Below are 57671 nucleotides of genomic sequence, written 5' to 3' on the forward strand. Positions count from 1 at the left end.
CCATCTTTATAAAAATCAATAGGTTGCGAAGATGTTTCCCATCTCTTAGCTTTTGAGTTGTAAAAGCTAAGCTTCTTTGGACTCATTGATAATAAGTAGATATAAAATAGAAAACAAGAAAAGGGTTACGATTTGGTTACTACCCAAATTCTCTGAACTTCCTTGATTTGCTGTCGTTTCAAACAACTCTTGTTACTAGTACAAAGGTAAATAAAATGTGTTGTCCGACCAAAGAAAACATTTGTTTTTTCTTGTCGGACAGACTTCTGTTGTCGTTTCGATGGTTTTGTCTTACTGAAATCCTCCTTGTCTTCAGCAGAAACAAGTTATGCCCTCTCTTCGTAAACTTCGCTATCAGGCATAACACATTTTACCTTTAGCATGACCGACAAAAGAGGCAGGGAGCTGTCTGTCGAAAGGGATTTCGACAAATCTGCTACCTGCCACATTTATGTGTGTTGGTTACACTTTTCAAGGTCTGGATTTCAGCAAGACAATTTTTCAGAGCTGTTTTAGTATTTTCCTTTTCTTGGAAGCGGTTGTAAAATCCGCATTGTTTGTCCTTGAAGAAGTCGGAGCTATTCAGGTGGTGATAAATCCCTCACTCGTTTACCTCCGACACCTTCAAGTTGCCTGACAAAGCCGTAGGAAAAGTACACGCCTGCCCAGCGCAGCAAGTCCGAAAGGCAGACTTCGTACCTTTCCTTTTCCGTCATCATATTCGTCTATAAACGAAGTACCATTCACTGTGGTAAAAGCACGATTAACGATGCTACTTTTAAATGGATAAGCAGAATTATCTGCAACTTGACTACCATCGCTAAATCCCAACTTCATAAAAACTTCCTTCCATTCATACCAACTTGGTAAATACCAAACGCCGGGTTTATTAATATTTACTCCGGTAAGTATAACCTTGTTTGTTAAATCCGAACTGTTATAGAAGTTACCTGCATAATAGTATGCAGGAAAAAGCAGGTCTTCAGCTTTTGCTTTACCCTTATAGTTTTTTTTCATGTTCACACTTGACTACTTGTGGTATTGCCTAGCCCTTCTTCATAAATAAAAAAACATTTTGAAATTGCGTTGTCCCCAATTATGATAATCATCCGCATCAAACTTTGCTTTTGCTCCCCCATTGGCATCCCAAAGAGCAATAGCCCGATGTAAGGCAAACACGATTGCAATGGGGGTATGTCCTTGACGACCGCTTTCACTAAAATAACCCGTTTTACCATTCTCGAACAAAACTCGTTTTATTTTCTCTTTCGTCTTGCAAGCAAAAGAACATAAAAAAGCGAACAAAGGGGACTTCTCGCAGCTCTTTGCTTATGTGGGTTACATCGCGCCTAACGCACGCGTACCAGTATAAAGAGTGTTTAAAGTGTTATCTGAGCGACGGTGCGAAGTGTATTAGCAATTTTTTGGAGCTACCAAATAATTGGGCAATAAATTAGCAGAGAAATCTAACATTCTTTGCATTACACCATTACTTTGTGATATGTTGTTACTAATTTTTTTACAGCGTAAAAGATATAACATTCTTTTAAACGAGCAAATAAATAAATGGAAAAGAAATGTTGGACAAGCATCATACTATTTCTGCTCTTTAGTATTTCTTGAAAGAAATTTTGTATATCTCAAGAAATTTTGCTAATATTGTGGGTGAATCGCACTTTCGTTCTTTGCCTCTTAGTTGCTTAAGTGTAATTAAGTTGTAAGAAGTACGCATAGGAATTTTTATATATTAAATATTAATTTCTGTAAACGAATAGAATAAAGATGGAAAATCAAGAACTTGCCTTACAAATCCATTATTTCATGGATGAAGAAAATCGTCATTCTATAAATGCCATAACTCACAATGAATGCGAAAAGATTCTTCTATCGTATATTCAGGAGATAGCTCGTCTTTCTCAGGAAAAAAATCTTGAACTTATCTCCAATCTAAGTGAAGAAGGAGGCTGGAAGGATAATCTCACTATTTTATGTAAAAATCCTTTATTCATAGGCCTTGCTGGTATACTTTTAGGGCATTTTATAAGCCCGGCAAAAGATTCTACAGAAAAAGTGAAAGATTTGATAGAAGCAGCAAGTAAAATAAAAGAATCTAATCTCACAGAAGAGGAAACTGCGGCATTGATTAAGGGAGAAGAAAAATTGGAAAACTTTGCCAGTATCTACTATGGAAAACTAAATTCTGATCCTCAGGTAGTAAAGGTCCAATCAATACTGACTAATATTAGAAACAAGGAACAAATTCTCAATACTGCAATTGACAAAAAAGACTTTGAAGGACATATTGTAACTAAGCGAACTCGAAAATATAAGGTTTTAGGAACCAACATCCTCATTATTTCTCCATTATTGGTAGAAGTTAAACGCTTAAAATGGAGAGGAAAATATAATGGAAAAGAAATTCCGTTTATAATGAAAGACCATGATTTTCTCACTGATGTCCACAACAGAAAGGTTTCATTTGAGTCGGGGACTTCTATAAATTGTGATATAGAAGTAGAGGAAACTATAAAAATAAGAGCAAGATATGAAACTATTGAATATCGTTATACAGTAATTAAGGTTAACCAATGGTTTGATGGAAGCCATGCAAAAATAGATGGGAAAGAGTACACTTACAAGGAATAGATACAACAAACACCCTCAAGAAACATATTTGAAATTCTTTTTGAACTGATGGAAGAGGGCATTGTGGAGTAAATTAGTGTCATATTACGGAAGCCGATGGTATAATACCGCTTGCCCCGCACACGATACCTTACCTCCTCATAGTTGGGGATGACAACATTGGCATCAATGCCCCGTAGCACCTCCCCACAGACAACGCTCCCTGCCATAGAGCAGCAACACCAATCTGTCCGTCAGATAGGTTTCCGCCTGCAAGGTGATTGCCCCACCATAAACAAAACCGTCTTTATTGCGTATCGTAGAGCCGTCGAAGAGCAGTTTCTTGCCGCCATTAACCATCTCATAGCCTGCCAAGGCGGAAACACCCGCCGACAGGAAAAAGGTCTTGCTTCCGTCCGAAAGCACGTCACAGAAGAAACCACCCTCACCCGTGAACTGCTCCACGGGAATGCGGCTTTCCCGATAAGGATGGTATCGGCGGAGATATTCTGCCCCGAACACCCATTGATGTCCGCCTTTGGTGTAGGTGGAAAGCGAAGCCCTGAACGAATAGCCTGCGTTGTTACTTGCAGACTTGGCATAAAAACCGTCTGCCATGCCTGCCGTGAGGCGGATACCTTTCATTCCGGGCAGACAGCGTTGGGCGTGCGCCTGCCCTGCAAAGAGGGCAAGCGACACGACAAAGAGGAAAAATGCAAGCTTTCTCATCATTACTTCACTTCAAGTTCGCTGATTTCCCTTGCACGCACAAGGTTTTCGTTCTCGATGACGAACGACTGATGCCTGCCGCCGTTCTTCTCGCACAGCTCCACGACAAGTTGCTTGCCGTCGGGGATGGTGAACTTCGACATGGCAAAGACCGTGCGCTCACTCTTGCCGCCCGGCACGCAGGTAACATAGTTCTGCGCCCGCAGCGGAAGCACGACCTGCTCCTGCACGGCCGTGCGCTTGACTACCTTCTTGTCCACGATTTTCCAAGTGACGTAATCCACGTCGAAAGGAATGTGGCTTTGGTTCCTGATTTCCGTGTGGAAGTAAATCAGTCCGCCGTGCGTATAAATACCTTTCAGCAGGTATTGTACACCGAAATGCTTGCAGCCGATGTGCTTGACTGTTCGTCTGTCCTGCCTGTAAATGGACTTCATGATGAGCCGCACGAGCATCGGGCTCTCACTGCCCAGTTCGTTAAGGTACACCTCCTGCGCATTGTTCGGACGGTTCGCACTTTCACTGTCGTGAATGATGTGTGCTTTGCACCAATCTTAGCTGCGCTCGGCATAGCCGGAACAAATTCCTCTCTGCCCTTGTTGGCAAAAGAAGTCCGTTCTCCACCATGCATAAAATGTCATATCGAAATGAATGCTTTCTACAGAGGTGAGTTATAAGATAATTGTGAATTTTATGGGTTTAAACAGTGCTATACTCATTTTTTATGTGTATCTTTGCGCCACTAGTAATATTATCATCAAGATAGTAGAGTATATATTATGGAAGAGAAAATAGCTTGTTTTGAGTATATTGTAGACCAATTACGTCTTAGGAACAATGGTAGTTTAGATGGGTTTACGACTCTGAAACTAATAAAACTTCTATTCCTAGTTGTAGGTGTTTCTTCAAACGAAAATGAAGAAGGGCTTACAAGGATTTTTAATAAATTTTCTGCTATGCCTTATGGACCTGTTGAAAGTGATATTTATAATGCAATTCAAACAAATAGACTTAATAAATATTACATAAGTTCATCTTTGTGCACTATAAAAGAGGACCGTGATATAAATCTAAAAGGACAAGATAGGCAAGAAATTAATGATGCTATAGAGCAATTGCTGATAAAAAACCCTAAAATATTACAATCCCAGCCTTTTGAGTTGGTAGATATCACCCATAAATGGAGTTGTTGGAGAACATGCTATAATGTTGCCTTGTCTAATAACAGACATAGCATAGATATGCCTGCAAGAATGATTCAAAAAAGTGTCAAATATTACCAATAAATATGGGTTTGCACATCGAAGAATGTATTGATAAATACAAAGAGTTTTTCTCACAAGAGGACAACTCCAATGGCTTATCTGAAAAATATAGTACAGAAGAGGACGTTTTTACCAAAGAAAAGTATGAAGAATTTGAACGTATATTCTTTATAACAATGAATAACGCTCTATTTATTGGTGAGTATTTAGAAGATAATTACACAGAGAAAATAGAGGAGTTTGAAAATATCCTACTTAATAATGATAGCAAATTCTCTCCTTATATTAGAAATGCATTAAAAGGGCTAAGAGAGGCTCTTTTTGGTATTCAAACTGAAAATAGAACGTTACAGGTAAATCTCACCAAAAATGATTCTTCTACAGTAGCAAGCCCATTAGAGAATTTTCAATACTATGATGCTTGGCATACGATATCGCTTAAATTGCTTTATATAGACCACACACTAATCAATAAAAGAGAATATAGAGAAACGCTTATAAAGTTGTACTACGAGATTGAAGCGACTATTATCGGACTTGATAACGAAGATTTACGCCAAGTTTTTCAAAAGTTGAAAAGTAAGTGCTCTTTCTTGTTAGGAAAGACGTTTGTCTTTGATAATAAAGAAAAATACTATTATTCTGTCGATTTCGAAAAAAAGAAAGTGAATGAGATAATAAAAGGTGACACATTCAATAAAGAATTCTCTTCTTTTTTTGCACAGATGTACCCATGTAGATATGAGAAGGAGCTAATTTGTAAATATCAAAAAGAATTCTCTGAAAAGAACTTTTCTTCAACAGGTTTTATTGTTTTAGCATATTATTATGATACATCAGAGAGAAAGTCAGTACAGAGATTAAAAAACTTATTAGAAGACTTTCATGAATATGAAGAATCAATGAAGAACAGGGGTTTATCTAAGTTCGATTCCGAAGCCATTCAAAGTATAAAAAGTTATATCTCAAATTGCTATTTTTCCTTATCACTAAAACAAAAAGGATATACTATTGATAGCTTGAAAATAGATATAGAAAAAATAGAAGCTACCCAAGAAGAAACAGGTATTACGAATTATCATCCATATAAAAAAGCACTATCCTTCTTGGGTAAGCATATAGAAACCCTTAAAGAGGATGAGAGTAAACAACTTCAAAACGGATTGGAGCTATATAACAATCTATACAAAAAATATAAATCAACATATGAAGAGTGCATATTGCGCTGCTTTACTCCCTTCCAGCTTTTGAAAAATGATTGTAAAACTGATAATACCATCTTTTTTGCATCCACATTTTCAAAGCCTATTTCTCCACATAAATTAAAAGATGATGAGCGTAAATATCGAGATTTAATGCTGTACTTAAGGATGAAAGAACGCTTAGCAAAGAGAGAAGCCGAAATAACGAGCGTTGCTAACAGTATTCGAGATTTTAGGCGTCAGTCTTTTGAATACTTAGGTATTTTTATAACAATCATAACCTTTCTGTTCGGTAGTATCCAGTTATTCGGAAACAAAGAAATTACTCCAAAAGCTTCGATTATCAATATTGTCTCTTTAGGAATTGTTTTAGCAATATTCATGGCAATGTTATACATAATATTGTATTGCACAAGATGTAAGATCCTAGCTTTGTCTATCCTTGTAATATTAAGTTTTATAGCACTTGTTGTTTATACGAACTATATCCAAGTATGATAAACTCTTCTTTGTATATTATACGGATAATTTCTATTCTTATTTTTCAATACTATACACTTTCAGTATATAAATATGGATATAACATCTCTACCATTTTTTAGAAAAGTGTACAAGTATTTCTGCCTACATTAGATTATTTTGTTTAAAAAGCAATAAAACAGGAAGAGTGAAAAGATACTACGCCACACGACCGAGCATGCTTTTCACCCTTTCACCTTTTTCAATATTTCACCTTTCTACAGTTTCGGCTTTGGCTTAGCGGGTTTCTTCTCCTCGCCTTTCCATTCCTCCCATTCAATCGTCACATCCGACAGTCCGCGAACGGCGCGTTTGCCGCTACCGCTCCCTGCCGCACTCTTGCTGAACCGTGTTTCGGGGATAAAGCGCACACGAACGCCGGTAATCAGATTGGCCGACACCTCTTTCTCTGTCGGGGCACCGCCCTTAGCCGCAATGGCCGTAAAGTAGAACGAGCCGATGCCGTCGAGTTTCACCGAACGGCCTTGCGCCATATAGTCGGCCATAATCGGGGCCAGTGCGGTGAACACGGCACGCACGTCGGCTGCACTAACGGTCGACTCGGCAGCGATGCGTTTGCACAGCTGTTCGGTACTCACGGGGCTACCCACAAGAATTGATTTGGGGTACCACCGGTTGTTGATTTTCATTAGCATTTTCTTCCAAAAAGCCATAATTTAAAATGTTTTGTGCTTACGGTCGAAATCGAAACGCAGGTGGCGGGCGGTTTGAAGTAGAGCGGTATATTGCCGCCTGAAGCTGAACAATCTGTTGTCTGAAATCAAGGCGGATATGGTCTGTAATCAGAACAGCCTTTGTCTGTAGTAGGACTACATCGTGTCTAAAGTAGGAGTAGATGCCATCTGTCCTAGGACTAGACCTCGTCTAAAGTAGGACTACATCTTGCCTATAGTAAGCGTAGACAGAACCTGCATCAGAACAACATACCATTTCCTTCCTACCGACCTTTCGTCTTTATCTCTTTTTCGCACATAAGCGGATGAATAAATATGTTAACTAAAAAATATTTCTTGTTGATACCCTCCGTCTTCGGCTGTCGAGCCGAGGAGCGCGAGGGGGATATTAATTGCAATGGTTTTCACACGAGGTAATACCACTTTGAATCACTCAAATGGTTGTAAGACAGACGCATAGGGGCGATAACCACCCATTATGATTACTTCATCCTCTTGGAAGCCCATGAGGTACGCATTGAGACCTAAGCTGTTGAGTGGGTCCCCACTTGACGACCAATAGATACCGAGGCGACCAACATAGTTGAGAGTGCCCGTGCTGAAGGAACCTAACATGGGAAGGAAGAAGTAGTCGGAGGTGGAGGCAGGGATATCTCTGGTGGGAGTGGACGGTAGATATTGGTAGGTGGTACGGAAATCGATGCCCGTTGCATCAGAAGAAGAAAAGTAGAACTTCTCTTTCATGTCAGTTTGAGAGGTCAGCTGGCTGTAGCCTGCGGCTTTTAAGTCGTTGTAGATTACCGATCGTTTCTTTAGCCATAAGCCGCCCGTATAAAGGTGTCCTTTGAAAGTCCAGGGAGTCTTATTGTCATAATGTGGGTCGCCGTAAGTTTTGTAATACAGCATCTCATTGGCGTTGGGGGCAATGGTGCAGGAATTGACAGCATTGGTGACTACACCGTAGCCATTATAAGCAGTGCTGTAGTTGCTATTAGCGGAGCGAGTGCCATAACTGTCGTAATTGGTATTGTTTTCGAGCACATCGGGTAAGGTTACGCCATCCCAGTAAGGAGCCTTAGCATCCCATTGGTAGAAATAATTGAGCCATGGGCTGTAGTCGGTCACTTGCAAATCGGTAACCACACGACGGTTTTTGCCGGCAGTAAGGGTGAGATTGTTGTAAGTCTTGGTGATGGTGCCACTCTTTTGGGTGGTGTTGTCGCGCAGGGTGTATTCCACGGTGAGAGTGCCGTAGGTACCGGGAGCTAATACCATGATGGCAGCGTTCTTGGAAGGGTCGGGGATAGTGCCTCCGGGGACAGTGAAGTTGTTGTTGAGTGTGAGAGTGATACTTTGGTTGGTTGCGGAGGCTATGGGGCGTGATGTGAGGTCGATACCATTGTCGTTGAAGTTGAACTCACCTGCGATGGCTTGGTCGGCAGTCACCTTGATTTGAGTAATATAGGCACCGTCTATGGCACCTTGCTGGTTGTAGGGCATAAAGGTAAGGTAAGCCGCCTTATGGTCGAGGGTGAAGTTGTATCGACTACCCGACTTGGTGGCAATGGCTGTACCGCTTACAAACATATATAGCGATGACTACCACTGACAACGTTACTGAAATATTCTGTATACAGGATGAGTTCTGCAAGAATTTAGATGCCGAATTAACTAAAAACCTTCATATTGCACCCATAGACGAGGGATATAAGCACATGAAAAACCGCAAAGGGCAAATGTCTAAGAACGAAATCATGACCATTCTGCTGTACTACCATTTTGGTTCTTTCCGCAACTTCAAGCACTATTACCTCTTTTTCGTCAAGGAACATCTGGCAAGCTACTTCCCTAAGGCTGTTTCCTACACGCGTTTCGTGGAACTCATGCCCCGCGTGTTCTTCGACCTGATGGCCTTCATGCGCATCGAAGGTTTTGGGAAATGCACGGGTATTAATTTCGTAGACAGCACGATGATTCCCGTATGCCACAACATGAGAAGGAGATTTAACAAGGTGTTTGATGGACTTACCAAGAACGGAAAGGGGACGATGGACTGGTGTCATGGCTTCAAGCTGCATCTGCTGTGCAACGAGATGGGCGACGTCCTCACCTTCTGTCTGACTCCCGCAAACGTAGACGATAGAGACTCCAGAGTGTGGAAGATCTTCACCAAGGTGCTCTACGGTAAAGTGTTTGCCGACAAGGGGTACATCAAACAAAATTTCTTTGAGAACCTCTTCACCCAAGGCCAACCTTGTCCATTCACGGCATCGTTCTGTACATAGCTTCCTCATGAATCGCGGCATTGGCTGCATACTGTTTCTTCGAGAATAAGTCCGAAACTCTACCCATGCACATTGAAAAGAGTAGGCAATTGGAACTCTTCTAAGCTAATCCTTATCCCGAGCTGACGTAAAAGGTGCTGTATTACGGCCTAAGTTACAAAAAAAATGCGATAATGCAAGAAAGTATTGTATATTGATAATATAGTGTACAATGATTTACTATATTATTCCTAATTTTGTGCACGAAAACCGGCCAATTGTTGTTAGATTATGGTAAAATGTGCGCTGTTGCAACCATTTTATTCCTTGTGGAGCTAAATCAATAGCAAATTGAATGGTTGCCCATAAAACAGCCCTGCTTTGCCTAATCCTTGCAATAGGTGTAAATACGTATTAACAGTAACAATATATTTACCTATATAGACAAATGAGAAAACATACATTATTACCGGCTCTGTTGTTTGTAGCCGTAGCCTTGCACGCTGTGGTGCGGACAAATTTCCCTACGGACAACACGCGCGCAAAACGTAAAAAGGTGACCGTAACAAAGCAGGCACAAATCGCAAACGCAGATACCGTTATGCGCAACATCGCCCTGTCGAAAGACATTGATGTGAGTGCGTCGGCATTCGTCAACCAGAATGAGACGCCCGAGAAGGCTTGCGATGGGGACGTGCGAACCAAATGGTGCGACAACAGCTCGCCAAACAAGTGGTTGCTTTACGACCTTCAGAAAGATTACAACGTGCGTAAGGTTTGCCTGATATGGGAAAATTGGGACCCCAACAACATATATAAGGTGCAAACAAGTGTCGACGGACAACACTGGACCGACCGAATAACGGAGACAACAAATACACAAAACCAACGTGTTTACGATGTGGATTGGAAAGGTGTGCGCTTAGTTCGTTTCCTTGTGCCCGAAGAGGCCAAAGACGACGCTGTGCGCTTGATGGAGTTCCAGGTGTGGACTAGGGGCGCAGGGCAGCCCTCGCGCATCGAGCCGATAGGCAAATGGGGTGCTATGGTTAAGCCACGCTATCTGCATACGGAGGGTAAGAAAAAGATATACGCACTGATGTCGTTTGTAGACAATAGGGTGGGGGTTATCGATGCTAATGGAAGCAATTGCGTAATCGGTCCGCAAATGCCGTTCGGTTCTATCAATCCGTCGCCCCAAACACCAGAAGGCGAACACGACGGATATGCGCCTAATCAGCCAATACGTGGCTTCGGACAGCTGCACGTTAGTGGAACGGGATGGGGAAAGTATGGCCATTTCTTGCTTTCGCCTCAAGTGGGGCTTAGTATTGGCGAAACCGAACACGACTCGCCAGCAAGTGACGAGGTGGCTAAGCCCAACTATTATAGGGCAAAATTAGATAGGTATGGTATCGTTACCGAACTAACGCCAACCGAACATGCCGCCATTTACCGCTTCACTTTCCCACAAACGCCCGAGGCGAACATAGCCATGGACGTAACCCACAGTCTTACCCGCGACATTGCCAAATATATCGGCGGAACGGTTAAGGCAAACAACGTGAGCATAGACAGTGACGAAGGCGACAAGTTTTCGGGTATGATTGAATACGAAGGAGGTTTCAGCGGTGGTTTTTACAAGTTGTATTTCACCGCTCAGCTAGATAAGAAGCCTCGATCGTTTGGCGTATGGAAAAACGGAACGCTGCAACAAGGCGCCAAGAAGGCTGAGCTTACCAAAGGAGAAGACCGTATTGGTAGCTACTTTACATACTACACGAACAACGGTGAGGTGGTTAAGCTCAAGATAGCCATATCGTTTAACAGTGTTGAACAGGCCAAGAAGTATCTCGCTGCCGAAATTCCAGGGTGGGATTTCGAGACAACGAAGAAGCGTGGTGAGGACAAATGGAACCGCATATTGAGCGATATCGTTGTAGACGAAGCCCCAGCCGTGAGGATGAAACAGTTTTATTCGGCCTTGTATCACTGCTTGCTGATGCCCCGAAACCGCACCAACGAGTTCCCCGCATTCGGCAACAAGGAACTGTGGGACGACCATTTCGCCGTGTGGGATACGTGGCGTACGCTCTTCCCGCTGCTCACCATCATCGAGCCCGACGTGGTTGGACGTAACGTTCAGGCCTTCGTTAATCGCTGGAAGGTGAACGGAAAGGTGAAAGACGCCTATATAGCAGGTAACGATATGGTCGAAGAACAAGGTGGAAACGATGTAGACAACATCGTGGCCGACGCTATTATTAAAGACATTAAAGGCTTTGACAAGGCTGAGGCTTACAAGTACTTGAAGTTCAGTGCCGACCACGAGCGCCGTGCAGCGCCGTTAATGGTGGGCGAAAAGGGGTTGGGCCAAAACGATACGCTGTTCTATCGGCAGAACGGATGGCTCCCCGGTGGCGTGATGGCCCAATCAACAGCCTTGGAATACTCCTATAACGACTACTGTGTGGCATTGGCAGCCAAGAAATTGGGTCACGAATGCGACTACAAGAAATATCTGGAACGCTCGAAACGCTGGGTGAACATGTGGAACGCCGACTTGGAAAGCAAGGGCTTTAAGGGCTTTATTTGCCCCAGAGACAAAGACGGAAAGTGGATAGACATAGATGCCACCTACTTTTGGGGCTCGTGGAAACGCTATTTTTATGAAGCCAACGCTTGGACTTATTCTTTCTTCGTGCCCCACGACATAGACAAACTCATCGAATTGAATGGTGGCAAGGAGCAGTTTGCCAAGAAACTGGACTACGGTTTCAGAAACAGCCTGTTGGAGTTGGCCAATGAACCATCGTTCCTTACGGCGCGCCTCTTCAATCATGCCGGACGGATGGACCTCACTTGCTATTGGGTGAACCACGTGTTGGAAAACCTTTTCGGCGAATATTCCATGCCCGGCAACGACGATAGCGGCGCCATGTCTTCGTGGTGGCTTTTCTCGGCTATGGGTTTCTTCCCCAACGCAGGGCAAAACATCTACTATCTCAATTCGCCCTTGTTTAAACGGGTTACCATACAACGGGCAAACGGCAACATCGAGATAAGCGCGCCCAACCGCACCGACAAGAACATCTATATAAAAGAGGTGATGGTGAACGGCAAGACCTGCACCGACGGCATCATTACTTATGACGACCTGAAGAACGGGGCAACCATAAGGTACGAACTAACGAAGAGAACATCGAATAACAATTAATATTAAACAACATGAAACATTTCCTTTTGACGTTGGGCTTTATGCTCACGCTCGGTGTGCTTTCGGCATTCGGGCAACAAACGGGTAACAAGCTTTGGCTTAAAGCCTCGAAAGTGCTGCTTCCCACTGGCGGCAAAGTGTCGTTTGAGGTAGAAGGCACCAATCCGTCTGCCACCTACAAGTACAAGTGGACTTTACCCAAACAGTTTAAGAAATTGTCTGAAAGGGGCAATAAAGTGGTGGTGAAAATCCCCGATGAAGGTAATTACGAGGTGAAGGTGTTTGTGGAAAGCAACGATGAGAGCGACGACGTAGAACTGAAAACCAACGTAGAAGTATCGAACAGCAAAAAGATAGAACTGCTGAGTGTTGGCAAGAAGGTTGTGTCGTGTAGCGGCAACGTGGGCGACGAAAGGCCCGATTGGCTCTTTGATGGTACCGCCGACCCCGACAATTACAGCAAGAAATGGTGTGCCGAGGGAAAGAAAGAACACGAAGTGGTGGTAGACTTAGGGCAAACATGCCAAATCTATCGCTTGAAATTCTACGACTGCCGTACCAAAGAGACCGATTACGACAACATCCAAAACTTTAAACTCTTTGTGAGCGACAACCAAACCGACTGGACTTTGGCCCTAAGCGAGACGGGGAACAACGATAACGTGAAAGACATTACCTTTGCTCCCGTCAAGGGAAGATACGTGAAATTCGTGGCCTACGACCCAAACAAAGACTTCACCATCCGCGTCTGGGAACTGGAACTATATGGCGTAAAATAGTAAATGGCGCGGTAAGGGGGCGCCTTATGGTGCTGCATGGTTCTCTTCTTGTTCCTCCCCAAAGAACGTTTAGCCTTTCCACTTTGCCAAAAGAGCCGTGCCGGCGATTTTCAATACTCGCCAAGGCAACGTTCGAACAAGTTTGGCATTGTCTCCTTTGGCTTAACGAAAACGTCGAACTATTGCGGCGTCCGGCGCACCTTTACCCCCTCCCTTACAAACAGGTGGCTTATGCTTAAACCAGTAAGATTTTGGGTATGCCTGGCTCTTATCCTGGGCATGCCAAGGGTGTTTTTTGCCCAAGACAAGACACCCTATCGGCTTGTAAACCCCTTTATAGGCACGGGCAACGAGGGCAACTGCTTCCCTGGTGCCCAGGCTCCGTTCGGCATGCTGTCGTTAAGTCCTAACAACACGTTCGACAATTATGAAGATGCCGCATCGCGTCCGGGTTACAAATATTTCCGGAACGAGATAAACGGCTTTGGGATGACGCATTATAGCGGTGTGGGTTGCCATGCCATGCAAGACTTGCAGTTTATGCCCGTTGCGGGAACACTCGACAAATCGCCCGTGAACGACAAGCATGCATACGTGTCGCACTTCTCGCACGAACGCGAAAAGGCAATGCCTGGCTATTATTCCGTTACGCTCGACGATTACCATGTGGATGCGAAGTTCGCTGCTACGGTACACGCTGCCATCGGCGAAATTACCTATCGCGGCGACCAAGAGGCACATCTGGTGTTTGCTCCAACAAACTGTGCCAACGGCATCGGCGATGGAGAACTGCACATCGAGTCGACAGCCATGACCGTAACGGGGTGGGTTTCGACGGGCGGATTTTGTTGGCGCGACCCCAAAGACCGCCCATACCGCGTGTTTTTTGTGGCTAAGTTCAACACCAAGTTCAGCAGCTACGGCGTGTGGAAAGGCAAAGCTAAGGCCGAAGGGGCCTCTAACGTGGCAGGAGACGACGTGGGCGCATACGTGTCGTTTGGAAAGTTGAATGGAAAGGCAGTGAAAATGAAGGTGGCCATCTCGTATGTGAGTATCGATAACGCCCACAAAAACCTGCAAGAAGAGATAAGCTGTTGGGAGTTTGAGGACGTTTGCCGCGCAACGAAATCGCAATGGGAGCGCATGTTGTCGCGCCTGACCGTAGAAGGAGGCAGCGAAAGTCAACGGCAAGCATTTTACACCGCCGTTTACCACAACCTTTTGCACCCCAACGTGTACAGTGACGTGAACGGCGACTACATGGGATTTGACGATAAAGTGCATCGTGTGGCCAATGGAAGGAAACAATATGCCAACTTCTCGCTGTGGGACACCTATCACACAACCGCCACATTGCAGGCCCTAATCGCACCCGATGAGGCTTCGGACATGGCCCAATCGCTGTTACTTGATGCCGAGCAAGGAGGGGCTTATCCCAATTGGAGCATGAACAACGTTGAATATGGGGTGATGAATGGCTACTCAACGTTCCCCTTCATTGCCAATCTCTATGCCTTTGGGGCACGGAACTTCGACCTGCAAGCAACCAAAGAGATGATGAAACGCGTGTCGGTGAAACACATTAAGTGTAAAGGTTTCCACGGTTGGGAGCACGTTGAAGACTACATGACGTATGGATACGTGCCCGTAGATAGGCATGGGCATGGCGCCTCGATGACCCTTGAATATGCCATTGACGACTTTTCTATTGCCCAGATATGCAAGGCTGCCGGCGACGAGGCTGCATACAACTATTATATGAATCGTTCGCAAAGTTTCGAAAAACTATTTGATGAAGAAACGCGGCTGATAAGGCCGAGAAACGCCGACGGCAGTTTCCTAACGCCTTTCGCACCCAACATGGAGAAAGGCTTTAACGAAGGTAATGCCATGCAGTATTTTTGGAGCGTTCCGCATAACGTAGATGCCTTGACAGACTTTTGTGGAGGTAAGGACGCTATGGAGAAACGGCTCGACACGTTTACGTCGCAAGTGAAGTGCGGTTGGGCACCCGATGTTCCATATTATTGGTTGGGCAACGAACCTTGCTTTGGGAGTGTCTACGTGTACAACTTCTTAGGCAAGGCATGGAAAAGTCAACGGATGGTGCGAAACGTCCTCAATCGGTTCGACGATACGCCTAACGGGCTCCCCGGCGATGACGATGCCGGTGCAATGTCGGCCTTATACGTATTCTCGGCTATGGGATTGTATCCCTACATCCCGGGCATTGGAGGCTTTGTGGTAACGGGTCCGCTGTTCACTAAGGTTCAGTTGCAGCTCAAGGGGGGTAAAACGCTCACTATTATTGGTGAAAACGCAGGCAATGATGCCCCTTACATACAGCGTTTGCAAGTAGACGGGCGCGAAACAACATCCACGTGGTTAGACTGGAACAAACTGAAACATGGCGCAAGGCTGAACTTCGTGATGGGTAAAGAGCCCAACAAACAATGGGGAGCGACAGAGAAAGACGTTCCGCCGTCTTATTATTAAGGTGGGATGGGCAAGCAAACGCTTTGCTGCCTGCCAACAATCTAAGTACAAACAATAAAATCAGATGAGAATGAATAAATACGCATTGTTGCTGTTCTCGCTTTGTTCGGTGCCCTTGTCGGCATTAGCTCAGGGCAAACACATAACGGGTAGGGTGTCTGACACGAAAGCCGAACCCATCGTGGGAGCAGTAATCAAAATTCAAAACAAGGCTGCTGTGGTTACGGATGCCGAGGGTAGGTATGCCATTGATGCAGAGCCTGGCGACGTGTTAGACATCACTTGTATCGGCATGCAGAGCCAAAGGTTGAAGGTTGGCAACCGGTCTACCCTCAATGTGGTGCTGCAAGACGATGCCGTGAAACTCGACGACATCGTCGTTGTGGGTTATGGCACGATGAAGAAACGTGACCTCTCGGGAGCAGTGGCCAAGATAAGCGGCGACGACCTTTTGGGGACGGGCGCTTCCAGCTTTAACCAAGCCCTGCAAGGAAAGGTGTCGGGTGTGGTGGTTAACAAAACCGACGGGGCACCGGGCGGCGCCATCAGCATCAATGTGCGTGGCGCAAACTCGTTCACCACAAGCACCGAGCCGCTTTACATTGTAGATGGTGTTCCCTTTGAAACGGCTGGCACGCCATCGAGTAAGGCCACCGACGGCAGTCAGATGCGCATGAACGCCCTCGCCTCGATTAACCCACACGACATCGAGTCGCTCGAAATACTTAAAGATGCCTCTGCAACGGCCATCTATGGGTCGCGTGGAGCCAACGGCGTGGTGCTCATTACCACGAAGAAAGGTAAGGCCGGGCGTGGAAAGATTGAGTTCACGTCGAACCTGAGCATGTCGAACGTGCTGAAAAAGATAGATGTGCTCGACCCCGTTACCTACGCGCGTTACATTAATGAACAAACGGCCAACAGGGCAATATATAACGGAGAAACCGTGAACGGGCTGCCTTACGAGGGAAAATGGAAGTATCGGGAACTCAACGGAAAGATTGTTGAGAACTCGGGCGTGTACAATCCCTCGCCCGAGGATTTCCTCAATCCAGGCCTGCGAACCGACCAATATGGGAACAAAACGATGGTGCGAGGCACCAATTGGCAAGACGAAATCTACCATACGGGTTTCTCTCAAGAGTACAACCTTAACGTGTCGGGTAGCGACAACAATGGTTGGTGGTCGTTTTCGGGTAACTATCTCAACCAAACGGGCGTTATCAGGCGTTCGGGATTTGAGCGTTACATCCTTCACATGAACATCGGACGTAGGGTGAAAGACTGGTTAGAGATTGGCATGAACATGAATTACACCAACTCGACGACCGACTTCGCCAAGTCGAGCAATGAAGTTGGTGTGGTAAGGTCGGCCTTGGTGTTCCCTGCCACTTATGCTCCCGATGTCAGCGTGTATGAGTCGGACAAGCTAAACTGGCTTGCATCGAACCCTGTCGTTTATCTTAACAACTCGAAAGACCAGCAGCGGATGAGCAACTTCTTCTCCTCGTCTTACTTGGAGGCTAAGATCAGACCTTATTTAAAGTTCCGACAGAACCTCGGATTGGGTTATTCGGAAAACAGTCGCGGGTCGTATTACGACAGGCATACCTCCGAAGGCAAGTATCCCGACAATGGGAAAGGAGGGCAAAGCGATAGCTGGTGGAAGAGCCTGACGTCCGAATCGCTGCTTACTTTCGATAAGAGTTTCGGTGGAAAGCACTCTGTAAACGCCTTGTTAGGCTTTACCTACGAGATAGCCAATTTCGGTTCGAAGGGCATGTCTGCAAAAAACTTCCCCTCGGACGTAACCCAAGAGCACAATATGGGATTGGGATTAAGCTATAATGCGCCAGAGAGCGAGCGCGGACAGCAAAAGCTGATGTCGCTATTGGCACGCGTCAACTATTCGTATTCAGGCGGAAAATACGTCGCTACCGCATCTTTGCGTCGCGATGGATCGAGCAAATTCTCTCAGGCAAACAACAAAATAGGGCACTTCGCATCAGGTGCGGTGGCCTGGCGACTATCAGAAGAACGCTTCGTTAAGGATTTAGATATCTTCGATAACCTTAAACTGCGATTCAGCTACGGACAAACGGGTAACCAAGGTATTGGCGCTTATCAGGCACAATTATATATGATAGCGTCTAACTATCCTTATAATGGCAGCATGTCTAGTGGTTTCTCGGAGGTGTTATGGCGTGGCGCGCTGAACAAAAACCTGAAATGGGAAACCACCGACCAATTTAATCTTGGCCTTGACATGGCCTTTTGGAGAGGAAGGGTTAACCTCACGGCCGACTTGTATTGGAAAAAGACGCGCGACTTGCTGCAAAGTACCGCCATCCCTTCTAGCAACGGCTTCGTCAATATGTGGTCTAACGAGGGTCATGTGGTGAACAAAGGACTTGAAGTTGCAGCGAAGTTCAATGCCATTAACCATAAGGGTTTCAACTGGAACATCGAAGCGAATATCGCCTTTAACAAGAACGAAATAGGCGGACTCTCGTCTGACCGCTTCGCCGAACGCATATCTGCGGGTATGGAAAAGGTGTTCGTTCAACGCAACGGACTTCCTATCGGAGCCATTTACGGCTTCTTGGAAGACGGATTTTATGATAACGAGGCCGAGGCTCGTATGAATAAGAGTTACGCAGGAATGTCGTCTGAAGATATTAAACGTTTCGTTATCGGTGAGGTTAAGTACAAAGACCTTAACGGAGATGGGATGATTACCGATGCCGACAAAACCGTAATAGGGAAGACTTTACCCGACTATACCTTCGGAATTACCAACACGTTCAGTTGGAAAGGGTTTAACCTGAGTTTCTTCTTCCAAGGTTCGGTGGGCAATAGCCTCTTCAATGCCAACATGCGTGATGTTCGCCTCGACGACATTGGCAATATTCCCCGCAGTGCGTACGAGGCTAGATGGACACCCGAAACGGCTGCAACGGCGCGTTATCCCAAAAACGTGGCCACGCGAAACCGCGATATGAAGGTGTCGGATCGTTATGTGGAGGATGCCTCTTACTTACGACTGAAGAACCTAAACCTAGGTTATAACATCAAGCCACATTGGCAAGGCATCTCTAATATATATGTATATGCCAGCGCCACAAACCTGTTTACCATTACCAAATATAGCGGAGCCGACCCCGATGTCAATGCTTTCGGATGGGACGCATCGCGACGTGGCGTGGATTATTACTGCTATCCTGGTAGTAGAACCTTTACCATCGGATTTAAGTTGGATTACTAAAAACGGAGTCTCATTATGAAAAAGATATGTGTTAAATCCATTGTCGCTTGCTTGTTGGGCACACTTGCTACGACGTTTTGCGTCTCATGCGCAGACATGTTGGACGAGAAAGGCTTCTCGTTCGTTAACGACAAGAACATAGAAAATAACGACGAAGGTGCCCAGCAATGGGCCACAGGGGCATTTAGTGTGCTCACTTACGAGGTGTTTCGCTGGGATGCGTTCCCCCATGTACTCGATTTCGACTGCGATTATATGACCGGACCCGACTGGGCATTTGGCAAATTTGGGTCGGGAAACTTCCAAGACGACGACCACGCACAGCAGATGTGGGAGAAGATGTATAACATGATACACCGCTGTAACCTAGGAATTGAGAACGTTGAGGCTATGACGGGCACCACACCACGTGGCAAAGACAATGCCATTGGCGAAATGCAGGTGCTCAGGGCATACGCCTATTTCCTCCTGGTAAGGGCATTTGGCCCCATCCCCATTCGTGATCACACCATCAATTCGGGACTTTCCGACATTCACCAGCCACGCCAACCCATCGACTCTGTTTACCATTACATCATCGCCAACTTGCAACAGGCCGAGCAACGGCTCTATAAGAACACCGATAGGGAATTCTCCTTGGGGCATGTTTCGGCAGGAACGGCTGCGTCGCTCTTGGCAAAGGTCTACCTAACCATGGCTTCGGGTGCTGTTCCCACAGGCGAAAAGGTTATCGTAAGGGGTGGAAAGGCGTTCGAGAAAGTGGCAGGCGAGAAGGTTTACACCAATCCCGTGGCCATTGAACACCAGAAAACGCAGCTCGCAGGATATGACAAGATAGACTACATGAAGTACTTCGCCTTGGCCCGAGATAAGGCTAAGGAAGTGATGGACGGTAAGTATGGCTCGTACGACTTACTGCCTTATGATGCGCTTTGGGCAATAGGCAACCGCAATAAGGTGGAACACATCTGGAGTTTGCAAACCGTTTCCAACGATGATATTTATGGCGTGTCTTTTGGCGAAGGCTATGCGGGCGTGTTAGGTACGGCTGGCGAGACCTATGGCTTACATCATGGCATGCGCAATCATTGGTATAAGCTGTTCGAACCGCAAGACTATCGCATCACAAAAGGCGTGATGCACCGCTGGCAACGCTATCATGCCGTAGACTATCATGGCGGTTCCTATTATCCCAACACCGATGAATGGAAGAAAAAAGCCCAAGGTTATACCAATGATGAAGGAAAGTGGGTGGCTCCCGTTGCACCCTTCAACGATGGACTTTCTTACGAAAGCAAGAACGATAACAATTATCTGGCTTATCTCACTAAGTACACTTACGTAAGCGACAGAACGAAAAAGCGGGCCGACATATATTTCCCCTTCTTGCGTTTTGCCGATGTACTGTTGATTTATGCAGAGGCAGCCAACGAAGCCAACAATGGTCCTACCTCCGAAGCGCTTAATGCACTTAACCGCGTAAGGGTGCGCAGCAATGCCACGCCCAAATCGCTTACGGGTGTAGGGAATATCAACGACAAGGTGCTTTTCCGCTCAGCCGTGCTGGAAGAACGAGCAATGGAATTTGCCGAAGAGGGCGATCGTCGCTGGGACTTGATAAGATGGGGCATCTATCTGCCCGTAATGAATGCCATTGGTGGAACAGACGAGGTGGACATAGTGAAATCAAGGATGGAAAAACACCAGCTCTTCCCCATTCCTGGTTCGGAAGTGGGCGTTAATAAGTTCATAACTACAAACAATCCGGGGTGGTAATGGCCTTGGCTAGAGATAAACATCCCCTTTAATTGCACGATAATGAAAGTAAAGATAAGAAAACAATTGCACCTTGGTTTGTTTGTCATTGCCACGGCGATGATGTCTTGCCAAAACATTGTAGACAATCCCGCAGTGGAAGATTTCTCTGCCAACGGTGCCCCCACGATAACGAAGATAACCTCGGTTACCGATTTAGATCAGTCGGTTACCCAAAGTGGCATGGGGCAATGGCTTGCCATTCATGGCGACAACTTGGCTCATCCCACGGCCATTCTCTTTAATGATGTGGAAGTAAAACTTAAAGACGTTTATGCCGTTCGCACCCGAATAAACGTGGCCATACCCACCGAAGCGCCTAGCAAGCTAACGAACACGCTTACCGTGCGTACTGCTTTGGGTGAAGTCACCACGAATTTCACCGTCGATTTCCCAAAACTAAAGGTTGTGGGACTAGACAATGAATTTGCGAAGCCTGGTAGTAACGTCACTGTTATGGGTGAGTTCTTCAACCTATATGGGCTTACTTCCAACGAGGCTACATTTACATTAGGTGGCAAATCGCTAACGGTTGTTGAGAAAAACGACAAGAAAATTGTGCTCACCATACCCGAAGATGCGGTTGATGGAGGAGAAATCGTAATTTCAAGTCCCAAGTTAGAGCAGCCCGTACGTCTGCCTTATCGCGACAAGGGCGTACAACTTTTCGCCAGTTACGATAAAGATTACCTTTTCGGAAAAGGCTATCTATGGACATCGCAAGACTATTTCACCGACGGAACGAACGAGGGAGACCCCGTTCCACCTATTGGAAAGTGGTTCTTTAGACGAAAGAACACCTACTCTGCATGGAATTGGGATACGCTCATTGCTGGGCATTTCGACCTCGATGATGCTGATGTGGTGAGCCATTTGGAAAACTATTGTATCAAGTTTGAGGTGTGGACAGCCAAGGATAAGCCCATACCCACAGGCGATTTCATATTTTGGAGCCAGCAAAGCGCAGACAATATGAAGCTGCGTTGGAACCCTGCAGACCAAGGAGTGTCGTTAAATACCAACGGTGAATGGCGCACCATAACCCTAGATGCCACCACGTGGTTCAGGGATAACGATGCTCAGCCGGTATTGAAAAAGGGTAGCAACGACTTCACCATTGTTTATCAGCCCCATAATGGGTTTGATGCCGACTTCGCACTTGCCAATCTAAGGTTCGCCAAAAAGCGGTAAGGGCGGGTCCTAAAATTAGTTTCTATGGATCTCTAGGTCTTATTTGAGCAGATTTCGCTTACTTTCTTGAAAGGGCATAATGAACAAATGCAACTGAAAGAGTAAACGAAACCTGCCAAGTAAAAATAAGAAAGGCATAGAACAGCCACCGAATAAAGGAGGCTTGTAATATAGTTCTGAATTTTTATAACGTGATTATATGTAATACCATTTATATTAGGAAAACACAAAAACAAGGCAGGCTCTGAACGCTATTAACGGTTTCAGAACCTGCCTTATTTGGTGTTGCGCATGTTGTTATGCCATAACAGCCGTGTTACCTTCTAAACACTTTCTGTGCGCGACCATTCTTTTTCTCAATGTGCAAACCCTTGGCGGGTTCTTTCAACTCTCTACCATCTAGACTATAATAACGTGTTTGCGTGTCGGTTGATGCTTTTTCGTTATCAATACGCTTGATGGGTGTCACCTCGCCATTGGTTGCGAAGCGTGCGCCTTTAAGCACAAACGTGGCACCCGACGGACCTTTTACATAAACCTGCCTTAACTTGTTCTTATCTTTAGATAAGGGTACGTTAATCTGCGAAGCGCCTGCTTCAAACTTGCTGGTGGTTGTTTGGGCGTTTTCACCATCGTATTCGATACCGATTTCACCTTCGGTTGCTGTTGGTTGGGCAAACTGAATGACGAACATGTCGAAGAGACTGAAATCCCTAAATTGGTCGTTGAAGTACCATCCTTTATGTGCCCAGTCGTCTTTAATGCTGATGGTTTTTGTTGCAGGGTCGTAATCTGCTCCGCCACCTTCGTTTACCTTCTTCAATGTGAGGTCGAATCGCTTGGCCTTTTCTTCTTTCAGCATTTGTTCGTATTCGGCCTTTGTACAGGCAATAACCTTGTCTATGGTAATCATACCAGGGTAGTCGGCACTTTGTAAGAAGAAATCTTTTACGTTCTTCTTATGTTCGGGGTTCAGGTCAATACCTGCAACGAGAAGTCCTGGTGTGATAGCTCGCTCCGCGCCCCAACTGTCTTGTTGTGTCGTTCCGTCTGTGTATTCGGTCTTAATCTTAAACATACACGAGGCGTCTTTTAGTTTTAGCACCAGCATGTCGTATTCCGAGAAGTCTGTTCCACCTTCAAACACGCATCTGTCTTTGTCGAAGAACTTGAAGGTGACCCCGTTCCACTCGGTCATAAAAGCGATATTGTTTCCCAAGATCTGGCAATTGGCATCCCAAGGTTGGAATTCACCAGCAATCTCTTTCATCGGGAAGGCGCTCAATCCTGTGAAGAGCGCAAAGGAAGCTAGTAAAAATGGCTTTCTCATAATAATTTTTTGTTTATGTTAGACGTTACAAATTTAAGTCTTTTATCCCTCTTTCGTTGATATAATCTTATCATAAATTGGTATAATTTTGTCTTTATTCATCTATATTCTCCTCTTGTAGTGTACTAAACAAGTTGATACATTTTAAACCCCTCAACTCATTCTTTGATGCACTCTATTGGGCAACCATAACACTTACCACCAACGTTGTCTATGGATTTAGCCTCTCTCATCCTTGGTGCGCACTTACCGGCTGACATTGCAATGGTACTTATGATTATCTATGAGTTGTATTTTCTTTTCACAATATTTGGCAGTTCGGAAAGATTGTGTTATCTTTGCCGCCGTGAAACGTAAGAGTGTTATAAAATAGCAAGATGATACGAGGCACAATGAATAATAGACAAGGCATAATGAGCAATAGACATGGCGCAATGCCGAGGCAGAAAGGCGAGAACTTTTCTGTTATTTTTGTACCCGATTATTTGGTGGTTCCAAATAATTTGCTAACACACACACACACACACACACACACACACACACACACATTCGCACCTAGCGTCTAACTACACTTTTTTCACTTTCGCTTACGCGCGCGTGAAGCGTGTCGTAACCCCAATAAACAAAGGGCTCCAAGGAGTTCCCTTTGTTCGCTTTTTCGTGCCCTTTTGCCAAGCCGCGCAAGAGGCAAATAACAACGATTTATCACCAAATAAATAATACAATATGAATATAAAAGAATTTAAGAAGCAGATGTATGTCTGCCCTACTATCAAAATTGTTAAAACTGATTTGGAATATCAACTATTAACAGGTTCTAATATGAGCGGTGGGCATAACTCGGGTACCATTGCTCCACCGGTGAGTAATGCTAAACAAGGTTTTTTCGAGGATGAAGCCGAAGAAGAAGATGAAGATAAAGAAGATTATAACAATTCTTGGGGGATTTAAAGAAGAAGAAAGATTAAAAAAATTAACAACAATGAAGAAAAGTATTTTATGTGTATTCGCTATGGTGGCACTTTTTGCTGGCTGTGTCAACAATACTGCGGATGAAGAAAAAGAAACCAAAGAGCCGAAAGAAGAGAGTTCCACCCAGCAAGGAACTACCTTTATTGGCGGAATAGCAATCAAATCAACTACAACATCTGCCACTCGTACATCGCTCAGCATGGTTTATCCCGGTGGTACGCAGGTAGATTATTTTTGGGAAAAAGGCGACAAAATATGGACTGCTGATGGAGCAAATGGAGAAGCGCAAATCACAACAAAGTCTGCAACAGCTAAATTCATGTTATCACAAAGATACAATACACCCACCGTTACTTTGTATTATCCCGGTAAACTTGCTACAAGCTATAACAACGTAACGATTGCAACCCAACAAAATCAATACGAGCCAAATACAACAGATAAACTTGGCGATTATGGCGATTGCGGTACGGCAACAGCTCAACGACAGCCCGATAATTCCTATACATTCAATCTCGACCATAAAGCAGCCTACCTCTGTCTACTGCCTTATTCAAGCTATAAACTAACATCTGCTTATATCTCTCAGGTAAAAATAACAGCAGACAATAATATTGCAGGAACTTACACACTGACAAAAACGGGGCTTACAGGTAATGGGTCGTCTAATACGATCATGCTCACCACCAAAGCAGGAAGCGGTGTTTATGCCAATGGTTTTCCTTTAACCAATACAGATGTAAGTCAAAACACTAATGCAATTTATGCCGTAATTGCTCCCGGAACGCATGCGCTTACGATAGAATATTCTTACAAGGATAACATAACAAATATAGAAACGACTGTGACTAAGATGATTGCCTCACAAAACTATTTAGAGAATACAGTCTATCCTATTCTGAATGATATTAAACCTAAAAATTATTCTAGCGATGGATATTTTAATTGGAGCGCAAAAGAACATCTTTGGGCAGGTCGTGAGGAAGACCGGCTTACAATCAATGGGACAGAACTCAATAAAACATATCCATTCGCAGTTTTCAAAAGATCGATGGGTGTAGGTGGATTTTTTCCTCAATCGGGCACCAACAGTTGCCAAAACTGTCCGAATGCAAATGAACTACTTTGGTATGTCAAACGTGGAGAGCCACGATGGGATGATAATATTGTTTGGGCTGTAATGGGACATCTTTATAAAGGCGGGCTATGGTTAAAAAAGAAAAACAATATTGCAGGCTACAATCCTTCTGCTGCCCCTGACGACGGCAAAGATTATACAACAGATGACTTGAATGTCGGTCTCGGTGGCGGTCACGGTTGGTTTCGTTATGAAACTACCTTAAAATCGGTTTCGTCTGCCGATAACCTGAACGACTATTTCTATCTACCGGCATTAGGCATATACTATGCAGACCCTAGCAGAATTACGTTGGAAGATATTGGTATTGCTGGAAACTATTGGTCGAAGACTTTCTCTCCTTGGTCAAATGGATTTATATACAATTTACACTTCGACAGGAATAAGAAGATTTGGGTAGGAATAACGATTGGTTGTGCTTTACCTATTTGGACAGCCCAATAGCATAGAATAATCTCAAGGACTCCCAATTAAAACCCTCAAGGATGTTAAGTATCACTCCTCATGAAGTCTAAGTTAAAGTCCTCTGGGAGTCTAAGTTAAAGTCCTCTGGGAGTCTAAGTTAAAGTCCTCGACGAGTTTAAGTATCAGTCCTCCGGTAGCTTAAGTATCCGTCCAAAAGGAGTTTAAGTATGAGTGCAAAACATGCGCAGAAACAGAACACGTTAACGGGGCAAAGCCCAACGGCAGAGCCCCATATTATTCATTTAATACATAAGAAAACATGATTAGTTTTAAAGTAGTTGAGAGTATTCTCAGAGTAGGCCCGCGCAAGGGGCAAAAGGGGTATGGAGCGGTGCAGAAGGCTCCGATGAAGTTCTCGCAGGAGTGGCTCATCAACCGCATCGTGCGCGAAACGTCGTTGAGCGAGGGCGATGTGAGGAACGTGTTTATCACGCTGCGCAACATCGTGGTAGAGGTGGTGACGATGGGCGGTTCGCTTGACTTGGGCGACATCTTTTCGCTTCGCACCACCATTCCTTCGCGGATGCTGGAGAAAGAGGAGGACGTGACGGTTGCCTCTGCGCTGAAACGCCCTCGCATCATTGTGACGTGGAAGGATGCTATCCGTAAGGTGCTCGGTAAAATCGAGGTGGAGGTGGATAACCCCAAACGGAAGGACTTGAATAAAAAGCCGAAAACGCCGAAGCCGTAGCAGGAGTGCTTCTTCTCAACGGGCGTGGAGCCACGGGGTGGAAGTTTTATTTTAGAACAAACTAGTTTGACTTATAAAATAAATTTAGACATTCAACACACATAAGTATTTATTGCAAAATACTTATTTTTGGGTATTGCGGTGTTTTGATGTCTTTGCTACTTTTGCAAAACAAACATTGCAACTATGCGAATACACGATATTTATATAGTAAGAGCGCAAATGGGCTCGTTCAATCTATCGCACCGTTCGATTACGAAACGGTGCGATTTTTTTATGAACAAAACAGAACTTAGTTCATTATTTAAAGTTTTCATGGGCGTATGCAGAAACTGAAAGACGACATTCGGCAGCGTATTGTTGCCGTGGCGCGAGAGGAATTCATCGCTCACGGCGCACGCAACACGTCTATCCGCACGGTGGCGCGGCGTGCGGGCATTGCTGCTGGCAACGTGTATAACTACTTTCGCAGCAAGGACGAGCTGTTCTGTGAGGTGTTGCGGCCGCTGCTCAACGAGCTGAACCGCTACATTCTGTCGCACAACGAGGAGCGGCACCTCTGCATCGAGGTGTTCGACGCACTCGATTTTCAGAACGAATACATCGGCACAATGAAGAAAATGGTGAAGCTTTACCGCCCCGAACTGCGCCTGCTGTTGTTCAATGCCGAAGGCACATCGCTTACTGGGTACAAGGAAAGGATAGTTAAGCACCAAATGAAAGTTGGTTCGGAATACCTGCGACTGATGAAAGCGCGCTATCCGCACATCAACATTGACATCTCGCCCTTCTTCCTGCACATTGCGAGTTCTATGTGGGTGAACATCTTCTGCGAACTTGTGGAGCACGAGGACTACGACGAAAGCGAGGTGAACCGTGCACTCGAGCAGTATGCCGCTTACAGTATGGCAGGGTGGAGAGAACTGATGAAACCTTAGAAACCGTAGAAACAATAACCTTTTAACATATATAGAAGAAGATGATAAGAATACTGAAACGCTTAGGACATTACATGGGAGGGCGCAAGACGTTGCTGCCCTGCTCGGTTGTGCTGTCGGCAGTGAACGGACTGCTGTCGCTCGTACCCTTTATTTTCCTGTGGTTGGTGGTGCGCACGCTGCTCACTGCCGACGGAAACCTTGCCGATACGCCCGTATGGGACTATGCCATTGCGGCGTTCGCGGTGTCGGTGGCGAATGTTCTGCTCTATTTTGCCGCCCTCATGCTCTCGCATCTTTCCGCTTTCCGCATCGAAACCAATATGCGGCGCACTGCCATGGAACGGCTGATGCGTGTGCCGTTGGGCTTTTTCGACACGCAGAACACGGGGCGCATGCGCAAGATAATAGACGAGGATTCGAGTCAGACCCACACTTTCGTGGCACACATACTGCCCGATGTGTCAGGCAGCGTGGTGGCTCCGATAGGCATTATAGTACTTCTGCTTGCCGTAGACTGGCAGTTGGGCATTGCCGCAATGGTACCGATAGTGTGCGCCTTCGGCATCATGGGCTACATGATGAACCCTAAGAACAACGATTTCCAGCGTATGTACCTAGACGCACAGGAGAAAATGAGTGCCGAAGCCGTGGAATACGTGCGCGGAATACCCGTCGTGAAGGTCTTCCAACAGACGGTATTCTCGTTCAAACGCTTTCACGACAGCATCATCAACTACCGCGACCTCGTCATCAGATACACCCTTCTGTGGCGCATGCCCATGTCTGCCTACACCATAGCCATCAATGCTTTCGCCTTTCTGCTTGTGCCTACGGGCATCATACTGATAGGGCACGGCGGCGAAACTTCCATCATCGTTTCCGATATGGTGCTGTATGTGCTCATCGCACCCATCATTGCAGCCAACGTAATGAAAGCCATGCACCTCAGTCAGAACCTCTTTCTGGCAAACGAAGCGGTAGACCGATTGGAGAAACTCACTGCCACGCCACCGCTTCCAGAAAGTTCCGAGCCCGAGAAAGCGGCAGCCTTCGACGTCAGCCTGCGCAATGTGTCGTTCCGATACGAAGCGGCGGAGTGCGATGCCGTAAGCTACATCGACCTCGACATACCGCAAGGCAAGACCGTTGCGCTGGTGGGAGCGTCCGGAAGCGGCAAGACAACCATCGCAAGGCTCATTCCACGTTTCTGGGACGTGCGCGAAGGCAGTTTGAAAATAGGCGGTGTGGACGTTCGGCACATGGATAAGGCAACGCTGATGCGCAACGTGTCGTTCGTGTTTCAGAACACCCGACTGTTCAAGACCTCCATTTTGGAGAACATACGCTACGGCAATCCCGATGCAACCATCGAGCAGGTGAACCGTGCCGTAGACCTCTCGCAGAGTCGGGAAATCATCGAGCGGCTGCCACAGGGACTGAACACCGTCATAGGAGCGGAGGGAACATACCTCTCTGGCGGCGAGCAGCAGCGCATAGTGCTTGCCCGTGCCATTCTGAAAGATGCGCCCATCGTGGTGCTCGACGAGGCTACTGCCTTTGCCGACCCCGAAAACGAGCACCTCATCAGGCAGGCATTTGCCCACCTTACTTGCGGAAAGACCGTGCTCATGATAGCCCATCGACTGACCACCGTGCAAGATGCCGACAACATTGTCGTGGTGGACAAGGGCAGAATAGCCGAACAGGGCACCCACCGACAGCTCATGGAGCAAGCCACATTATATTATAGGATGTGGAACGAATACCAAAAGTCGGTGGCATGGAAACTATAAATCTAAACCTAAACAGAAAGGACACAAGACAATGATAAAATATCTTCAACAACGGTTCGCCCTCACCGAAAAAGGAGCGAAAGACTTGCGGAAAGGCATCGCCTTCTCTACATTGATGAACCTCGCATTGATGCTGCCGCCCACCTATTTGTTCTTCTTCCTCATGGAGTACATCGACTCCGAGACGCCCACCGAGCCGCACACGCTGTGGTTCTATGTGCTTGTGGCTTTGCTCTTGGCGGTGCTTATGTTCTTCATAGCCCTCCGACAGTACGACAGCACCTACACCACCGTCTACAACGAGAGTGCGCAACGCCGCATCGGAGTGGCAGAAAAGCTACGCCGACTGCCCCTCGCTTTCTTCGGCGAACGCAACCTTTCCGACCTCACCTCTACCGTGATGGAAGACTGCACGATGCTCGAGCAAACCTTCTCGCACGCTGTTCCCCAGCTGTTTGCGTCGGCTCTGAGCGTCGTCATCATCGCCGTGGGTATGTTCTCCTACAACTGGCACTTGGCTTTAGCCCTCTTTTGGGTCGTTCCGCTCGCCGTAACCGTACTGCTGCTGTCGCGCCGTCAGCTCCACAAAGCCTTCGTTCAGCACTATAAAGTGAAGCGTGGCGTAACCGAACAGATACAGGAAGGACTGGAATGTATGCAGGAAATAAGATCGTACAGTGGCGAACAGGCATACTACCGCAGCTTCGACAAGCGGCTGAAGGGCTACGAACGCGAACTTGTGCGCGGCGAACTCGTGGCAGGTGCCTTCCTCAACCTCGCCGGAATGTTGCTCAAACTCGGCATGCCCACCGTTATATTGGTGGGAGCGTGGCTGTTGCAACAGGGCGAAGTGTCGGTATTCACCTACTTGGCTTACCTTTTGGCATCGGCAATGGTCTACAATCCCATTATCGAAGTGTGCAACTACCTTGCCCTGCTCTCCTTCCTCGACGTGCGCATCAACCGTATGAAGGAAATAGAAAGCATGCCCACGCAGGAGGGAAGTGCAGCCGTACAACTCGATAACTACGACATCGAGTTCCGCAACGTAAGTTTTGCCTACGAAACCGCGAAGCAAGTGCTGCACAATGTCTCGTTCACGGCACGCCAAGGCACCGTTACCGCCCTCGTAGGGCCGTCGGGTGGAGGCAAAAGCACTACTGCCAAACTCGCCGCACGCTTTTGGGACATCTCTGACGGACAAATTCTGGTGGGCGGAAACGACATCTCGAAGATTGACCCCGAAACGCTGCTGAAACACTATTCCATCGTCTTTCAGGACGTATTGCTGTTCAATGCCTCTATTGCCGACAATATCCGCATCGGCAAGCGCAACGCCACCGACGAGGAAGTGCGCCACGTTACCCGACTGGCGCAGTCCGACGACTTCATCAGCCGAATGCCGCAAGGCTACGATACCGTCATCGGCGAAAACGGCGAAACCCTTTCGGGTGGCGAGCGGCAGCGCATTTCCATTGCCCGTGCCCTGCTGAAGAATGCCCCAATCATACTTCTCGACGAAGCTACCGCAAGCCTTGACGCCGAGAACGAGACGAAAATACAAGCGGGCATCTCCAAACTGGTGCGCAACAAGACCGTTATCATCATCGCCCACCGTATGCGCACCGTCCGCAATGCCGACCACATCGTGGTGCTTAGTGGCGGTACGGTGAGCGAACAGGGAACGCCCGCCGAACTGTTGGCACGCAACGGCGAGTTCGCCCACATGGTTCGTCTGCAACAGGAAAAACGGCAATGATACCCCTACACCAATCGCTCGCAAAGGATTATGGCAAACAGCAACAGCCTATGGCTTACGACGCGTATGGCGACCGTGCAAATTGGACACGTTTGTCCAACAAGTTAGACAGACGAGTCCAATGAGCTGGACAAACGGGTCCAATAAGTTGGATAAACGTGTCCAATTCCATAAGTATTAAAGGTTTCCGGCGATTGTTCAGGAGTAGTAATAACGACCGGTCAAAGGTAGTAATAACAACCGTTCAGAGGTAGTACTAACGACTGTTCAGAGATAATACAGACAACCGTTCAGAAATAGTAATAACAACAAAGATAAAACAACAATGAAAATCGTAAAAATCAACAGTAAATTCAAGCAGTTGGCAGACTGGATACTCTGCCACCGTCTTGTGGTCGGTGCGTTGTTCGCAGTCATCGTCGCCTTCTCGTTTGTGGGAGCGAAGCGCATCGTGATGAAAACTTCGTTCGACGACTATTTCGTGAGCGACGACCCGATGCTGCTCAAGACCAATGAATTCAAGTCTATCTTCGGCAACGACTACTATGTGGCGGTGCTGGTGAAAAACAAGAACATCTTCTCCCAACGCAGCCTGACGCTCATTCGCGAACTGAGCAACGAACTGAAAGACAGCCTGTCGTATGCCGACAAGGTAACGTCGCTCACCGATATTGAGTTTGCCGTAGGTACGGAGGAGGGTATGACCATCGAACAGATTGTCCCCGACGAAATACCGTCTGATGCCGCTTCGCTGAACGTAATCCGGCAGAAAGCGTACAGCAAACCGTATTTGGCAAAGAAGATGGTGTCAAACGACGGCACGATGACGTGGATTATGGTGAAACTGCGGCCGTTCCCCGAAGACAGCGTGTGGAAAAAGACGAGCGACATTGCGCCCGATATGATTACGGGCAAAGAAGCGGGACACATTATCGGCAAGGCGAAATACGCCGAACTGTCGCCCAACGCCGCGGGAATGCCCTATCTGGGCTACGAGAAATTCGTTTATCTCAAAAGCGAACTGGGGCGGCTGTTCCTCTTTGCCTTCATCATCTCCATCGTTGTGATGCTCATCGTAACCCGTTCGCTGCGCGGCGTTGTTGCACCACTGCTCACGTCCGTGTTCGGACTGCTCATCAGTTTCGGCATCATCGGCTGGACGGGCATCTACATCGACATGTCCACGACAATGATAGCCGTGATACTGACTTTTGCCTGCTCCATCGCCTACAACATTCACCTGTACAATTTCTTCAAGACGCAGTTTGTAGAAACAGGCAAGCGCAGGGAATCCATCAAGGAAGCCGTAGGCGAAACCGGTTGGGGCGTGTTGCTGTCGGGACTTACCACCGTGGCTGCTATGATGACGTTCCTGTCCATGAAGATAGTACCGATGCGAGCCATCGGCATCAACACCTCGCTCTGTCTGCTTGCCGTGCTGCTCACCTGCCTGCTGCTCACACCCATCCTGTTGTCGTTCGGCAAGGACCGCCAGCCTGCCGCCGATATGTCGAAGAGTTTTGAAGGATATATCGGCAAACGATTCGAACAGTTCGGCAGTTTCGTGATGCGCAGGCATCGTTCCATTGTCGTTTCGTCGGTTGTGCTGACCATCTTCTGCGGTATCGGACTCTTCTCCATCGAGCCTGCGTTCGACATCGAAAAGACGATGGGGCGGAAGATTCCATACGTAAAGAAATTCCTCGACCTCTGCGAAACCGATCTTGGTTCGATATATTCCTATGACCTTATGATTACCTTGCCGCACGACAACGACGCCAAGAAGCCGGAGAATTTGCAGAAACTTGACCGACTGGCGGAGATTGCAGGCGGCTACAAGCTGATGAAACGCCACAATTCCATCACCGACATCGTGAAGGACATGAACTGTACGCTCAACGGCAACAAGCAGCAGTTCTACCGCATTCCCGACAATGCCGATATGGTGGCGCAGTTGCTGTTGCTCTATGAGAATGCGGGCGGTACGGAGTCGGAATACTGGATGGATTACGACTACAAGCGGCTGCGGTTGCAATTGGAGATGAAAGACTACAACTCCAACGAGGCGGAAAAGGAAATGAACGACTTGCAGGCGGAGGCGCGCAAACTCTTTCCCGGCGCACACGTCTCGGTGGTGGGCAGCATACCGCAGTTCACCGTGATGCAGCAGTATGTGGAGCGCGGGCAGATGTGGTCGATGCTGTTGTCGGTCTTGGTCATAGGCGTTATCCTCGTGCTTGTCTTCGGCAACTGGAAAGTGGGGCTCGTTGGGATGATACCGAACATTGCCCCCGCCATCATCGTGGGCGGTATGATGGGTTGGCTGGGCTATCCGCTCGATATGATGACAGCCTCGCTCATTCCGATGGTCTTGGGTATTGCCGTCGACGACACTATCCACTTCATCAACCACAGCCATGTGGCATACGACAGGTGCGGCAATTATGCAGAAGCCATCAACCGAACCTTCCGCACCGAAGGACTCGCCATCGTCATGTCCACAGTCGTCATCTCGGCTACGTTTACGGGCTTCGTCTTCTCCGATGGCACACAGATGCGCAATTGGGGCATTCTGACTGTTGCCGGTATGATGTCGGCACTGCTGGCAGACCTCTTTCTCACGCCAATTCTTTTCAAGTATCTCCGTGTGTTCGGGAATGATAAGCGGACTTCCCCGGGAACGACGAATGGACTTCCCTGGGAACGATAAATAAATTTCCTTGATAACAACAAAACACCATAAAATATAACGATATGAAAACAAAACATTTCACATTGCTGCTCATCGCCATACTGGCGGTGTGCGGCGCGCAGGCAGCAGGGCTGTCGGGCAGAGACATCATGCAGAAAGTAAGAAACCGCGCAGACGGCGACACACGTTCTGCCACCATCGAAATGACGCTCATTCAGAAGAGCGGCCATAAGCGTGTGAGGAAACTCGAATCGTGGGCAATGGACATAGGCAATGATACGAAGAAAATCATGTTCTTCACCTATCCCGGCGACGTGAAGGGTACGGGATTCCTCACTTGGGACTACGACAATACCGCCAAGGTGGACGATAAGTGGCTCTATCTTCCGGCAATGAAAAAGACGAGGCGCATCAGCGGGAAGTCGTCGAAAACCGATTACTTCATGGGCAGCGACTTTACCTACAACGATATGAGCGCCCGCAGCGTGGACGAAGAGAAGCATACGCTTCTGCGCGAAGAAATGTTGGGCGGTCAAAAATGTTGGGTGGTAGAGTCGGTACCCAACGACAAGGATGAGATTTACACACGCCGCGTCACCTGGGTTCGGCAGGACTGCCTGATGGCGATAAAGGCGGAATACTACGACAAGCTGAACAAGCTGCACCGTAGGCTCACGATTTCCAACATAAATAAAGTGCAGGGCTTCTGGACGATGCACCATATGCAGATGGAGAATGTACAGACGGGACACAAAACCATTATCCGTATGGAAAATCAGAAGTTCAACGTAAAGGTATCGCCTAACCTTTTCACCGTTTCCCAACTTGAGAAAGGACTCTGATATGAAACCGATGCGATTATGTATGCTCTTGCTTGTGCCGATACTCTCGGTGCAGGTATCAGCCCAAATCGATAATACATTGCCGGCCGATAGCGACACCATCGGTTCGGAATGCACTCCGCAGGAAACGGTCAATGCATCGGACGATAACGCCTTGCAGGTGCAGGTGAAAGGTTTTCTTGATACCTACCATGCCGTCAGAACAGAGGGACGCGCCGACTGGATGGCTTCGCGGACTCGGGCGCGGGGAGAACTCAAACTCGAGAAAGGGGCGGCTTCGCTCTTCCTATCCCTGAACGCCACCTACAACGGAATATTGAAAGAACGCACAGGACTGGAATTGCGCGAGGCTTATCTCTCTTATGCAAAGGGCAACTTCGACCTGCGCGTGGGGCGGCAGATTGTCGTATGGGGCGTGGCGGATGCACTGCGCATTACCGATTGCGTGTCGCCGTTCGACTATACTGAGTTTCTCGCACAAGACTACGACGACATTCGCATGCCCGTCAACGGACTGCGTGCAAAATACACAAGAGGTTCGGTCACCCTTGAAGCCGTGTGCAATCCTGTGGTAGACTTTTTTATTCTGCCGACAGACGAGCGCAATCCGTGGGCAATACGCCTGCCGTCTGCACCACTGCCTTACACCACCGACTTGGAAAGCGGCAAGCCGGAGAAGAAAATCAGGAATATGGAGTTTGGCGGACGGGCAAGCGTCAATCTCAGCGGAATAGACTTCTCCGTGAGTGCCTTGCGGACGTGGAACAAGCTGCCCGCCCTTTGCCCAGCCCTGTCGGGCGATGGAAGGACGCTCTACATCAACGGACAGTACCGCCGTATGACGATGTTGGGTGCCGACTGCTCATTGCCCGTCGGTCAGTTTATCCTCCGCGCCGAAGTCGCCGAGTATATAGGCGAGGCACAAGGAAGCGGCTTGGGGCAGAATGCCGTGCGGCGCAACACCCTCAACGCCCTTGCAGGGGTAGACTGGTATCCGGGTAACGACTGGAACATCAGCGTGCAGTATTGCCATAAATACACATCGGGCAATCTCGCAGCACTCTCCGTCTATCGCAATGCCGGGCTTGCCACAGCAAGACTCTCAAAGGAACTGCTGCACAACACGCTGAAACTCTCCACCTTTGCCTACATCGATGTGGCAAGCGGCGGCATTTTCAACCGCCTTTCCGCCTCCTATTCTCTCAACGACGATATAGAACTAACCGCCGGTTACGACTATTTCCATGCCGACAAAGGCAAGTTTGCCATGTATGGTAAGAACTCCGAAGCGTGGGTGAAGATGAAATACAGTTTCTGACTCCATTTTAAATGCACGAAATGACTATACTCAAAATAAAAATATCATGTGAAGATGCATAAAGAAGAAAAGTAGAATGTAGTCATGGGGGAGTAATGTTTGTTTTCTCCAACTACATTCTAACTTTCTTTCTATCACAATTTTATATCTTTTGTAGTTATGTCGTGGGTTGATATCGGTGAAAGAGAAGTTTCCTCTGTCTGATGTTTCCTTATTAACCTGTCCATCTCCTCCAAAATCTTATTGTCGGTTATTTGTGCATAGATTTGAGTGCTTGAGATAGAGGTGTGCCCCATCATTTTGGCAATGCTCTCAATGGGGATTCCTGCACTTAAACTCATTGTGCCAAACATGTGCCTTGCCATATGGTAGGACAATCACTCTCTGATACCACAAGCTCTGCTCACGATACTTAGCTTTACGTTCATCACTCTACGGCTGCAATTACAGTGAAAGACAAGGCCATTGCCTTTTTTTTCACCATTTGTCTTTCTTTATTCATTGGTTGTTCTTCCTTACATTGATTGATGAGGGCTTCCACTATCGAGTGCAGAGGCACAATAAACTCTACTTTCGCCTTTTGCCATTCCTTTCGGATATATCTTTCTTTGTCCGTCGACTGCCGTCTGGATATGTTCAAATTGCAAATGTTCCATATCAGTAATTGCCAAGCCTTTAAAACAGAAAAATCCGTCTTGCTTGTCTCGTCTGTTTGTTAAGAATCTTTAATGCTGTAAGTTTGGCAACTTCGCTCTTTTGCAGAAAACGTATCTTTTGTTCCGCTTTCTTGTACTTGGCATTCCCAAAAGGATTGCAATGGATGAGCCTTTAGCTGACCCCATGGTACATCAGCCTACTCAACCAACAAAGGTAACGATTCATGGTTACTATTGCCATACTTTGCCCTTTCAAATAGAAGCAGTATTCCTCAAACTAATCTTCCGTTATAGTGACTATGGCTATATCCGCCATTCTCTTATCTTTTACGAACTCTGTAAGTAACTTGTCTGAATAGAAAAGATTCTGATAAGTGCTTCCTGCTCTTGACTTGCCCACGCACTCTTTACGGATTGCCGTTCAGCTTTACTCATGGCAAAGCGTTCCTCACTTACGCAGGAAACTGCCGGCCAAAGCAAAAGCCACACGAGTGAAAATAATTCAGTTACCGAATGCTGTACCATCGTTATCTACATCAAAAAGGTAACACTCTGGTAATTGAACTTCTGCCTAAATCTGTATATTCCTGCCCTTTACAAATAGACTAGTTTTATGCAAATCATCCCGTTTCATACTCATTATCAGTTAGTTTACATCAACTTCGATATTTCTCCATTTTCATTGATTAGTTACACACACGCAGAAATTTCTTCTCGCAAAGAAATAAATTTATTTACGGGAAGCAATTTGGGTGCATACCCTTATCTATAAAATCGCAAATAACAGCAGGTGATATCTTTTGAGAATGTAACAAAAAATAAAAGTCGTCCTTAACTTTGCAAGCAACTATGAGATGATAAAAGCAAAACGTGCCTGCAAAGTCTATTACAAGCAAAGTCCTCCTTCGGCATCTTTACCGTTGGAGGGCTTATTCCTCTTTACTTTCTTATTATCTATTCTAGATCTGTTTGTGTGTTAATTAACACATGCTGCATCAAGACAGAAGATGATAGATGTTTCTGGCTTTCGACAGAGGGAGCCTGTGACTTTCTTGCGCAGTTGGCGGGCAGCAGAGCTATCGATGCGGTAGGCAAGAGCAAGCAATAAGTCGAGGTTGTAGACATCAGCGTAGTTGCCGTTCTCTAAGACTGCGAACTGTGTCGTGTGGTACGGCAGCAACACACCCGAGCGATATATCGCCCGAATGGTATGCCTGATATGTGTTGCCGTGGTGTTGAACAGTTCGGCAATTTCAGCAAGGGTCATCCATATCTCTCCCAGCGGAATATGAAGAACGGGAGGCTCAAAGGTAATTATATTGCGTTTCATTGTCTTTTCTCCTTTTTCGTTAAATGAGGGTTGCTGCGGCATGATTGCTGATGTCGGTCAGTTTTGTGGAAAGAGTATCCATTTCCCTACCTAATTTTTCGTTGGTTATCTTGGCGTATATCTGCGTGCTGGTGATACATTTGTGTCCCAACAGACTGCTAACCGATTCGATGGGCATGCCGTTAGAAAGACATACTACCGTTGCCATAGTGTGCCGGGCTACGTGCCATGTGACATGTTTGTCGATGCCGCATTTCTTCATGATGGTTTTGAGGAGATTGCAGCAGTAGACGTGCGAGGGAATGGGAAAGAGATATTCATTGCGGCTGAGTCCGCTATACTTCTCGAGGATTTGCAGGGGAATATCGAGCAATTTAACGTTTACCTCCACGCTTGTCTTCTGTCGGCGGGTACGTATCCACACATCGCCGTCGAGTGGACTGCGGACGATATTCTCTTCCCGAAGGTTCTTCAAATCAATGTAGGCAAGTCCCGTAAAAGTGCAGAAGAGAAACATATCGCGAATGAAGGTTTGTGCGGGTGTGAGTTTGGGGACACCAATGAGCAGTCTGATTTCTTCCTTTGTCAGGAACACCCGCTCGGGTCTTTGCTGGCTGATATTGTAATCGGAAAAGGGATAGCGAACCAGCCAGCCGTTCTCCACGGCTCGATGCATGAGCATCCGCACAGGAAAACTATAAAGCCAAACGGTGTTATGGCTCAAATGGCAATAAGTGAGCAGAAATGTTTCGAGGTCGGTGGCAAAAGTGGGTTGGATTTCTTTTAAGGCGATATCGCTAAGATGGTGTCTGGTTTGCAGGAAGCTTTTCAGATGCTTATACACGGCATGATATTTTTGAAGGGTTCGCTTGGACTTTAAGCCGCATTCCACCTTTTGGGCGTAGTCTGTCAGGAAGTCGTCGTAGAGGGTGATGAGGGTATGTTTGCGGTATTCCAAGCCTTGAAAGGCATTGCGCACCTTTTCGGCGGTGACGAAGTTGTCGCGCTCCATGATTTCCTGATAATGTTTTGTAATGGCGGCACGCAGCTTGTCGAGTGCACGATTGATATCGCGTGCCGTGATGCTTTTGCCAATGGCTCGTCCGCCTTTGATGCCCCAGAGTTTTGCTTCGATGGAAACCTTACAGCTGAACTGTGCCTGTGTGCCGTCCACGGTGATGCGTCCCATGATGGGCGAGGTGCCGTCTTTCTTTACCTTGTTCTTCTTTAAGTAGAAGATGACTGAAAATGTACTCTTCATTGTGTTCCTTTCTTTGTTTGCAAAATTATTCAATGCAGAGTCATTCGTCACTACGCAAATCGCGGAGGATTGTGGAAATCGAAGCGGGAGAGGAAGAATTTCCATTGGTTATCTCTTTTCTATCTCATACTCATACCTCTATCATATTGCTATTTCCCCGTCTTTCCTCTCTTTGCCGCCATCGCAAAAGAGGTTACGAATTGGCAACTGAACGATGGCCGTAAAGTGCCTTTTCATGGTATAGCGTGACTTTCTTACGCATCCGATTATCACGTCTAAGAACTTGATTCACAACTCAATTGCTACATTTTTCCTATTTTCTGATTTTATAGAAGCCTTTGATGTGTAAAAGCTAAGAAAACGCATGCCGAAAGCTAAGAAAATGAAGTGCAAAAGCTAAGAGATGGGAAAACTGTTCGGCGGGGAGTGAAATTTCGTTTGACAAAGAATGGGATTCTTTTTACTTCATCAAGGCTATTATGCGGCGGTGTTGTTGGGATGTGAACTTGCAAATGGAGATAAGTATAATGAAAAATACGAATTAAGAGAATAAAGGTTCGTGTGCCAATTGACCGCGCCTTAGATATGTAAATGTGGACGGCAACCTGGTAATCTATATAAATTACACATTTTGCAAATACGGGTTGAAAAGTTCTCTAATTGCTAAAAATATGGGGTGGAAAGAAAAAAATTCTCTCGTTTAACTTGATTTTAGAAAATTGTTGCATATATTTGCAGCGCAGTAATGCTCAAGAGAAAATTTGGATAAAAGTTAAAATAGGATTATATAAGCTGAAACTCCCTAACATGCGAATTGTATGGAAGGTGTAGATCCAGGCCAAAACTATAATCAACCTAAATAATTACATTTATGAAAGTAAGAATTTGGATGTTGACCCTTTGCTTGCTAACCGGATTGAGTTCGGTTTTGGCACAAACGATCACAGTGAAGGGAAACATCGTAGATGAAAACGGGGAAGCCTTGCCTGGCGTAAGCATTGTCCCAAAGTCGGCCCCGAAGACGGGCACCGTGTCTAACATAGACGGTAAGTTTACTATCAGCGTGCGGAACGGAGAGAAACTTACGTTTAGTTTCATGGGTTATAACAGTCAAGAGTTGGCCGCCGCACCCCAAATGAACGTGCGGATGGAACCCTCGGACCTGACTTTGAACGACGTTGTTGTGGTGGGTTACATGGAACGAAAGGTAACTAACACCTCGGCCTCTGTGGTGAAGGTGAGTGCCAAAGATCTAGCCATGAAACCCGTAGCCAATCCGTTGGATGCCGTTCAGGGTAAAGTGAGTGGCTTGCAGGTGTTCTCCTCGTCGGGCGAACCATCTTCGCGCCTGTCGATGGCTTTGCACGGACAAGGCTCGTTGGGAGCTGGCACGGGCTTGCTCATCATTCTCGACGGCATGCAGGTTAGCATGGCCGTGCTGCAATCTATGAATTCGAACGACATTGAGAGTGTGCAGTTCCTGAAAGATGCTGCTGCCACCTCTATATATGGTGCGCGTGCAGCCAACGGTGTTATGTACGTAACCACCAAACGCGGGCGAACCGAAACGCGCCCAACTATCAATCTCAGGGCACAATATGCCGTTTCGTCGTTGGCCAACACCGATTATTTCGACCAACTGATGTCTGGCCCCGAACTGTTGCGCTATTATCAGGAGACAGGTATTTACACAGCCGACCAAATAGCGGCCTTAAAGAGCAAGTATTTCAAGGAAACCGACTTCCAATGGTATAAGTATGTGTACCAGCCCGCACCCATGTATACGGCCGATGTGTCGGTATCGGGCGGCACATCGGCCGTAAGATACTACCTCTCGGGTGGTGCATTGAGTCAAGACGGACTGCGTATGGGGTCGAGTTACAAGAAAGCTTTCGGCCGCATCAACCTCGATGCGAAACTGGCCGAATGGGTTCGCGCTGGTGTAAACACCCAAATAGCATACGACGATACCCGCGTTTCGCCCTTCGGCAGCAACAATGCGGTGGGCGGAGGCTTAGCGGCCATGAACGCACCCTTTGCATCGCCCTACGATCCTAATACCGGAAAGGAACTGGAACGTGTGCCACTGCTCGACATTACCACGCCTAGGCACGTTATCTCAACCAATCCCGCCAAGACCAACGCCTTTATCCTGTCGGCCAATGGAAGCCTAACGCTCACCCCGATAAAAGATCTTACCCTGCGTTCGCTTGTAGGTTTGGAGTTGAATTACGGTGATAGCCGTTCGCGTACCTTGCCTAGCTACTATCGTGCATACGGTAATGGCAGTGCCGAACGTGGCTACTCGATGGTGTCGAACTTCACCATCACCAACACCGCAGCCTATAACATGGGCTTTGGCGACCATCATATCACGGCCTTGTTGGGTCACGAATACACCAATTACACAGACGATGGCTTCTCGGCATCGGGTTCGGGTATCTTAGACGACCGTCTTACCCTGCTCAATAACGCCACCCAAAAGAAGAATGTAGGTGAAGAAACCAACAGCTACGCTTTCCTTTCGTTCTTCACCCAGCTGTCTTACGACTTCTCCGAGCGTTATTTCGTCGACTTGGTTTTACGTAACGACGCTTCTTCGCGCTTTGGTCGCAACAAGCGTAATGGCTTGTTCTGGTCGGTGGGACTGTTGTGGAAGGCTAAGGGCGAAAACTTCCTTAAAGACGTTTCGTGGATTAACGAACTAGACTTCAAGACCAGCTACGGTACGCAAGGTAACTCTTCGATACCCCCTTACAGCACTTCATCGTACGTTGGAAAGGTTGGACAGAAGAAAGGCGGCATGAGCTTGGGCTTCGTTAGTCTTGGAAACCCCGACCTAGGATGGGAACATCAGAGCAAATTTACTGTGGGCGTGAAAACTCGCTTGCTAAATCGACTGGACCTAAACTTAGAATATTACAACCGTATAACGAGCAACATGCTCTTCGAAGTTCCGTTGCCCTACACCTCGGGTATGCCTGTGGGCAAGGAAGGTTATGCCACTCGCTATGAGAATGTTGGTCGCTACCTGAACCACGGTATTGACTTCCAACTGGGCGCAGACATCCTTCGCGGGCGCGATTGGGGTGTTTCGGCCAACGTTAACTTCAACTACAACCGCGATAAGGTGCTTGAACTGTTCGAAGGACGTCAGTCGTGGCACGAGCCAGGCGGCCAACTCGCCTACATGGTAGGTAAACCTGTTACCTTCGTTCTTCCGCTTTACAAGGGCGTGAACCCCGAAACTGGTGTGCCCGAATGGTATAAACCAGGTGCCGACAAGAACCAAACGCGTCGCGACGACAACGACGTGGTGTCCGAATATACCTCTTCGCTTAGTCAAAACACAGGCATAAACGCTTACACTCCCTTTACGGGCGGATGGGGAATATCAGCCTATTGGAAAGGATTTTACCTCAACGCCGACTTCTTCGTTGCTCTAGGCAAGCACATGATTTCGATGGATAAGCAGTTTTACGAGAACGATTACCACGTACGTAACCGCGAAGGAAACTACAATGGGTCGCGTAGGCTGTTCGACTATTGGAAGAAACCGGGCGACAACACTGAGTATCCCTCGTTGGCATGGGTGCGCCAAGCCAACCACCAAAGCAATTATGTTGACTCGAAGATGCTTGAAGACGCCTCGTTCATGCGTTTGAAGAACTTCACTTTGGGCTACGACATCCCTCGAAAAAGCCTCGGACGTCAGAACATCGTTCGTACCGCGAAAGTGTTTTTCACAGGTCGCAACCTGCTGACCTTTACCAAATTCCGCGGCATCGACCCCGAAGTGAACCGCAATGTTTCGTATGGCGTCAATCCCAACACCAAGCAATTGAGCGTGGGAGTGGAGATAGGACTCTAACAACAACACACAAATAATGAACACGTATATGAAAACAACGAAGATATTATTCTGGGCGTTTACGTTCGCAGCTATGCTTCAAGGGTGTAATCTCGACCGCGAGCCAGCCGACTATATAGACTATGGCGTCTCGTTTAACAATATGCAAGACGCAGCCAAATGGGATAACGGCATCTATTCCACCCTTCGTGGCAAGTTCGGAGGTGGCTATGTGTTGCCCCAAGAGGCACAAGCCGACATGCTTAACGCGCATGCGGCCTTCGGAAACCTTTATGGCGAGTTCCATGGATGGACCATTTTGCCCGAAAGCAACGTGATACAAGAAATCTATCACTCGTATTATTCGGCCCTTGTAGATGCCAACGTGGTGATAACTAAGTTGCCTCAGTTGCCCGTTAGCGAGTCCGAAAAGCCCACGCAACGCCATTATCTGGGTAATGCATACTTTGCTCGGGCCTTCTATCATTTTAGTTTGGCCTTGCGTTGGGGCATGATTTACGAGCCTACGACGGCCAATAAAGACCTTGGAGTGGTGTTGGCGCTAATGCCTGGATCGTTAGACAAACCGGCTCGAGCCACCAATGCGCAGACCTACAAACAGATATTAGACGACTTGAACGAAGCCGAAACGCTGTTGGCCGATGTTCCTACCAGTCCAGGAAACACCGAAATAAACGCCGATGCAGTGCGAGCACTTCGTGCACGCGTATACTTATATATGGGCGACATGGATAAAGCCTATCAAGAAGCTAAGCAGTTGGTAGACCGAAACACCTATCCGCTTATCGCGCCATATACCTCGAAGCTGAACAGCGAGGGTAAAATAACCCCCAGCGAAGACGCTTTTGCGCAGATGTGGTTCTACGATAAGGGTACCGAACAGATATGGCAGCCCTACGTGGCCAAAGAAAACGAAGTGCCTACGGTTACTTCGCTCTATGGTGCCGACCTCTCTACGACCACCTATTGGGATGAATCCAAACAGTCAAATAAGGTTGGCGACTACAACAAACCTCCCTATGTGCCGACGCGCGAAGTGATTAACGACCTCTTCGCCAGTGGAACCGACCACCGCGCACAGGTTCATTTCGAGTTTGTAAACACCACGGTGAACGACAAGAACGTGTCTACCCAACTCTATGTAGTGTCTAAGTTTAAGGGCAATCCCAACTACGCCACGCTCACCAGCACACATTGGGGTGGCTATGTGCCTAATGGCAATCAGGCTCCCAAGCCTTTCCGCATAGCCGAACAATACCTCATCGTGGCCGAGGCTGCCTACAAATTGGGTAACACTGCTGATGCCCAAACCTACCTCAACACGCTTCGTCAATCGCGTGGTGTACCAACCACGAACCTAACAGGCGAAGATCTCTACGAAGAAATAAAGAACGAACGCGCTCGCGAATTGGCTTTCGAGGGTTTCCGACTTTGGGATTTGCGTCGTTGGAAACGAGGTGTACGCAAGCGTACATTCCAAGGTGCAAAGGGCTATTACCAAGTTCCAGGCTCGTTCTACGCAGGTGGCTACAAGGTAGACATACAACCCGACAACAAGATGTTTGTGTGGCCGTTCCCCGATAACGAAGTGCAGATAAACCCGAACGTTAAGCAAAACCCAGGATGGGATAAGCAATGACACATACGCTAACAAAAAACAAATACGCTATGTATAAGAATATAAAGATATGGGCTTTGCTCATCGTGGCATCGTTGGCAAGCGCATGCCAGAAAGATCTTACCTTGGGCGGAACAGAAGACATCGTTCAAGGCGAGACGCAGACGCTCACCCTCAAGCAAGAGGGCGAAACTAAGATGGTAAGCTTTGCTACACTTGGCCATGAATGGCAAGTGGAGAAGGGCTCTTACGATGCTTGGCTCACCGCAAAGAAAGTGGGACAGGCACTCGAACTAACGGCTACGGCCAACGAAGAAGCCGATGAACGCCAGGCCGAAGTGGTTCTGGCCACGCCCAGCGGTAAGCAAACGGTAACGGTTACGCAGTTTGGCACGGCGCCTTTCATCTCTGTAGACGGTAGCAACGGTACGGCCATCTTCAACCATGAAGCACATACGGCCGTAGAGTTGAACGTTATTTCCAACTCGGATAACTGGCGTGTGGAGCAGGTAGACAAGGAAAAGAACACCTGGCTCACGTACGAAGTCGACCAAAAACAACGCAAGTTGAGGCTAACCCTTACCTCCATCGACCGCAATAGTCCATGGGCGCAAAGCAGTAGAACCGAAAAGCTGTTCCTATCTAACGGCAATAAGCACTTCTTGCTCAACGTAACGCAAAACGGATATGTGCAATTTCAGCTACCCGTATGGGATCTCGACAAGTTTGATTTAGCACGAGTTACCCAGCTGGAAGGCGAAAGAAACAACAGCCGAGATAGAAAGTTCGAGATCGATTCTCTGTTGCCGTACAAGGAAGACTTGGATAAGGTATACTATGCGTTCCATTCTCCCGGTGAGCAATCTCCTCGTATATTCTACTATCCCAACTATCACACCAAGCTAATAGTAAGTGCTTGGCTGAAAGCACCTAAGGGGAAGGAATTCCAAAAAGAATCATACGACCCTTGGTTGAGGCAACAGAACTTCAAGCTGGGTAATAAACAGCGCGTTGCAACCGAAACACAGTACTACTGCGAAGAGGAAAATCAAACGCGATTGATGCATGTTTACGACGATCCCAACAACCTTAAGATGTTTGGTGGCGTCTACAAGAGCCCCTGCATGAAGTACGTTGTGAGCTCAAACGAACTGAAAGTGGGCAGCAATGGCAAGGCTACATGCTTCCCCGTGTTTATTTCCGACCGCATGCACAACAAGTCGTTCAAGCTGAAAGAGGTGATCGAGTTTGAGAAGAAGCGAGGAATGAAGCCCGATTTCGAAAACCAATTCAACAGCGAAAAGATCACTACCACCACCGAAGACCCGAGTTGCAAGTACTCGCGCTTGCTTTTCGTACCCGAAAATGCTAGCTACGATGCGGGCTCACTGGCCAATGTGATTTACTTCTTTAACTGGCGAGGCGTTACGCCCGAAGATATCGATGCGGGTTTGGTGGCCGATGCCGACCTCAGCGGTACCGTTGGCTCGTGCCAAGTGTTCTATATGGGTGGCGAAGTGCTATATAATCGCGAGGTGGAAGGCACTCCTGGCGTGTACGAATGGTACACCTATACCTTGCCAACCAGCACAAGGAACGCCATTGAAGAGAAAGGTTACAGCTACTTCCGTGGCGACAATAGCGGCTTTGTTACCTACTTCCGTGGCGAGGCCGACCTCATCGACATGCGCCCGCAGCAAACGCGTACGGTCATCACTTACTATAAGAGTAAGCATTATGTTGACCTCATCAAGAAAACCCTCAACCTTTAGACATCCCATTCAATGAAAAAGTTCAGAAACATATATACACTGGCGGCTTGCATGATGCTGGCGGTAGGCATGTTTTCGGCCTGTAACGACGACCTGCTATCCACGCAAAACAACCCTAATGCAGCCCAAACCACGCCCGACGATGCCTTTCCTTGGCAACCAGGTATGGCCTTTATTAAGCTGAAAGCTAGCGTAAACCCCAGCACGCGCGCAGCAACGCAGAGCGTAACACGTGCAAAGGTGTTCAACAACACCGACGTTAAGGTGGAGCAGGTGTTCGACATGACCAACGATTATGCCGATTTGAAACGTGCAAGAGGCCTCGATCGCTGGTTCGTCGTGAAGTTCGACAGCACCAAGAACGTTGAAGAAGTGATCAACGAACTGCTTCGCGACCCTGCCATCGAGAAAGCTCACGGCAACGTGCAGATTGCTCCCAACAAGGTGAAGTACACCTCCGCCACCCGCGCACCTATTCCCGAAAACAGGCTAAGGGCTGCGAACGACGGCACAGGATTCCTAAACTTCAACGACCCATACCTGAAATATCAGTGGCATTACACAACAACCATCCCCTCGTATGGTATGTTTAAGGAAGGTGCAGACGTAAACCTGTTCCCCGCTTGGCAAAAAGAGACGGGCGACCCCCATGTGGTTGTGGCCGTAATGGACTCGGGTATCGACTTTGAACACGAAGACTTGGCTGCCTCGGCATGGCAAGGAGTGGACTCGAAGACGGGCGAGAAAATACACGGACGTAACTTCTACGCTGCCGAAAGCGGTAAGGGCAACCCCAACGTGATCGTCGCAGGCGGACACGGAACGCACGTGGCAGGAACCATTGCCGCACGAAACAACAACGGCGTTGGCGTTAGTGGTGTGGCAGGAGGTAATGGCGACAACAATTCGGGCGTACGATTGATGAGCTGCGAAATATACGGACGCGACGGCTACAACGAAACCGCCTCTACCGCCTACATCGTTAAGGCTTTCGAGTTTGCTGCCGAAAATGGTGCTTCCGTATGTAACTGCTCGTGGGGTTACGCCTTTGATCGCAAGAAATATCTCAACAACGAGAACTTCCAAGCTATCTTCAAGGCGCAGTTTGACTTGCTGAAAGAGGGTATTAACTACTTTACCGACTATGCAGGATGCGACCCGCAGGGCAACAAAAAGCCTGGATCTTACATGAAAGGTGGCCTTGTTATCTTCGCGTCGGGTAACGATTCGCAGTACGATATCGAAATGATACCAGCCTCTTATCCCCGCGTGGTGGCCGTGGGAGCTACCAACAGCATGGGCATTCCCACCGATTACATGAACAAAGGACCATGGGTTGACATCCTTGCACCTGGTGGAACCACCGAGACGAACGAAGTAATGAGGGGTGTATTAAGCACTGTGCCTAAGAATTTTGCCCAGTCTAAAACTGGTTCTACACCCAATACCGACTTCATTCTGCCCAACGATGGCAACTATGCATACGCCCAAGGCACGTCGATGGCTGCGCCCCACGTGTCGGGTATTGCAGCGTTGATTGTGTCGAAGTTTGGTAAAACCAACCCCAACTTCACCAACGAAGACCTTCGCCGACGCATACTTGGGGCTGTAAAGGCCACTAGTCCCTACGCCGTTAAAACCGATGCCAACCTCGCAGGCAAAATGGGTGTGGGCTTTATCGATGCAGATTTTGCACTGGCCGACCCCGAAACGCAGAAACCCGACGCACCAGAAATAACCGTTACCGACTATTCTGCGGATGCCACTCGCGGCTATTACGATGCCCGCATAACGTGGAAGGTAACCGCCGATGCCGATGCGCTGAACCCACAACACACGGCTTTTGCCTACGATATACACCTATATAAGAAGGCCGACATGAGCAAAGCCGTGCAAAGCTTTACCCGTTATTCGTACGATAAGCCTGTTGGCACCGAGCTGGAGCAAGAGTTTACGGGACTAGATACCGATGTAGACTATGTGGTGAAGATGTCGGCGCGCGACCGTTTCAACAATACTTCGGCCGATGTAACGGCAAACTTCAAGACGCGCCTTAACCATGCGCCCGTACTTGGTGGTGCAATGACCGACACTTTGCGCCTACTCGACACCCAACCATACTACCATCAGGTGCTACCCGTAACCGATGAAGACGGCCACACCTGGACCTACACCACCACCGCGCTGCCCAGCGGCGTTGAAATGAAACGTGTTGGCAACGCCTTAGACCTCTTTATAAAGGTAGGTTCCGTTGGGACGTATGGCTTTGAAGTGACGCTCACCGACCAACTTGGCGGTAAGACGGTGCAGAAATTCGCCTATAAGGTGGTTTCGCACACGGCTCCCACACCCACCAACACGCTTAGCGACGTGTCGTTGTTCGAGCAGGGCGAGGCCGCACAAATCAATTTGGCCAACGCTTTCACAGCCATGAGCGGTGGCGAGATGCAATTCGCGGCCACATCTAGCAACGATGCGGTGGTGAAAGCCTCCGTAGAGGGTAAGCAACTAACGCTAACCCCTGGACAAAAAGGCACGGCCACGATAACCCTCACGGCCATCGATGGTGGCAAACGCACCACAACAACCATCCAGGTGCGTGTTACCGACAAGAACGCACCCGACGTGCACACCATCTATCCTATACCGGCGCACAGCTACATCAAGGCGCTTATGCGCAGTGGGGTAAGTAAGGTGCAGGTTATCGTTACCTCTTTGCGCGGCCAAAAGCTTATCGACGAAACCTTAACGCCCGACAGTCGCACGCACGAAGTAACCTTGGGCATCGACCGACTAGCTCCTGGCACCTATTATCTGCTGCTCAAAACCGAGCGCATAACAAGCAAACACACCTTCATCAAGAAATAAACAGCACGCTATGAATAAGATATCAATGGCACTCCTCGCGCTTGGCGCAAGCCTTGCAATGGAGGCCACGGCGCAAAGTCGCATACTACCTGTGCTAGAAGCTACACCCGATGCGCGCACAGCAGCCCTGGGTGGCACTTTGCTTGGCAATGCCAACCAAATGCACATTTACACTAACCCCGCCGCTCTTACCTTTGGCGAAAAACGTTTTGTAGCCGACGTGTCTGCCGAGGCACAGCCCAAGACCGACGAGGGCCGACTGATGCAATACAACTTTGCCACGGGCTATCGCTTTGCCAATCGTTCGGCATTGATGGCAGGCGTGCGTTACCTTGGCGGCCTAACGGTTCCCTCGGTGGGTGCTACGGGCGAACCGGATAAGGTTTCGCCCTACGATATGGCCATAGACTTGGGCTATTCGTTCGCCGTAACGCCCGAAGTGGCCGTGTATGCCACTGCAACCTACGCCCGAAGTCATGCCGCAACCAGCGCCAACGCTTATGCTTTCTCGGTTGGAGCGGCCTATCAAAAGGGTTTCAACATCTGTCCAACTGTTCCAACCACGCTAACCGTTGGCGCACGACTGTTGGATTTCGGCAAGTCGGTGAAGTTTAACGATACGGGCATACCCCAAAGTTTGCCCACTTCGGTGGCAGTAGGTGGCGACTGGGCCGTAAACTTCGCTCCGCAACACGCGCTTACTTACGCCCTTTCGTGTCGTTATTTCACCCCGAAAGATGCTAGCGAAACCTTGCTTGCCGGCGGTTTGGAGTACACTTACAACCGCATGCTCTCTGCAAGGGTGGGCTATCAGTATGCCGACAAGGGCTCTAACGCCCTCACTTTCGGTGCTGGTGGCGAGTTGTCGGGCTTTAAGCTCAACGTGGCCTACCACCATGCCTTTGCCGATTATGGTGTAGATGCCCTGATGGTAGGCGTAGGTTACGCCTTCTAGCATCATTCAACGACGTGCGTTGTATCGGAAACAACGCGCAATAATCACAATAAGCGAAAGCCATGTCTTGCCGTAATTGCGGCGCGGCATGGCTTTCGCTTTTGTTGATGCACGCTATATGTGGTGCTAGCGGCGTTTACATGTTTGCTATTATCAAAAGCATTGTATCGCTAAATCGTTACTTATATTTTTGCCAACTCATCGCATAAGTTTACTTACAATACTTATTTCGTTTGCCCACTCATTTATAAAAGAAACAGTAGATTGCGAGGATGTTTCCCATCTCTTAGCTTTTGAGTTGTAAAAGCTAAGAAAACGAATGCCAAAAGCTAAGAAAATGAAGTGCAAAAGCTAAGAGATGAGAAAACTGTTTGGCGGAGTTCCAGATTCGTCGGGCGGAAAAGCGTCTGTTCATACTTGAAAAACAGCTATAAAGAAAGGATGCAAATCTGCTGCAGACTTGCATCCTTCTCCTTCTTTTTAGTCCTCTTTCAAGACTTGTATAGAAAGCCTCTCCGCGGGTATCGAATCTCTCTTCCGCGGGTATCGAGAGCCTTTCCCGAAGCCATCTTAATCTTCTTCCGGCGTGATCAGTTTGTAACCTTTCCCGTGGATGTTGATGATTTCGATGTCTTCATCGTCCTTCAAGTGTTTGCGCAGCTTGGTAATGTAGACATCCATTGAGCGTGCGTTGAAGTAATTGTCATCAATCCAAATGGTCTTCAGGGCAAAGTCGCGCTGCAAAATTTCGTTTGCATGCGAGCAGAGCAATGCCAACAGCTCGTTCTCTTTGGTGGTGAGCTTGGTTTGTTTCTCGCCGATGGAGAGCAGTTGTTTTTGCGTGTCGAACACAAATTTACCGATGCGGTAGAGTGTATTTTCCTTGTTCTTCTTTCCGCGCACGCGTCGCAGGATGGCTTCAATACGGAAAACCAGCTCTTCCATGGAGAAAGGCTTGGTGATATAGTCGTCTGCTCCAATCTTGAAACCCTCCAAAATGTCTTCTTTCAAGGTCTTTGCCGTCAGGAAGATGATAGGTGTCTCGGCGTAGGCTTGACGTATTTCTTGGGCCAATGTAAAGCCATCTTTCTTCGGCATCATCACGTCCAGCACGCAGATGTCGAATTTATTCTTCAGAAAAGCCTTGTAGCCGGCTTCGCCATCGGGGCAAAGCTCTGCCATATAACCTTTAGCCTGTAGATATTCGCGAAGCAACATGCCTAAGTTTTCGTCGTCTTCGCACAGCAAAATTTTCAATTTCTCGTCCATAAGTCTTAATCTTTTATTATTGGTAATTGAATGGTGAATTTTGTTCCTTTCCCGTATTCACTTTCAACGGTTATTTCGCCTTTGTGTAAGTCTACTATTTTCTTGACGTAGGCCAGGCCTAAGCCGAATCCTTTCACATCGTGCACGTTTCCGGTATGTACCCGATAGAATTTCTCGAACACCTTTCTGAGGTTTTCTTTCTTGATGCCGACGCCTGTATCGCGGACTGAAAGATAGAGAAAGTCTTCGTCGTTCCATGTGCGGATATAGATGTCGAGCTTTCCTTCGGGCTTTTTATACTTCACGGCGTTATCCATCAGGTTGAAGATCGCATTCTGAAAGTGCATCTCATCCACATAGATGGTGGAGTCTACGGCCTCGATATCGGTGTAGATTTTTCCGCCGGTGTGTTCCACACGCAAGGTAAAAGTGTTGGCGATGTTCTCTACCATCTCGTTGAGGTCGAGCTGTTTCATATTGAAAATAGCCTTCTTGCGGTCGAACATCGACATTTGCAACACTTTTTCAACCAAAAACCTTAGTCGTTTCGATTCGTCGTTGATGACGCCCCCTAAGTGTTTCATCATCGAAGTGCTTTTTGTCACCGAACTGTCATTCAACATCTGCGCCGCCAACGAGATGCTGCTGATGGGGGTTTTCAGTTCGTGGGTCATGTTGTTGATGAAGTCGTTGCGCATTTCTGTGTAGCGTTTCTGGCGGAAGATAATAACAATGGTGAAGATAAAGGTCACCAACAGCACCAAAGTGAATATCACCGACGGTATCATAAACCTCACACTGGAGTAGATATAGCTGTTCATGTCGGGGAAATGTATCTTCACTACGCCCATCTTCGAGGGGGGATCGTTGCGAAATAACACTTGCGAGTAAGAGCATTCTTCGCCTTCGTCGGCGTAGTCGGAGCAGCGATATACTTCCCTTCCATCAGCCGTCAGCACCGTAAAGTGGTATTGCAGGTTGATTCCGTTGTTCACCAGTTCGTTCTTTAGGTCTTGATCCAAGAGCTTAAAGTTAATTCGCTCTTTCAAAGGTCTGTCTGATGCCGAGTAGAGCATGGAGTAAACCACTTCGTCGAGCAGAGCTTTTTGATAAACATATCTGTTCTTAACGATTTCCTGCATGGACTTCGAGGCCTCCGAAAGCGAATTTTTGTCGTTGCGAAGTATCATCGCCTTGGGCATCTGAGAGGGCTTGAGCGTGATGGTCTTCAATTCGAACGAAGAGTAGACGGTACCGTCTTTTCCCGAAACGGAGTACTGATGCGACTGCTGTAAGGTGCCGTCGGGCTGTCCGCTTCTTGTTCCCACCGAGTCGTTGCTGTAGGCTTTGCGCTCGGTTTCGTTGATGTCTTTCTCCAAATAGCGGAGCGTCTCGTTCACCTCCATATTGCGAGAGGCTTGATATAAAGCACGATTCACCGACTCGTCAAACTGCTCTCTCTTCATGTCGGCCATCTCTTGGATGTATTTGAGCTGCACGAAGAGAAGCGCAAGAAACGAAGTTCCCATGATGATGGCTATTGTCCAAATCGTTCTTTTCTTCATAACCGCAAAATTAATCGTTAACACATGCTTTACAAATGCTTGTGTTAATTTTGTTCTTTAATTTTGTTTGAATTAACATAAAATACAATATGTGATTATAAATATGTAAGTATCTGTATCTTGTAAGGCCTATTTTACGTTGCATTCAATTACACATAAAAAATCCCCGGCAGTGTTAACCGCCGGGGAAATCTCACATGATTTAATTGGATAAAGAGAAAAATGCAAGTCTATTCCTCTTCCTTTGCCAACTCCTCTTCGTGCGTTTTGATGAGTTCTTGCTGAATTTCGTTCGGCACGAGTTCGTAACTGGCAAACTTTGTGGTGAAAGAGGCGCGCCCACCAGTGAGCGAACTCAACGAGATCGAATAGTTTGCGAGTTCTTTCAATGGGATTTTCGCCATCAGTTTTTGATAACCGGCCTCGCTATCCATGCCCATAATGAGTGCGCGTCGGCCTTGAAGGTCGCTCATTACGTCGCCCATGAAGTCGTCGGGAACGTAAACCTCCAGATCGTAGATGGGTTCGAGAATCTTCGGACCTGCTTCTTTAAATGCGTCGGAGAAAGCACGGCGAGCCGCTAACATAAAGGAGAGCTCATTAGAGTCTACCGGGTGCATCTTACCATCATAGACAATGACGCGCACATCACGAGCATAGCTGCCTGTAAGCGGGCCATGTTCCATACAATCCATGATGCCTTTGAGAATGGCCGGCATGAAACGGGCATCGATGGCACCTCCAACTACCGAGTTGATGAAGACCAATTTGCCACCCCATTCCAGCGAAATCTCCTCTCGTCCCTTCATGTTCATCTTCACTTCCTGGCCGTTCAGCTTGTAAGTGGTAGGGTCGGGCATGCCCTCGGCATAGGGTTCGATGATGAGATGAACCTCTCCAAACTGCCCTGCACCGCCACTTTGCTTCTTATGTCGGTATTCGGCGTGGGCCGATTTGGTAATGGTCTCTCGGTAAGGAACCTTTGGTTCGCCGAATTTTACTTGTAGTTTTTCGTTATTCTCCAAGCGCCACTTCAGCGTTCTGAGGTGGAATTCGCCTTGTCCGTGCACAATTGTCTGTCTCAATTCTTTGCTTTGCTCCACTACCCAGGTAGGATCTTCCTGATGCATTTTGAGCAATGCCGCCATCAACTTTTCCGTTTCCTGCGAGTTGACGGCTTTGATGGCTCGTGCATACTTAGAGTTGGGGTATTTGATGAAGTCGAATCGGTTATCGCAATCTTTGGTATTCAGAGTGTTTCCCGTCTTTACGTCTTTCAATTTCACGGTGCAACCGATGTCACCGGCATTCAATTGGTCGACAGGAATTCTGTTTGCGCCGGCGCAAGCATAGAGTTGACCGATGCGCTCTTTCGAACCGCGGTCGGCATTGGTGAGATCGTCTCCTGCTTTCACGCTTCCGCTCATCACTTTGAAGTAAGACACTTCGCCGATATGCGGTTCCAGGCCTGTCTTAAAGAAGTAAATGGAGGTAGGTTGTTTGGAATCGGCCTCTATTTCTTCGCCACGTGTGTTGTGCAATTTAGGCATTTCGCTCACGAAAGGCACCACATTGCCCAAGAACTCCATCAAACGGCGCACGCCCATGTCTTTTCCGGCGCACACACAGAAGACGGGGAAGATGCTTCTCGTTACCAAACCCTTTCTGATTCCTTCCCGAAGTTCGTCCTCCGTTAACGATTCGCTCTCGAAAAACTTCTCCATCAGTTGCTCATCATTCTCTGCAGCCGCCTCGACAAGGGCTTTGTGCAGGGCCAGAGCTTTGTCCATCTCTTCTGCCGGGATGTCTTCGATCTTGGGCATACCGCCTGTGGCGTCCCAAGAATACTTCTTCATCACCAGTACATCGATGAGTGCGTTGAATCCCGGTCCTGTTTGTACGGGGTATTGCACTTGAATACACTTGTCGCCATAGATGTCTTTCATACTGGAAATGATGCTGTCGAAGTCGCATTTATCGGAATCCAGCTGATTCACCAGGAAGATAACCGGTTTCTTCAGTTTCTCGGTATACCTGAAGTTGTTCTGCGTTCCCACTTCCGGCCCATACTGACCGTTGATGAGAATCACCGCTTGGTCGGTGACATTCAGTGCTGTAATGGCACCGCTGACGAAGTCGTCGGCACCGGGACAGTCGATAATATTCAGCTTTTTGTTGTTCCACTCGACATGAAATACGGTTGGAAAGACCGAATACCCATACTCCTGTTCTACCGGGAAGTAATCGCTCACCGTGTTTTTGGCTTCAACCGTACCACGGCGTTTGATAACACCACTACCAAAAAGCATTGACTCGGCAAGAGTGGTTTTGCCGGAACCCGCACTGCCAACAAGGGCAATGTTCTTAATTTCATTAGTTTGATAAACCCTCATATCAAAAGATTGAATGTGTTAGTAACCGTTTTTTGTGAAGAAAGGATACATTCCCTTTCTCGCCCTCTAAGATATGAATTTTAGGTAAAGCTGCCAAAACATTGCAAAAGAACAGTTGCCTTTTTAAAACATTTTAGTATTTTTGGAAGAAAATACAAGATGGCAGGTCTTTATATACATATTCCTTTTTGTGCAAGTCGTTGCATTTATTGCGGATTCTACTCCACTACAGCCGTAGCCTCTCAAGATCGCTATACCGATGCCTTGTGTCGGGAGATGCAAATGCAGAAAGATTATTTGTTGAAAGCTCTCAATGCAACGCCCCACATGGAGCTTTCCACCATCTATTTGGGAGGAGGCACGCCCTCACAGCTTAGCGGTGAGAATCTGGAGAAGCTCTTCGACACTATATATAATAAGGTATATCAAGACCAACTCCCTGTTTCGGCCACTGCGGAAGTAACCATCGAGTGCAACCCCGACGACATCACGCCCCAGTTTGCCAGCATTCTCTCCTCGCTACCGGTGAATAGAGTGAGCATGGGTGTGCAAACCTTCAGCGACGAGCGGTTGAAATTTCTGCGAAGGCGGCACTCTGCACGTGAAGTAGACCAGGCCATCGGCCGCCTAAGACAAGCGGGTATCGGCAATATCAGCATCGATCTGATGTTCGGATTCCCTCAAGAAACAATGGCCGACTGGCGAATCGACCTCCAACAAGCTCTCTCTCTTGAGGTGGAACACATCTCGGCCTACAGCTTGATGTACGAGGAGGGAACGGTTTTGTACCGTCTGCAGCAGGAAAAAAGGGTGAGAGAAACTGACGAAGAAACCAGTCTCGCGATGTACAACCTGCTCATAGACGAACTCACCGCCCACGGTTTCGAGCATTACGAGATCAGTAATTTTGCCCGACCGGGCTTCCGTTCGCGCCACAACAGCAGCTACTGGCAGGCCGTGAGCTACCTGGGGCTTGGCGCATCGGCCCACTCTTACAACGGCTATAGCCGGCAATGGAACGTGGCAGATATCCGCCAATATATCGAAGCGATAGAGCGCGGAGTGCTACCGGCAGAAATCGAGACCTTAGATGCCGACACACAGTATAACGACAGAATAGCCACCGCCTTGCGAACTCGGGAAGGAATCGATCTCTCTGTTTTGGAAAAGCCTTATCAAACCTATCTGGAAGAGCTGGCCATACCCCACATCTGGCGCGGACATCTCGTCTTGAAAGATGGTTGTTTGGCGCTTTCCCGGTCGGGAATCTTTATTAGCGACAGTATCATGGCCGATCTGATGAAAGTGTAACTTGATCTATTAAATAGAACAATTTTAAGCTGTTAAGAAAAAAGAAGCACCTAAACGAGAATCGCGTAGAGACAAGTCGCCTTGTCTCGGCTTGCAAATATGCGCGTATTGAGTGTGCTTGATAATGAGGAATTTACACAGTTTCTGTTAAATATATTAACGCATAACAAGTCAAAAACAGCGATTTCCGCGTGCTAAAAGACTGTTTTTGCCGCGCGAAAACTAAGAGATGGGCGTGCGAAAGCTAAGCTTTTGTAGGTAGAGAGCTTAGCTTTTGCAAAAGAAAGGCTCGTTTTCGGTGTTTTCGACGCTCGTTTTGGGTTTTTGGGGTGCTCTTTTCTTCTCATTCGAAAAATCGTTTTGTAGTGTAAAAAGAAAGTCTTCGCTTTTCGAATTTTGCGTTTATCCGTAAAATCGAACAATTGTATATGACTCTTCAAAGAATTCGAACATCATGGCGGAAAACGCTTGTTGAAGAGACCAGCAGAGGGTGGTGGCATTGCCGGCAGAAAGAATATGTGCTTTCTTCCGACCCTTATCCCAATTAAATATATTAACTTTGCAGAGAAATGAACATCGAATTTTGCTTCTCGAAACACCCCTCAACCAGATGAATAGTGGCAAAAAAATGCTTTTAGGATTGACCCTTGCCGAGCTGAAAACCGTGGCAGGGCAGTTGGGCATGCCTGCTTTCACCGGCAAGCAGATGGCGGCTTGGCTCTACAAACAGCATGTAGAGGAGATAGACGGGATGACCAACCTGTCGAAAAACAACCGGGCCCTACTGGCTGAAGCCTAT

Annotated in this window: 36 protein-coding genes and 4 pseudogenes (1 of these 40 running past the window's edge); 26 read left to right on the forward strand and 14 right to left on the reverse strand. The window is 47.4% G+C overall.

Translation table 11 applies throughout. The features are described 5' to 3' along the window. Nucleotides 1–624 precede the first annotated feature (624 nt). Nucleotides 625–1017, reverse strand: coding sequence for a hypothetical protein (locus J5A66_RS03880; RefSeq protein WP_211791163.1), 393 nt, complete (start codon nt 1015–1017; stop codon nt 625–627). Nucleotides 1018–1056: 39 nt separating this feature from the next. Continuing rightward, nucleotides 1057–1248, reverse strand: a complete 192-nt coding sequence (locus tag J5A66_RS03885) for a hypothetical protein (protein WP_211791165.1) — start codon at nt 1246–1248, stop codon at nt 1057–1059. Nucleotides 1249–1782: 534 nt separating this feature from the next. On the opposite strand from J5A66_RS03885, the gene J5A66_RS03890 reads away from it, so the two are divergent. Beyond that, nucleotides 1783–2646, forward strand: coding sequence for a hypothetical protein (locus J5A66_RS03890; protein WP_211791168.1), 864 nt, complete (start codon nt 1783–1785; stop codon nt 2644–2646). 83 nt (nt 2647–2729) lie between these two features. On the opposite strand, the pseudogene J5A66_RS10155 reads toward J5A66_RS03890, so the two are convergent. From J5A66_RS10155 to traN, 3 genes and pseudogenes are all read right to left on the reverse strand, one after another. Continuing rightward, nucleotides 2730–2822, reverse strand: a pseudogene (locus J5A66_RS10155) (DNA primase); the annotation flags it as partial. Beyond that, entirely contained in the window at nt 2812–3354 is a 543-nt protein-coding gene (locus J5A66_RS03895) for a conjugal transfer protein TraO (protein ID WP_211791425.1), read from the reverse strand. The pseudogene J5A66_RS10155 and the gene J5A66_RS03895, both read right to left, overlap by 11 nt. Before the next feature lie 2 nt (nt 3355–3356). After that, nucleotides 3357–3887, reverse strand: a pseudogene (gene traN / locus J5A66_RS03900) (conjugative transposon protein TraN); the annotation flags it as partial. Between the two features lie 246 nt (nt 3888–4133). Here traN and J5A66_RS03905 point away from each other — a divergent pair. Together J5A66_RS03905 and J5A66_RS03910 are read left to right on the forward strand one after the other, a co-directional pair. Then, nucleotides 4134–4640 carry a type II toxin-antitoxin system antitoxin SocA domain-containing protein gene (locus J5A66_RS03905; RefSeq protein ID WP_211791170.1) on the forward strand — a complete coding sequence of 169 codons (507 nt, stop codon included), beginning with the start codon at nt 4134–4136 and terminating at the stop codon, nt 4638–4640. A gap of 2 nt (nt 4641–4642) precedes the next feature. Then, nucleotides 4643–6319, forward strand: a complete 1677-nt coding sequence (locus J5A66_RS03910; protein WP_211791172.1) for a hypothetical protein — start codon at nt 4643–4645, stop codon at nt 6317–6319. A gap of 239 nt (nt 6320–6558) precedes the next feature. On the opposite strand, the gene J5A66_RS03915 is transcribed toward J5A66_RS03910, so the two are convergent. Both J5A66_RS03915 and J5A66_RS03920 read right to left on the reverse strand, forming a co-directional pair. Beyond that, nucleotides 6559–7014, reverse strand: a complete 456-nt coding sequence (locus J5A66_RS03915) for an HU family DNA-binding protein (RefSeq protein WP_211791173.1) — start codon at nt 7012–7014, stop codon at nt 6559–6561. A 450-nt stretch (nt 7015–7464) separates the two neighbouring features. Then, nucleotides 7465–8622, reverse strand: coding sequence for a hypothetical protein (locus tag J5A66_RS03920; protein ID WP_211791175.1), 1158 nt, complete (start codon nt 8620–8622; stop codon nt 7465–7467). Nucleotides 8623–8630: 8 nt separating this feature from the next. Here J5A66_RS03920 and J5A66_RS03925 point away from each other — a divergent pair. From J5A66_RS03925 to J5A66_RS03955, 7 genes and pseudogenes are all read left to right on the forward strand, one after another. After that, nucleotides 8631–9424 (forward strand): annotated as a pseudogene (locus tag J5A66_RS03925) (IS982 family transposase). 323 nt (nt 9425–9747) lie between these two features. Next, nucleotides 9748–12516: a GH92 family glycosyl hydrolase gene (locus J5A66_RS03930; RefSeq protein WP_211791177.1), complete on the forward strand. Its 2769-nt coding sequence runs from the start codon at nt 9748–9750 to the stop codon at nt 12514–12516. An 11-nt stretch (nt 12517–12527) separates the two neighbouring features. Continuing rightward, complete coding sequence (locus J5A66_RS03935) at nt 12528–13295, forward strand: discoidin domain-containing protein (RefSeq protein WP_009231264.1); 768 nt, start codon at nt 12528–12530, stop codon at nt 13293–13295. A gap of 231 nt (nt 13296–13526) precedes the next feature. Further along, entirely contained in the window at nt 13527–15791 is a 2265-nt protein-coding gene (locus J5A66_RS03940; RefSeq protein WP_211791179.1) for a GH92 family glycosyl hydrolase, read from the forward strand. Between the two features lie 64 nt (nt 15792–15855). Next, on the forward strand, nt 15856–19056 hold the full coding sequence (locus J5A66_RS03945) for a TonB-dependent receptor (protein WP_211791180.1): 3201 nt from the start codon (nt 15856–15858) through the stop codon (nt 19054–19056). A gap of 15 nt (nt 19057–19071) precedes the next feature. After that, complete coding sequence (locus J5A66_RS03950) at nt 19072–20832, forward strand: RagB/SusD family nutrient uptake outer membrane protein (protein WP_249110025.1); 1761 nt, start codon at nt 19072–19074, stop codon at nt 20830–20832. Nucleotides 20833–20874: 42 nt separating this feature from the next. Beyond that, on the forward strand, nt 20875–22062 hold the full coding sequence (locus J5A66_RS03955; RefSeq protein WP_211791182.1) for a glycan-binding surface protein: 1188 nt from the start codon (nt 20875–20877) through the stop codon (nt 22060–22062). 316 nt (nt 22063–22378) lie between these two features. Here J5A66_RS03955 and J5A66_RS03960 read toward each other — a convergent pair whose 3' ends face one another. After that, nucleotides 22379–23392, reverse strand: a complete 1014-nt coding sequence (locus tag J5A66_RS03960) for a hypothetical protein (RefSeq protein WP_211791184.1) — start codon at nt 23390–23392, stop codon at nt 22379–22381. A 726-nt stretch (nt 23393–24118) separates the two neighbouring features. Here J5A66_RS03960 and J5A66_RS03965 point away from each other — a divergent pair. The 9 genes from J5A66_RS03965 to J5A66_RS04005 all read left to right on the forward strand — a co-directional run bounded on the left by J5A66_RS03965 (nt 24119) and on the right by J5A66_RS04005 (nt 36003). Then, nucleotides 24119–24343 carry a hypothetical protein gene (locus tag J5A66_RS03965; protein ID WP_211791186.1) on the forward strand — a complete coding sequence of 75 codons (225 nt, stop codon included), beginning with the start codon at nt 24119–24121 and terminating at the stop codon, nt 24341–24343. Next, a complete protein-coding gene (locus J5A66_RS03970; RefSeq protein WP_211791187.1) occupies nt 24303–25946 on the forward strand; it encodes a hypothetical protein in 1644 nt (547 codons plus the stop codon). Before J5A66_RS03965 ends, J5A66_RS03970 begins: the two co-directional genes overlap by 41 nt. A gap of 280 nt (nt 25947–26226) precedes the next feature. Continuing rightward, nucleotides 26227–26658 carry a DNA-binding protein gene (locus J5A66_RS03975; protein ID WP_211791188.1) on the forward strand — a complete coding sequence of 144 codons (432 nt, stop codon included), beginning with the start codon at nt 26227–26229 and terminating at the stop codon, nt 26656–26658. A 323-nt stretch (nt 26659–26981) separates the two neighbouring features. Beyond that, on the forward strand, nt 26982–27596 hold the full coding sequence (locus J5A66_RS03980; RefSeq protein ID WP_211791189.1) for a TetR/AcrR family transcriptional regulator: 615 nt from the start codon (nt 26982–26984) through the stop codon (nt 27594–27596). 41 nt (nt 27597–27637) lie between these two features. Next, on the forward strand, nt 27638–29392 hold the full coding sequence (locus tag J5A66_RS03985) for an ABC transporter ATP-binding protein (RefSeq protein ID WP_211791190.1): 1755 nt from the start codon (nt 27638–27640) through the stop codon (nt 29390–29392). A 31-nt stretch (nt 29393–29423) separates the two neighbouring features. Then, nucleotides 29424–31151 carry an ABC transporter ATP-binding protein gene (locus J5A66_RS03990; protein WP_211791191.1) on the forward strand — a complete coding sequence of 576 codons (1728 nt, stop codon included), beginning with the start codon at nt 29424–29426 and terminating at the stop codon, nt 31149–31151. A gap of 325 nt (nt 31152–31476) precedes the next feature. Beyond that, nucleotides 31477–33861, forward strand: coding sequence for an RND family transporter (locus J5A66_RS03995; protein WP_211791192.1), 2385 nt, complete (start codon nt 31477–31479; stop codon nt 33859–33861). 44 nt (nt 33862–33905) lie between these two features. Continuing rightward, nucleotides 33906–34685 (forward strand): outer membrane lipoprotein-sorting protein, encoded by a 780-nt coding sequence (locus J5A66_RS04000; protein WP_211791193.1) that lies wholly within the window; start codon nt 33906–33908, stop codon nt 34683–34685. Nucleotides 34686–34695: 10 nt separating this feature from the next. Beyond that, a complete protein-coding gene (locus J5A66_RS04005) occupies nt 34696–36003 on the forward strand; it encodes a DUF1302 family protein (protein ID WP_211791427.1) in 1308 nt (435 codons plus the stop codon). 134 nt (nt 36004–36137) lie between these two features. On the opposite strand, the pseudogene J5A66_RS10160 reads toward J5A66_RS04005, so the two are convergent. From J5A66_RS10160 to J5A66_RS04020, 3 genes and pseudogenes are all read right to left on the reverse strand, one after another. Next, nucleotides 36138–37097 (reverse strand): annotated as a pseudogene (locus J5A66_RS10160) (tyrosine-type recombinase/integrase); the annotation flags it as partial. A 538-nt stretch (nt 37098–37635) separates the two neighbouring features. Further along, nucleotides 37636–37989, reverse strand: coding sequence for a hypothetical protein (locus J5A66_RS04015; RefSeq protein ID WP_249110026.1), 354 nt, complete (start codon nt 37987–37989; stop codon nt 37636–37638). Between the two features lie 19 nt (nt 37990–38008). Then, nucleotides 38009–39250: a site-specific integrase gene (locus J5A66_RS04020; RefSeq protein WP_211791198.1), complete on the reverse strand. Its 1242-nt coding sequence runs from the start codon at nt 39248–39250 to the stop codon at nt 38009–38011. Between the two features lie 871 nt (nt 39251–40121). On the opposite strand from J5A66_RS04020, the gene J5A66_RS04025 reads away from it, so the two are divergent. Genes J5A66_RS04025 through J5A66_RS04045 form a run of 5 tightly spaced genes read left to right on the forward strand, consistent with a single transcriptional unit; the run spans nt 40122 to nt 50334 of the window. After that, complete coding sequence (locus J5A66_RS04025; RefSeq protein WP_211791201.1) at nt 40122–43121, forward strand: SusC/RagA family TonB-linked outer membrane protein; 3000 nt, start codon at nt 40122–40124, stop codon at nt 43119–43121. Nucleotides 43122–43137: 16 nt separating this feature from the next. Continuing rightward, a complete protein-coding gene (locus J5A66_RS04030) occupies nt 43138–44760 on the forward strand; it encodes a RagB/SusD family nutrient uptake outer membrane protein (protein ID WP_211791203.1) in 1623 nt (540 codons plus the stop codon). 29 nt (nt 44761–44789) lie between these two features. Beyond that, entirely contained in the window at nt 44790–46511 is a 1722-nt protein-coding gene (locus J5A66_RS04035; RefSeq protein WP_211791204.1) for a BACON domain-containing protein, read from the forward strand. A 12-nt stretch (nt 46512–46523) separates the two neighbouring features. Next, on the forward strand, nt 46524–49379 hold the full coding sequence (locus J5A66_RS04040; protein ID WP_211791205.1) for a S8 family serine peptidase: 2856 nt from the start codon (nt 46524–46526) through the stop codon (nt 49377–49379). A 10-nt stretch (nt 49380–49389) separates the two neighbouring features. Continuing rightward, complete coding sequence (locus tag J5A66_RS04045; RefSeq protein ID WP_211791206.1) at nt 49390–50334, forward strand: PorV/PorQ family protein; 945 nt, start codon at nt 49390–49392, stop codon at nt 50332–50334. Between the two features lie 570 nt (nt 50335–50904). Here J5A66_RS04045 and J5A66_RS04050 read toward each other — a convergent pair. From J5A66_RS04050 to J5A66_RS04060, 3 genes are all read right to left on the reverse strand, one after another. Next, nucleotides 50905–51603 carry a response regulator transcription factor gene (locus tag J5A66_RS04050; protein WP_211791207.1) on the reverse strand — a complete coding sequence of 233 codons (699 nt, stop codon included), beginning with the start codon at nt 51601–51603 and terminating at the stop codon, nt 50905–50907. 5 nt (nt 51604–51608) lie between these two features. Then, complete coding sequence (locus J5A66_RS04055; RefSeq protein ID WP_211791208.1) at nt 51609–53168, reverse strand: sensor histidine kinase KdpD; 1560 nt, start codon at nt 53166–53168, stop codon at nt 51609–51611. Between the two features lie 230 nt (nt 53169–53398). Beyond that, nucleotides 53399–55561 carry a translation factor GTPase family protein gene (locus tag J5A66_RS04060; protein WP_211791209.1) on the reverse strand — a complete coding sequence of 721 codons (2163 nt, stop codon included), beginning with the start codon at nt 55559–55561 and terminating at the stop codon, nt 53399–53401. Nucleotides 55562–55720: 159 nt separating this feature from the next. Here J5A66_RS04060 and hemW point away from each other — a divergent pair, with 159 nt between their 5' ends. Then, the gene (hemW, locus tag J5A66_RS04065; RefSeq protein ID WP_211791210.1) at nt 55721–56872 is read left to right on the forward strand and encodes a radical SAM family heme chaperone HemW; all 1152 of its coding nucleotides are present in this window, start codon (nt 55721–55723) and stop codon (nt 56870–56872) included. Between the two features lie 610 nt (nt 56873–57482). Then, nucleotides 57483–57671: the start of a 23S rRNA (adenine(2503)-C(2))-methyltransferase RlmN gene (gene rlmN / locus J5A66_RS04070; protein WP_211791211.1), read on the forward strand. The gene runs 855 nt beyond the window's last position; the window shows 189 of its 1044 coding nt (coding positions 1–189); the start codon lies at nt 57483–57485; its stop codon lies beyond the right edge, outside the window.

Origin of the sequence: Prevotella sp. oral taxon 475, assembly GCF_018127805.1 — a bacterium.
Lineage (GTDB): Bacteria > Bacteroidota > Bacteroidia > Bacteroidales > Bacteroidaceae > Prevotella.

Excerpts from the sequence above, each read along its gene's own strand:
- J5A66_RS03940 (WP_211791179.1), top strand. The coding sequence starts at position 13,527 with ATGCTTAAACCAGTAAGATTTTGGGTATGCCTGGCTCTTATCCTGGGC.
- J5A66_RS04060 (WP_211791209.1), bottom strand. The coding sequence starts at position 55,561 with ATGAGGGTTTATCAAACTAATGAAATTAAGAACATTGCCCTTGTTGGC.
- J5A66_RS03965 (WP_211791186.1), top strand. The coding sequence starts at position 24,119 with ATGAATATAAAAGAATTTAAGAAGCAGATGTATGTCTGCCCTACTATC.
- J5A66_RS03920 (WP_211791175.1), bottom strand. The coding sequence starts at position 8,622 with ATGTTTGTAAGCGGTACAGCCATTGCCACCAAGTCGGGTAGTCGATAC.
- J5A66_RS04040 (WP_211791205.1), top strand. The coding sequence starts at position 46,524 with ATGAAAAAGTTCAGAAACATATATACACTGGCGGCTTGCATGATGCTG.
- J5A66_RS04005 (WP_211791427.1), top strand. The coding sequence starts at position 34,696 with ATGCGATTATGTATGCTCTTGCTTGTGCCGATACTCTCGGTGCAGGTA.
- J5A66_RS04030 (WP_211791203.1), top strand. The coding sequence starts at position 43,138 with ATGAACACGTATATGAAAACAACGAAGATATTATTCTGGGCGTTTACG.
- J5A66_RS03910 (WP_211791172.1), top strand. The coding sequence starts at position 4,643 with ATGGGTTTGCACATCGAAGAATGTATTGATAAATACAAAGAGTTTTTC.
- hemW (WP_211791210.1), top strand. The coding sequence starts at position 55,721 with ATGGCAGGTCTTTATATACATATTCCTTTTTGTGCAAGTCGTTGCATT.
- J5A66_RS03975 (WP_211791188.1), top strand. The coding sequence starts at position 26,227 with ATGATTAGTTTTAAAGTAGTTGAGAGTATTCTCAGAGTAGGCCCGCGC.
- J5A66_RS03955 (WP_211791182.1), top strand. The coding sequence starts at position 20,875 with ATGAAAGTAAAGATAAGAAAACAATTGCACCTTGGTTTGTTTGTCATT.
- J5A66_RS04035 (WP_211791204.1), top strand. The coding sequence starts at position 44,790 with ATGTATAAGAATATAAAGATATGGGCTTTGCTCATCGTGGCATCGTTG.
- J5A66_RS03935 (WP_009231264.1), top strand. The coding sequence starts at position 12,528 with ATGAAACATTTCCTTTTGACGTTGGGCTTTATGCTCACGCTCGGTGTG.
- J5A66_RS04020 (WP_211791198.1), bottom strand. The coding sequence starts at position 39,250 with ATGAAGAGTACATTTTCAGTCATCTTCTACTTAAAGAAGAACAAGGTA.
- J5A66_RS03945 (WP_211791180.1), top strand. The coding sequence starts at position 15,856 with ATGAGAATGAATAAATACGCATTGTTGCTGTTCTCGCTTTGTTCGGTG.
- J5A66_RS04000 (WP_211791193.1), top strand. The coding sequence starts at position 33,906 with ATGAAAACAAAACATTTCACATTGCTGCTCATCGCCATACTGGCGGTG.
- J5A66_RS03985 (WP_211791190.1), top strand. The coding sequence starts at position 27,638 with ATGATAAGAATACTGAAACGCTTAGGACATTACATGGGAGGGCGCAAG.
- J5A66_RS03980 (WP_211791189.1), top strand. The coding sequence starts at position 26,982 with ATGCAGAAACTGAAAGACGACATTCGGCAGCGTATTGTTGCCGTGGCG.
- J5A66_RS03890 (WP_211791168.1), top strand. The coding sequence starts at position 1,783 with ATGGAAAATCAAGAACTTGCCTTACAAATCCATTATTTCATGGATGAA.
- J5A66_RS03880 (WP_211791163.1), bottom strand. The coding sequence starts at position 1,017 with ATGAAAAAAAACTATAAGGGTAAAGCAAAAGCTGAAGACCTGCTTTTT.
- J5A66_RS03895 (WP_211791425.1), bottom strand. The coding sequence starts at position 3,354 with ATGAGAAAGCTTGCATTTTTCCTCTTTGTCGTGTCGCTTGCCCTCTTT.
- J5A66_RS03990 (WP_211791191.1), top strand. The coding sequence starts at position 29,424 with ATGATAAAATATCTTCAACAACGGTTCGCCCTCACCGAAAAAGGAGCG.
- J5A66_RS04015 (WP_249110026.1), bottom strand. The coding sequence starts at position 37,989 with ATGAAACGCAATATAATTACCTTTGAGCCTCCCGTTCTTCATATTCCG.
- J5A66_RS04055 (WP_211791208.1), bottom strand. The coding sequence starts at position 53,168 with ATGAAGAAAAGAACGATTTGGACAATAGCCATCATCATGGGAACTTCG.
- J5A66_RS03930 (WP_211791177.1), top strand. The coding sequence starts at position 9,748 with ATGAGAAAACATACATTATTACCGGCTCTGTTGTTTGTAGCCGTAGCC.
- J5A66_RS03960 (WP_211791184.1), bottom strand. The coding sequence starts at position 23,392 with ATGAGAAAGCCATTTTTACTAGCTTCCTTTGCGCTCTTCACAGGATTG.
- J5A66_RS03970 (WP_211791187.1), top strand. The coding sequence starts at position 24,303 with ATGAAGATAAAGAAGATTATAACAATTCTTGGGGGATTTAAAGAAGAA.
- J5A66_RS04050 (WP_211791207.1), bottom strand. The coding sequence starts at position 51,603 with ATGGACGAGAAATTGAAAATTTTGCTGTGCGAAGACGACGAAAACTTA.
- J5A66_RS03905 (WP_211791170.1), top strand. The coding sequence starts at position 4,134 with ATGGAAGAGAAAATAGCTTGTTTTGAGTATATTGTAGACCAATTACGT.
- J5A66_RS04025 (WP_211791201.1), top strand. The coding sequence starts at position 40,122 with ATGAAAGTAAGAATTTGGATGTTGACCCTTTGCTTGCTAACCGGATTG.
- J5A66_RS03950 (WP_249110025.1), top strand. The coding sequence starts at position 19,072 with ATGAAAAAGATATGTGTTAAATCCATTGTCGCTTGCTTGTTGGGCACA.
- J5A66_RS03995 (WP_211791192.1), top strand. The coding sequence starts at position 31,477 with ATGAAAATCGTAAAAATCAACAGTAAATTCAAGCAGTTGGCAGACTGG.
- J5A66_RS04045 (WP_211791206.1), top strand. The coding sequence starts at position 49,390 with ATGAATAAGATATCAATGGCACTCCTCGCGCTTGGCGCAAGCCTTGCA.
- J5A66_RS03915 (WP_211791173.1), bottom strand. The coding sequence starts at position 7,014 with ATGGCTTTTTGGAAGAAAATGCTAATGAAAATCAACAACCGGTGGTAC.